The following is a 55,192-nucleotide window of genomic DNA, read 5'->3' as shown; positions in this document are numbered from 1 at the left end:
GTATGCGTCGCGGACCAGGTAAACGCTGGTGGCCAGAATGGGCAGGAAGAACAGGATGCTGATCAGGCTGAACTTCTGGCCGAAGCTCAGCCGGTTCATCAGTGCGATTGCCGGGTAGAGCGAACGCTTCACGGGCACCTCCATGGATTCTTGTTATTCTGCGAGAGATAGCACTAGGCCACCCCGTTATAGCGCAGATCGAATCGGAGGTTTGTAACTTAAGGTTAACCGGCGGCTTGCCCCCATTCCTGTGGGAGCCGGCTTACCGGCGCCCACAGGGGAAAGCAGCTCAGCTCAGCTCAGACCAGCACCGTCCACAAGGCAAAGCCCGCATACCACAGCACGGCAGCGCGCAGCAGCAATTCCCACAGGCTATCCAGCCGCCCCAAGCCACGCTGGCCATCTTCTTGTTCGGGAATGTCGTCGGCAATCCGCCCGACCCTGGCCACCAGATGCGCCGCACTGATATGCCAGTTGAGCACCTCGTGCAGCATCACGCGGGTCACCGCGAGGAAGTTGCCCACCAGGGCGAAACTCATGGCCAGTAGACGGACCGGCAGCCAGTCCATCACATGGCGCAAATGCTCGGCACGAGCCTTGAGCGCAGGCTGGCCGCTGTGCTCGGCGGTCAGCGCCAGCAACCGATAAGCCAGTGCCGCCCCAGGGCCTAGCACGAAGTACCAGAAAATCACCGCGAAGAAGCCCTGGTACACCTGCCACAACAGGTTGCCCTGTACCCGCACCAGCAAGCTGTGCGGCTCGTCGGCCGCCAGCCCCAGGTCACGCTCGGCCACATGCAGCGCGGCCTGGTCGTCACCCCGCCGCCAGGCATCACGGAATGGCCCGAGGGATGCCTTGGCATCACCACGGCCCAGGCTGTAGATCAGCACCAGCAGGTGCACCGGCAAGGCCAGCAAGCCGTAGGCCACCGGGTCGAGCACATGCAGCAGCAACACCAGCACCGCCACCGGCGCCAGTACCAGAATGGCCAGGGTCCACCAGGGATGCACCTTGCCGCTGCGCTCCAGGCGTACCAGTTCACCCAGGAAGAAACCATCCCGTTGCACCTGATGGCGCAGGGCAGAGAACTTCTCGACCCACAGTGCCAGCAACAACACCAGAAAACTCATGCCTTGTCCTCGTTGTCCTTCACGTCGGCGCGGTAGCGCGGCCAATCGAAAGCCGGGCCGGGATCGGTCTTGCGTTGCGGGGCGATGTCGCTGTGGCCCTGAATACGCCCCAGGTCGATCGCCGGCCAGGCCGCCTGGATGTGCCGGGTCAGTCGCGCCAGCACGGCGTACTGGGCATCGGTATAGGGCAGATCGTCGGTGCCTTCCAGCTCGATACCGATGGAAAAGTCGTTGCAGCCTTCACGCCCGTCGAAGCGCGAAACCCCGGCATGCCAGGCACGTTCGAGCAGGGATACGAACTGAGTCACGGCGCCGTCACGCTCGACGAACAGGTGCGCCGACACGGTCAGGTGGCTGATGCTGGCGAAGTAGGGATGTTCATCGGGGTCCAGGCGGTTCTGGAAGAAGGCCTGCACCTTGCCGCTGCCAAAACAGGCGGGCGGCAGGCTGATGTTGTGGATCACCAGCAGGGAAATCGATTCGCCCTCGGGGCGGGCATTGAAGTTCGGCGAGGGGCAGTGGGTGATTCCGATTCCGTGGAACCAGCCAGTGGCACGGTCCAATTGCATGGGGAAAATCCTGAAAAACGCCGGGTACAGAACGGCAGTATGCCCTGCCCAGGCGGCGCATTGCATGTGAATCATTGTAATGCCGGCAGCGCGACTGCCTTCAATGAACCTGTTGCCGACGCAAGCTATCGAGCACGGCCCCCAACGCCCGCTCGAACAGCAGCCCGTCATCCAGCACCCGCACTGCACCGCGGCGCAACGCCAGGGCCAGGCCGGCGGCATTCCATTCGCGCACCTTCATGCCGGTACGGTTGGCAAAGACCAGGCGGTCGCTGCTGTCGAGACGCGCCACCAGCTTGCAACGCAGCGGCTCGTCATCGTCGCGCACCTCGATCCAGGTGCCGATACGCAGGTGTCGCACCACGCGCCATTCCACGGCCTGCTCGTCAAGCTGGCGCAGCGGCGCACAGGTGGGCGCTTCGGCGATGGCCAGCACGATCGCTTCATCCACCTGCACGTCGGCCAGCGCCTGATCAGGGCTACCGGCCATGCCCGGCGCCCCGACGCAGGCGCGCAGGTGCAGTTGCTCCAGCTGCAGGAAGAATTCGCGGGTGGCCGCCGAGTCCAGCGCCACACTGGCCAGGCCGTCACGCAGCGCCTTGAGCAAGCCTGGCACCTGCTGCAGCAAGGTCTCCGGCTCGGGGTGCGGCGTGATGCTGGCGAGCAGCCTGTCCATGGTCGCCAGTGCGTCGTGCCACGCCTGGGAGGCCTCGCCGTGCTTCAGCCAGGCCAGCAACAGCACCTGGCTCCAGGACTGCACCAGCATCTGCACCACCACCTGCGGCAGCGCACGCCCATGCAGGCGCTGGTTGAGCGTCTGCTGCACCTGCAGGCGGGCCTGCAAGGCACGGGCGCGCCCTTCTTCGGCGTCGCGGGTGCGTTGTTCGAGCAGCTCGTGACGACGACGCTCGTCATGGCTGAAGGCGTGGAAGTCTTCGAGCAGCTCGGCGAACAACGCCGGGTCTTCGGAGAAATCGTTGAGCAGGCGCTGGACGATCCGCTCCACCCGCGCATGCAAGCTGTCCCGCAGGCCCTCGCCGCCGGTATCCCAACCGATCGCCACGGCAGCGATCTCGTTGAGCAGGCGCCGAGCCGGGTGGCTGGCCTTGCTGAACAACCCACTGTCCAGCAAGGCCACCTTGAGCAGCGGAATGTGCAGACGTGCGAGTAGCGCACGCAGGCTCAGCGGCAGGTTGTCGTCGGCCTGGATGGCGTCGAACAGCAGGCCGACCAGGTTGATCATGTCGACGTCGGCCGTGCCGATGCACCGACGGGTACCGCTGCGCACGCTGACCCGCAACAGCAACTGCTCAAGCTGCTGGCCGAGGTCGAAGTCGTCATCCTCGACCGTGGCAGGCACGTAGCGCTGCAGGTGCGAAAGCAGGCGCAGCAGGTCGGCGGTATTGATCGGTTGCGCTGCACCATGGGCTTGCAGGCGCGGCGCGATACGCTCGCGAGCCGGCGCCAGGAGCACTTGCAGCGAGGCGAAGAACGCCTGGCCGGCGCTGTCCGCGCCAATGGCATCGTCCGCCGACAGGTTGGCCTTCACCCGCTGGGCGATCTGCCGACGGTCCTCGGCACGCCGGCGCGGTGCTGGCGTGAGCTCTGGCAGTACACCGGCGGCGGCCAGCAGCTGGTTGGCCTCGCCATAGAGCACATCGACGTCACGCAACACATAGCGTTCGAACAAGGTCAGCAGGATCAGCTTGACCCGCAGACCGACACCCAGGTTACGCCCGGCATCCAGGAAGTACCTGCACAGTGCCGCTGGCCCAAGTGGGTTTTGCCGCTCGGCCAGCGGCCGTTCGAGCAGGCTTTGCAAACGCAGGCCCAATTGTGCAAAAGCAACACCGTCACGCGACAGCACCCGCGCGACCATGCCGTCGACGGCGGCTGCGCGCTCCCGTTGCACGTTGGTGCCAAGGCTGTCGGCCTCGCCCAAGGGATCGACTTGGCCGATGTGTGCGAAGGTGGCATGGAAGCTGTCGAGAAAGCCCCGCTCGATGCTCTTGCGCTTCAGACGCAGGTCACGCATGGCTTCGAAATAGAGATGCTGGTCATGCCGGTCGAGCGCCTTGTCAGCCATCTCGAAGAGGGTGTCGTCGGCATTGTCGAACAGTGCCTGCAGGCCTAGGCGCAGTTGGAGGGCAGCCTTGTCACGGATCTGCAGGAGCAACACCGGGAGGCAAGGCAAGGGCGTGCGCGCCCCTCGATCGATGGCGGCCGCCAAGGGCACCACCTTGCCTTCTTTATGCATCCCGGACTCCTTGCTGGGTGATGAGTGCGATTGCGCAAATCATCGTCAAAGCTATGACGCCAAATACTGGGCGCCATTATCGGTAAAAAAACTGACAGCTGCCAGCGGCTCTTCGCTTGCCGCTCAAAGACCCTGCTTTTGAGCACATGCTCAGCCGGCCTGACCAAAGGTCAGCTGCAAGGCCGCTGTACACACCGGTCCCCTGCCCTATAATCGCCGGCATCTTGCTTGTGGAGCCGAACATGCCGAACCTACGCCTTGCCGACCTGACCGCCGAGATCGAAGCCAACGTGCGCCGCGCGCTGCTGGAGGACATTGGCAGTGGCGACATCACCGCGCAGCTGATCCCGGCCGAGCGCCTGGCCAAGGCCACCATCATCACCCGTGAAGATTGCGTGATTGCCGGCACTGCTTGGGTCGACGCGGTGTTCCGCCAGCTCGACCCGCGTGTAGCAGTGCACTGGCAGGTGAGCGACGGCGACCGTGCCACTGCCAACCAGCCGCTGTTCCACCTCGAAGGCCCGGCCCGTTCGCTGCTCAGCGGCGAGCGCAGTGCGCTGAACTTCCTGCAGATGCTGTCGGGCGTGGCCACCCGCGCGCGCTTTCTCGCCGACCTGGTCGGCGACACCCAGGTGCGCTTGCTCGACACCCGCAAGACCCTCCCCGGCCTGCGCCTGGCGCAGAAGTACGCCGTGACCTGCGGCGGTTGCCATAACCACCGCATCGGCCTTTACGATGCCTTCCTGATCAAGGAAAACCACATTGCCGCCAGTGGTGGCGTGGCCGAGGCCGTGACGGCGGCGCACCGCATCGCGCCGGGCAAGCCCGTGGAAATCGAGGTGGAAAGCCTCGAGGAACTGCGCCAGGCGCTGGCGGCCGGTGCCGATATCATCATGCTCGATGAACTGACCCTGGACGAAATGCGCGAAGCGGTGCGCATCACTGCGGGCAAGGCCAAGCTTGAAGCCAGTGGTGGGGTGAACGAGAGCACCCTGCGGGTGATTGCCGAGACGGGTGTGGATTACATCTCGATTGGTGCCATGACCAAGGATGTGAAGGCTGTGGACCTGTCGATGCGGTTGAGTTTGTGACTGATCGCGGGCAATAAAAAAACCGGCCAATGGGCCGGTTTTTTTTGCCAGGCGATAGGGCTGCAAAGCAGCCCCGGCGAAGTCAAATCAGAACGAGGCGTTGGCCAGCCCGTCCAGGTAACGCTCGACATCCAGCGCCGCCATGCAGCCCGCGCCCGCCGAGGTGATCGCCTGGCGGTAAACGTGGTCAGCCACGTCACCGGCGGCGAACACGCCTTCGACGTTGGTCGCGGTGGCGTTGCCTTCACGGCCACCGTTGACCACCAGGTAGCCGTCCTTGAGGGTCAGCTGGCCTTCGAACAGCGAGGTGTTCGGGGTGTGGCCAATGGCGATGAACACGCCGTCGACCTTGATTTCGTCGCTGCTGCCGTCGTTGTTCTTCAGACGCGCACCGGTCACGCCCATGTTGTCACCCAGCACTTCATCCAGGGTGGCGTTGAGCTTGAGCTCGATCTTGCCTTCGGCCACACGGGCGTTGAGCTTGTCGACCAGGATCTTCTCGGCGCGGAAGGTCTCGCGACGGTGCACCAGGGTCACCTTGCTGGCGATGTTGGCCAGGTACAGCGCCTCTTCCACGGCGGTGTTGCCGCCGCCGACAACCGCTACCGGCTTGTTGCGGTAGAAGAAGCCGTCGCAGGTTGCGCAGGCGGAAACGCCTTTGCCCATGAACGCTTCTTCCGAGGGCAGGCCCAGGTAACGCGCGCTGGCGCCAGTGGCGATGATCAGCGCGTCGCAGGTGTACTTGCCGCTGTCACCCTGCAGGGTGTACGGCTTGTTGGCCAGGTCGACGGCATTGATGTGGTCGAAGACGATCTCGGTCTCGAAGCGCTCGGCGTGCTCCTGCATGCGCTGCATCAGCGCCGGGCCGGTCAGGCCGTGGGGGTCGCCCGGCCAGTTGTCGACTTCGGTGGTGGTGGTCAGCTGGCCGCCGGCCTGCATGCCGGTGATCAGCAGCGGCTTGAGGTTGGCGCGGGCGGCATAGACCGCGGCGCTGTAACCGGCAGGGCCGGAACCGAGGATGATGACGCGCGAATGACGTACTTCAGACATGTCGAACTCCTGTCGAGCGGGGCGCAGGGGCCAGCATCGGGATACCGGCGGCGCCAGCTGGAAAGTTAAAAAGGACCCACGCAGCACTTGGGGAAGGCTACAACGCGCAGGTCCAGAAAGCGGAAAGTTGAGCGCACTGTAGCGAGGTGGCAGAGATTAAGGAAATATCCTTCGACAATCCACCTCATAGGCATCCTCTATCTGCGGATTTCATCGGTCAAAAACCGCTCTGGGGCATTTGTTACAGGTGGTTTCTTCATGGTCGCCTGCCTTTCGTCGGCGCAACAAACTCGGTAAGGTCAGCGCGTTTTCCTTCTCTGCGGAGCGTCTCAATGCAAGCCCCTGTCCTCTCTGGCCCCCAGTACCTGCGCGAAGGCCTGAAACTGGTGCTGAGCCCCAACCTGCGGTTGTTCGTGCTGCTGCCTCTGGCGATCAACCTGCTGCTGTTCGGTGGCCTGATCTACTTCGCCGGGCACCAATTCAGCCTGTGGCTCGACAGCCTGATGCCGACCCTGCCGGACTGGCTGAGCTTCCTCAACTACATCCTCTGGCCGCTGTTCGTCGCCTTGCTGGTGCTGATGGTGTTCTTCACCTTCACCCTGGTGGCCAACATCATCGCCGCGCCGTTCAACGGGTTCCTGGCCGAAAAGGTCGAGGTGGTGGTGCGCGGCCAGGACAACTTCCCGGCATTCAGCTGGGGTGAACTGGTGGCCATGGTGCCGCGTACCTTCGGCCGCGAGATGCGCAAGCTCGGCTACTTCCTGCCGCGCGCCATCGGCCTGTTCATCCTGTCGTTCATCCCGGTGGTCAACGTGATCGCCGCGCCGCTGTGGCTGATCTTCGGCGTGTGGATGATGGCCATCCAGTACATCGACTACCCGGCGGACAACAACAAGATGAGCTGGCAGGACATGCTGGCCTGGTTGCGGCAGAAGCGCTGGCAAAGCATGGGCTTCGGCGGGATCACCTATCTCGCGTTGATGATCCCGTTCGTCAATATCCTGATGATGCCTGCAGCGGTGGCGGGCGCGACGTTGTTCTGGGTGCGCGAGCGCAACTGAAGACCATGGCGCCGCATCGCGGCGCCTTTGTTCACTGGCTCAGCTGACTGGAAAACTGCCCCACCGCATCAACCACCCTCTTCGCCCCTTCCTGAATCTCGACGATCACCCCACCGGTATCCGCCGCCAGCGCCAGTCCCTGTTCGGCCTGGCGCTTGCTGGTATCGATGATGTCCACCGCCGCCTGAGCCAGCTGCTCGTTCTGCTGTACCACCTTGGCGATCTCTTCGGTGGCGCTGCTGGTGCGCGATGCCAGCTGGCGCACTTCGTCGGCGACCACGGCAAAACCGCGGCCCTGTTCACCGGCGCGGGCGGCCTCGATGGCGGCGTTGAGCGCCAGCAGGTTGGTCTGGCCGGCGATGTCGCTGATGGTCTTGATGATCGCGCCGATCACCTTCGACTGCTTGTCCAGCGCCTGAATGCCTTCAGCGGCGTCCTGCATCGAGCCCTCCAGGCCGCGCATCACTTCCACGGTCTGGGTCACCACATCGGTGGCCTTGCGCGCACTGTGGTCGGTTTCCAGCGAGGTGGTGTAGGCGATGTCCGCGGCCTGCGCCACGGCTTGCTCCTGGTTGACCTGATCGGTGATGACGGTGGCGAACTTGACCACTTTGTACAACACGTCGTGGGTATCGAAGATCGGGTTGTAGGACGCTTCCAGCCAGACGGTGCGCCCATGGGCGTCGACGCGCTTGAATCGTTCGGCCACGTATTCGCCGCGGCGCAACTTGTCCCAGAACGCCTGGTAGCCCGCAGAGCTGGCCTCCTCCGGCTCACAGAACATGCGGTGATGCTTGCCGCGTACCTGCTCCAGGCTGTAACCCAGGGTTTGCAGGAAACGCTCGTTGGCCGTCAGCACCTGGCCATCGAGGTTGAATTCGATCACGGCGGTGGAGCGCATCAATGCCTTGATCAGGCTCTCGTGCTCGCGCGAGGTCTCGATGGTGCGGGTCAGGTCACTGGAATGCATGGAAAAGTACTTGATGCGCCCGTCTGCGGTCCTGACCGGTTGCAGGATCGAGCGCAGCCAGGCTTCCTCGCCATTGCCACGCTGCAGGCGGAACGCTCCGTTGAGGTGCTCACCACGGCTGATGGCGTTTTTCATGCGCTGGTAGAAATCGAGCTTCTTCACATGCGCCGGCACGATCTCTTCGATGTTGCGTCCGATCAGTTGTTCGGCACGGTAGAGCATCTCTTTTTCGAAGTTGCCATTGACCTCCTCGATGCGACCCTGGGGGTCGAGTTGCAATACCAGCATTTCGCTGTCCAGGCTGCGCTTGACCTGCTCGACGCACAGCAGCTCCTCACGCAGTTGCTGGATTTCTTTCTTGAGCTTGCTGTTGAACATTCCCGCTCTCCCGGAGCGCATAACCTGATCGAATGCAACTTCATCGGCTGCCCGGCGGGGGATCTTGAGCAGCCTGCAAGCAAAAATTCACACAGCTGAAATGGCCGGAGTTCAGCCGTCATCTGCATGTCATGCGGCCGTCACAAGCGCGCAATGCAGCAGGCGGACACTTTTTCTCATGAATACACCTGCCCTACGCATCACCCTGGTCAGTGAGACCTTCCCCCCCGAAATCAATGGGGTGGCCAATACCCTTGGCCGCCTGAGCGACGGACTGCGCCAGCGTGGCCATCACGTGGAGATCGTACGGCCGCGCCAGGCGGGCGAAGTGCCTGTGGATAACGACCAGCAGCTGCTGCTGTGCCGCGGCTGGGCGCTGCCCGGCTACCCCGGCCTGCAGTGGGGCGAAGTGTCGATGCACACCCTGCTGCGGCGTTGGCGCAGGCAGCGCCCGGACGTGCTGTACATCGCCACGGAAGGCCCGCTGGGGCTCAGCGCGCTGCGCGCGGCCCGGCGCCTGGGCGTACCGGTGGTCAGTGGTTTCCACACCAACTTTCCGCAGTATTCCGGCCAGTATGGCCTTGGCTTGCTAGCGCGCCTGCTCACCCACTACCTACGCTGGTTCCACCGGCGCACCGTCGCCACCCTGGTGCCCAGCGCCAGCCAACGCGTGGAACTGGAACGCCGCGGCTTCGAGCGCCTGGCGCTGATGGCCCGTGGCGTCGATGCCTGCCTGTTCAACCCGGCCCGGCGCAGCCAGGCACTGCGCGAGGCCTGGGGGCTTGGTGCGGATGACATTGCAATACTGCATGTCGGGCGCCTGGCCGCGGAAAAGAACCTGGCACTGCTGCGCCCTTGCATGGCGGCGCTGCAGAAAACTTATCCACAGCAGCGCTTGCGCCTGATCGTCGTCGGTGACGGCCCCCAACGGGCAGCCCTGGAACAACAACTGCCGGAAGCGCTGTTCTGCGGCGCGCAGCGGGGTGAGACCTTGGCCGAGCATTACGCCAGCGGCGACCTGTTCCTGTTCCCGAGCCTGACCGAAACCTTCGGCAACGTGGTGCTCGAAGCCATGGCTTCGGGCCTGGCGGTGGTCGCCTATGACGAGGCCGCCGCTGCGCAGCATATTCGCCATGGCCACAGTGGTGCCCTGGCCATGCCCGGCGACCAGGCGGCCTTCATCGATGCGGCCTGCTGGTTGCTGGAGGAAAGCGAAACCTTGCGCCGGGTTCGACTCAACGCTCGCCAGCATGCCAGCCGTCAAGGCTGGCCAGCGATCGTCGAGCAGTTCGAGATGCACCTGAGCAATGCCTGCCGCGCGCTGCCCGCCAGCAGCCCGGTGACAGACACTGCCTTGGCCATCAAGCCAGGGTCGACAGCGCCTCGCGGCTGAACGGCAGCACGTCTGCCTCACGGCCCTGGCGCACTTTCTGCGCCCATTCGGCGTCCACCAGCAAGGCCCGGCCCACCGCCACCAGGTCGAACTCCTCGTCGCCCAGGCGGCGCAGCAGGCCTTCCAGGCTGGCTGGCTTGGCCACTTTGTCGGTATCGACCATGAACGGCAGGAATTCGCCATCGAGCCCCACGCTGCCCACGGTGATGGTCGGCTTGCCGGTCAGTTGACGCGTCCAGCCGGCCAGGTTCAATGCCGAGCCTTCGAACTCCGGCTCCCAGAAACGCCGAGTGGAGCAGTGGAAGATATCCACACCCGCGTCGGACAGTGGCTTGAGGAAGGCGGCCAAGGCTTCTGGCGTTTCCACCAGGCGCGCACTGTAGTCCTGCTGCTTCCATTGCGAGAACCGGAAGATGATCGGGAAGCCTGGCCCCACCGCTGCCCGCACGGCCTGGATCAGTTCGATGGCGAAGCGCGAGCGGCTAGCCAGGTCGCCACCGTATTCATCGTCACGGCGGTTGCTGGCGGCCCAGAAGAACTGGTCGATCAGGTAACCGTGGGCACCATGGATCTCCACGCCATCCATGCCGATGGCCTGGGCATCACGGGCAGCCTGGGCGAAGGCAGCGATCACTTCACGGATATCGTCGTGGCTCATGCCCTGCACCAGTACCTGGCCATCCTTGACCTTCTCGCTCGGCCCGTAGCCCGGCACGCTGGCGTCCGGCACAGTGCCCAGGCGGCGCACCGCGCCGACGTGCCAGAGCTGCGGGACGATTCGCCCGCCTTCGGCATGGACCGCGTCGACCACCTGCTTCCAGCCTGCCAGGGCGTCTTCACCGTGAAAGCGCGGAACATTGGGGTAACCGTTGGCGGCCTTGTGCTCGACCGTGGTGCCTTCGGTGATGATCAGGCCCACGCCAGCGGCGGCGCGGCGTCGGTAGTACTCGACTACACCGGCATGGGGGACGCCACTGGGGCAGAACGTACGGGTCATGGGCGCCATGACGACACGGGTCGGCAGCTCGAGCGCGCCGAGGGTGAAGGGTTGAAACAGGGGATTGGTGGACATGGGCGCTTCCGTCTGGGGGAGGAAATGCGCCTGAGGTTAGGGGCAGTGAGGAGCTGAGCACAGCATTATTGATTTGAGTGATTCTGGTGTATCGCCGGCAAGCCGGCTCCTACAGTATCAGCGGCGCCACTGTAACTTGTGGGAGCCGGCTTGCCGGCGATGGGCGGCGAAGCGGCCCCTCATGCTCAGCCCAGAGCCTTTTCGATAGCCTCAATACGGCGCAGTAAGCTGAGCAAAACACGCCAGCACCTGCCCATCCTTGCCTACCAGGAACCTCTCGGAGTTTCAGGGACTTTCACACTGGGGATTCGGCCACCCAAGCTGATGCAGTTCGTACCCTTACGACAAATTCGAAACTTAATCACCTGACAAATTTATCAGTGTTGCACCTGACCACTTTAAAGCATACTCATTCCTCGCGCAGCACTGAGCAATTCAATAACATGCCAACACACACACTTTCCTCACTTTCAACACACCGACAGCCGAGCTGTTACATGCCTTACGGCTATCGAAACACCGAGACGAAGCCAATTGGATTATTGGGCTTCAATGGCGAGCCTTTTTCTACTTTAATGGAATGTTACGCCCTCGGGAATGGACACCGAATATTCAATCCTCGCTTGATGCGATTTATCAGTGCAGACGCCCTAAGTCCGTTTCACGATGGCGGGATAAACGGCTACGCCTACTGCCTAAACGACCCCATCAATTCACAAGATCCTAGTGGAAAATTCACAATAAGGACTGCAGCAACTGCAATCCAGGCAGTTAATCGATTCAAGAGGCCTCTGAACTCAAAAGTAAAAACCGCCACTCAATGGAAGCCGCTCACGAACCGCTACATTAAAGACCTGAAAAAAGAAGTTCGACACGCAAACAAACTAATAGCGGAGAATAACGCCTTCCTCACCTTAGTGAAGGGTCCAAAAAGTTTAAACCGAGTAGACAACAGCCAGCTTAGACATAAGTTCACACTTACTCGAGACAAAAAATTCTTCATCGGCAGCTTCAGTAATGACGATCCTAGCCATGCCAGTATCGCCGAACTCGGCAGAAGGGCGACCGGAGCGAGCAACGAAGTCATCAGTGCAGGATACATAAGTAAAGACGGCGATGCTTTTAGTTTAGACAACCAGTCTGGACATTTCCGGCCTTCGGTACAACAACTGACACCCGCCAAAGACTACTTAGAAAAATTGGGCATAGCTGTAAAGTCGTTGAGGGACATTAAACCTGATAACGGTTATGTTACGAATCTCTAGGATGTGGGTACTGGGAAAATTATTGTCGTAGACACCGCCGTCAGCAGACCATTCAGCATCAGGCGGTGATTTGCTCTTAGGGGCAGACGTACGCGGCTCCCTGTGGGAGCGGCCCCTCATGCTCAGCCCAAAGCCTTTTCGATAGCCTGCAGCACGACCGGATCATCCGGCGCGGTACGCGGGGCGAAACGCGCCAGCACCCGCCCATCCTTGCCCACCAGGAACTTCTCGAAATTCCAGGAAATGTCACCAGGAAACTCGGCCCCCTCGCCCGCCAGCAGTCGGTACAACGAGTGGCGCTGCGGCCCGTTGACTTCGAGCTTGGCGCCCAGCGGGAAGCTCACCCCATAGTTGAGGCTGCAAAAATCCTGGATTTCTTTTTCGCTGCCAGGCTCCTGGCCGGCGAACTGGTTGCAGGGCAGGCCAAGCACATTGAACCCTTTGCCCTTGAACTGCTGCTGGAGCTTTTCGAGCGAGGCGTATTGCGGCGTCAGGCCACACTTGGAGGCGACATTGACCACCAGCACCACCTGGCCCTTGAACGGTGCCAGGGGCAGGTCCTGGCCGTTCAGCGCCTTCAATGTCAGGTCGTGAAATGCACTCATGTTGTATCCCCTCTCAGGTTCCCGGTTGCCGCTGGGGCGAATTGCGCCCACTAAAAAGGCGCTCATCCAAGCCGTGCACCTCCCTCGGGGAGGCGAGCCGGCTTGTCCGAGCGCCTGGCGACCTTCTGAGCTTAGCGCAGAAAATCAGTGGTGATGGCCACCTTCGCCATGGATGTGGCGGTGAGCGATTTCTTCTTCGCTGGCATCACGCACATCGATGACCTTGACCTTGAAGTTCAGGCGCTGGCCAGCCAGTGGGTGGTTGCCGTCGACGGTGACGTCGTCGCCGTCGATGTCGCGGATGGTAACGATCTGCATCTGGCCGTCCGGCGCCGAAGCGTGGAACTGCATGCCCACTTCCAGCTCGTCGACGCCTTCGAACAGGCTACGGTTCAGGGTGCTGACCAGCTCGGCCAGGTACTCGCCGTAGGCGTCTTCCGGCTCGATGGCAACTTCCAGCTCGTCACCAGCCTGTTTGCCTTCCAGGGCTTTCTCCAGGCCCGGGATGATGTTGGCAGCACCGTGCAGGTATACCAGCGGTGCACCGCCGGAGGAGCTGTCAATGACCTCCCCAGCGTCGTTGGTCAGGGTATAGTCGATGGAGACAGCCTTGTTGGCGGCGATCAGCATGGGTAAGACCTTTTGCATAAGAATGTAGAACTCACAAGTGTAACCAAGGCATCGCCTGATTGCGAACGCGCCTCGGACGAGGGGCGACCCACCAGTCGGATCACGGGCTTTCATCAGGACGAAGACGGCCACTGGGTGGTCGAGCTGTCCTGCGGTCACAGCCAGCACCTGCGCCACCAGCCGCCCTGGCAAGCGCGCCCGTGGGTGCTTGACCCGGCGCAACGGGCGCAGCGCATCGGCCAGGCTTTCGCCTGTGGCTGGTGTGCACAGGAGGCCGATAGCGCTACCCTTGGCCGTTGACTCCTTGCAACGCTTATTTCGAGAAGCACATGCAGACATTTTTCATCGCGCCGACCGACTTTGGTGTCGGCCTGACTTCGATCAGCCTGGGCCTGGTGCGCACGTTGGAGCGCGCCGGGCTCAAGGTCGGCTTCTTCAAGCCGATCGCCCAGCCGCACCCAGGCGACACCGGCCCGGAACGCTCCACCGAGCTGATCGCCCGCACCCACGGCATCAAGCCCCCCATGCCCCTGAGCCTGGCCCAGGTCGAACGCATGCTCGGCGATGGCCAACTCGACGAATTGCTCGAAGAAATTATCCGTCTCTACCAGCAAGCCTGCGTCGGCAATGACGTGGTGGTGGTCGAAGGCATGGTGCCAACCCGCCATGCCAGCTATGCGGCACGGGTCAACCTGCACCTGGCCAAGAGCCTCGACGCCGAGGTGATCCTGGTCTCGGCGCCGGAAAACGAAGTGCTCAGCGAACTGTCCGGGCGCGTCGAGCTGCAGGCCCAGCTGTTCGGCGGCCCGCGTGATCCGAAGGTGCTCGGGGTAATCCTCAACAAGGTGCGCACCGACGAAAGCATGGCTGACTTCGCCACCCGCCTGCGCGAACATTCGCCATTGCTGCGCGGCAACGACTTCCGTCTGCTCGGCTGCATCCCCTACCAGCCCGAACTGAACGCCCCGCGCACCCGCGATGTGGCCGACCTGCTCGGTGCCCAGGTGCTCAATGCCGGCGACTATGAGCAGCGGCGCATGAACAAGATCATCATCTGCGCCCGGACCGTGGCCAATACCGTGCCGCTGCTCACCCCGGGCACCTTGGTGGTCACCCCGGGCGATCGCGATGACATCATCCTGGCCGTGAGCCTGGCGGCGATCAATGGCGTGCCGCTGGCCGGCCTGCTGCTGACCAGCGACAGCAAGCCCGATGCCCGCATTCTTGGCCTGTGCCGTGGCGCTCTGCAGGCCGGGCTGCCGATCCTGTCGGTCAGCACCGGCTCCTATGACACGGCCAACCAGCTCAATTCGCTGAACCGCGAAATCCCGGTGGACGACCGCGAACGCGCCGAGTTCATCACCGATTTCGTCGCCAGCCACCTCGATGCAGCCTGGCTGCACCAGCGTTGTGGCACGCCCCGCGAGTTGCGCCTGTCGCCTGCGGTTTTCCGCTACCAGCTGATCCAGCGGGCACAGCAGGCCAACAAGCGCATCGTCCTGCCGGAAGGTGCCGAGCCACTGCTGGTCCAGGCCGCCGCGATCTGCCAGGCGCGCGGCATCGCCCGCTGCGTGCTGCTGGCCAAGCCCGAGGAAGTCGAGGCCGTGGCCCGCGCCCAGGGCATCACCCTACCGGCCGACCTGGAAGTGCTGGACCCCGAGCTGATTCGTGGCCGCTACGTCGAACCGATGGTCGACCTGCGCAAGAGCAAGAACCTCAACGCGCCCATGGCCGAACAGCAGCTGGAAGACCCGGTAGTGATCGGCACCATGATGCTGGCGCTGGATGAAGTCGACGGCCTGGTGTCGGGCCTGGTCCACTCCACCGCCAACACCATCCGCCCTGCCCTGCAGTTGATCAAGACCGCGCCGGGCGCCAGCCTGGTGTCGTCGGTGTACTTCATGCTGTTTCCCGAGCAGGTGCTGGTGTACGGCGACTGTGTGATGAACCCGCACCCCAGTGCCGAGGAACTCGCGGAAATCGCCCGGCAGAGCGCCGATTCGGCGCAAGCCTTCGGCATTGCCCCACGGGTGGCGATGATCAGTTACTCAAGCGATTCGGCAAGCGACGAGGAAGTGGAGAAAGTGCGCGAAGCAACGCGCCTGGCGCAAACCGCGGACCACGGCTTGCTGATCGACGGGCCGCTTCAATACGACGCTGCCGCCAACCCGCAGATTGCCCGCCAGTTGGCGCCGCAAAGCCCGGTGGCCGGGCGCGCGACGGTGTTCGTATTCCCTGACCTGAACACCGGCAACACCACCCACAAGGCAGTGCAGCGCAGTGCCGACGGGGTCAGCCTGGGGCCGATGCTGCAGGGCTTGCGCAAGCCGGTGAACGACTTGCCGCGAGGGGCGCAGGTGGACGATATCGTGCATACCATCGCCCTGACCGCGATTCAGGCGAGCGAGGTGCGCTGAGGCCTGGGGCTGCTTTGCAGCCCAATCGCCGGCTTGCCGGCGATTGGGTCGCAAAGCGACCCTGTTAGTACTGCTGACCAGGAATCGGCTTCAGGTTGACCTCGACCCGGCGGTTCTGCGCCCGGCCATTGGTATCGGCGTTGCTGGCGATCGGCTGATCCGGGCCCATGCCGCGCGCCGATACGCGCGTGGCATCGACACCCTGCGAGGTCAGGTAGCTGGTGACCGCCTGGGCGCGACGCTGGGACAGGTCCATGTTGTGCTGGCGGCTGCCAGTGCTGTCAGTGAAGCCAACCACTTCGATGGTGTTCTGGTTGAACTGCTTGAACGAGTTCGCCAGGTTGTTCAGCGGCGCGTAGAAGCTCGGGGAAATGTTCGCCGAATCGGTGGCGAAGGTGATGTTGCCCGGCATGATCAGCTTGATCTGATCACCCTCGCGCTGTACTTCGACGCCGGTATTGGCCATTTTGGCGCGCAGTTCGGCTTCCTGCTTGTCGGCATAGTAGCCATAGCCGGCGGCGGCGGCACCGACCGCGGCGGCGCCAATCAGCGCACCCTTGCCACGGTTGTCGTGATCGATGGCGGCACCAGCGATGGCGCCGGCCAGCGCGCCCAGGCCGCCGTATTTGGCGGTCTTGCTCATCCCGGTGGAGCCGCCCTGCGCCTGACCTTGGTTGTCATAAGCATTTTGGCCGGCGCAGCCGGTCATCAGGGCTGCGGCAGTTGCGACGATAATCAGACGACGCATGTTGAACATGGACAAGCTCCTACAGAAATTCAGTTGTGCGGCAGATCGCAGAGGGATCGATGCCAGCCTTGGATTGCATGAAGGCGAAATAATTCCATGAAACCACTTTCATGTGGTTTCAGGCCCGCACGAACGGGTTCTCGCGCATCTCGTCACCCAGTCGGGTATCGGGGCCGTGGCCGGTGACCACGATGGCCTCTTCATCCAGGCGATACAGACGCTCCTTGATCGAGCGAACGATGGCGCGCTGGTCACCCCCCCACAAATCGGTGCGGCCGATACCCCGGCGGAACAGGGTATCACCGGCAATCAGCAACTTGGCGTCGGCGAACCAGAAGCTCATCGAACCTGGCGTATGCCCCGGCGTGTGCAGGGCCACACCGCAGCCACAGGCCAGCTCTTCGTCATCACCGAGCCAGCGGTCTGGCGAGGGCACCGGGGTGTAGGGCACGCCGAACATCTGGCATTGCATCTCAAGGTTGTCCCACAAGGCTTCGTCGTCCTTGTGCAGGTGCAACGTGGCGCCGGTGAGCTCCTTGAGCTTGCCCGAGGCGAGGAAATGGTCGAAGTGTGCGTGGGTGTGGATGATGCTCACCAGGGTCAGGCCGTGGGCCTGCAGGCGGGCGAGAATCTTCTCCGGGTCGCCGCCCGGGTCGACGACGATGGCTTTCTTGGTGAGTGGGTCGCCGATCAGCGTGCAGTTGCACTGCAGGGGGCCTACGGGGAAGGTTTCGCGGATGAGGGCTAGCGATGTGTTTTCCATGAGAATCAATCAATCGAATAGCGTTTGAATGCGAGCCAATGCGTCGAGGATAACCACCTCCGGAACCGACTCGATACGTTTGGCACCTCGGGCTTCAAGGTCGACCGTGCGAATCTGATTGCAGAGCATTACCCCTTGGGTCTGAGTGCCTGCGCCGCTAAGGGTAACCGCAAAGCCTGCATGCCTGGCGAAATCTGCGCCCTGGGAAATGGGTACGATCACGGCGAGCCCTGCTGCATTGAAGGCCGCTGGCGTGATGACCAGGGCCGGGCGACCACTGCCCTGTTGTTCCCGGCCAAGCGTAGGGTCCAGGTTGATTCGAACGATATCGCCTCTGCCGAACCTGACCCGCTTCACACTTCACGCCCCACTGGACGCATTGCGTTCCAGTCGGCCATATCCTCAGGCTCGGGAGCATTCAGGTCACATTGCGCCATCAGCTCTTCAAGGGTGTACTTGGGTTTGGGCCGCACGGGCTTGAGCACAAGCGTGTCCCCCGTCGTGTCCAGGCTCAGGGTCGAACCGACACCGAGGCGCATTTGTTTGAGCACTGCCGCCGGCAGGCGAATGGCGGCACTGTTGCCCCATTGCTGAATCTTGATCTGCATGAGTATCTCCCAAGGTAGCTACATAGTAGAAACCCTCCAAGTGATTGCAAGTGAAATGTAGAAACGTCGTATCTACAATGTCACCCGCCGGGCCCCTAAAAAAAGCCCGGATATCACGAGCAAGCGCTTCCTCACAATGCCTTGGGAAACGGCTTACAAACGCTCACTTGGCGCTCACGGCAAGTACAACTTGAACAGCCCTCCCCCAAGCGCCCCGCCATTGGCAATTTCGATGCGCCCCCGCACCCCGTCGCGCTCATGCAGCGCCGCGATCCGCGCCGCGAAGTACAGGCCAAGGCCGGTACCACCGCTCTGCGCATCGATGCTCTGCACGTAATCCTGTTGCCGTTCGAGCATAAGCGCCGGGTACCCCGGGCCGTCATCGTTGACGCTGATGACCAGTTGCTCGTCTTCTTCCTCGATGCTGATCAACAGCGCATGCCCGGCATAGCGCGTGGCATTGGTAACCACGTTGGCGATCACCGAGGCGACCAGTTCACGGTCGAAGAAGCCCAGCGGGTTGTCGCTGTCGATACGCCAGGTGGCGAGGATGTCATTGTGTTCCAGCACTTGCTGGTGGGCCGCCAGCTGGGCTTCGATGAAGTCGTCCAGCTCGTGGTAGTCCGGGCAGACCGGCAACTGGTTGACGCCCAGTTTGTACAACCCCAGCAACTGCACCAGCATGCCGTTGAGGTGTCGGAATTCGTGTTCGATCACGCCTTGCTCGGTGCCGCTACGCAGGTCTTCGGGCAAGCGTGCCAGCCACTGGTCGTGGGACTGGATCAGCGCTGACAGCGAGTTTTTCAGGTCATGCACGGTGGAGGCGATCACCGTGGAAAAATCCAGCCCCTGATTGTCCTGGCTCATGCGCCGAATACCTTGATGTGCAATTTGCGGTAGCGGTCGTAACGGCTGTCGCTGGGGGGAATACCGGCCACGCTGGTCAGGCAGCTACGGCATTCCTGCAAGATGGCCGGCGGCGTGACTTCGCCACCGATGCGCAGCAGCGCCTGGGAAGTATTGAGCGCGATGCTGATGTTCTTGGGCTGCATCGACAGGGCTTTGCGGAACATCTGCAACGCTTCGTTGAGCTGCCCGGCCTGGTAGCTGCGCACCCCTTGGCGGTTGAGGTCGACAGCCTCGGTGACAGCGTTGAGTACGGTCGGGTCGTCGGTGAGCGCGGCCACGCTCTGCATGACCTTGGGATCGTCACCGTAGGTTTCCACGCAGCTTTTGAGGAGGGTGACACTGGCGGCTTCCTGGCCAAGCGCCTGCAGCTGCCTGGCCACGGTCAGGGCGGCCTCGACCGAGAAAAACTGCTCCATCTTGTCCAGCCGTGCAATGGCCTGCTCCGTGAGCTTGGCGGCCGTTTCGGCATCGCCGGCCTGCTGCAGGCTGGCGGCCTTCATCATGCGCGCACGCACTTGCAGCCCCTGGTCTTCGGCATTGTCCTTGGCCACTTCGCTGAGCACGGTATTGATCTCGACACGGGCACGGGCATCCAGGCCAAAACCGGCATTCTTGCTCATCAAGGCCTGCACCAGGCCAAGGTTGCTTTCAGGATCCTTGTAGCGAGAACTCTTGCCTTGATTGACCGCATGGCGGAACGCCTTCGAGGCGCTCTCGAAGTCTTCGTTCACCAGCGCCAACTTGCCCAGCGTGGCCTGACGCCGCACCGCCAGTGGCGACAGGCGCACCGCCTCTTCCAGCATGTTCTGGGCACGCTTGGTGTCGCCTTGGGCGACCAATACGTCGGCCATGCCATCGTACAGCCCAGGCATGATCGGGAAGGCCTTGAGCGCCTGTTCATAGACGCCCTGGGCCTGGGCATTCTGGCCGCGCTTGTGCATCAGGCTGCCCAGTGCCGAGTACACCCAAGGCTGGGGACGGCTGGCGAGGATGCTCTTGAGGAACTTCTCCAGCTCCTCGAAGCGGTTGAGGTGACGCAAGGCATCGGCCCGGTAGCGCAGGCACAAGGGCGCGAAGCGCGGGTCTTTCTTGCACAGTTCGGCACAGGCCACCAGCACTTCGGCCGGGCGGCCGCGGTCCAGGGCCTGGAGGATCGGCTTGAGCAAGGTCTTGCGTTGCGTGAGCTTGTCCAGGCGCTGAGCCAGGCCCACGCGGTTGAACGGTTTGGTCAGGTAGGCATCAGGCTCATGCTCGAGGGCGCTGAGCACGATGGCCTGGCTGCTTTCGGCGGTGACCATGATGAACACGCACTCGTGGCTGATCAGCTTGTCGAGGATCAGGTCCTCGAGCACTTGCTGGCCGTTCTTCTTGCCGTCACCGAGGTGGAAGTCCTGGAGAATGTAGTCATAGCGCTTCTGCCCGCACATGCGCAGGGCCTGCTCACCACTGTCGGCAGTGTCCACGTCGCGCACGCCCAGCTCTCGCAGCATCGAACGGGTCGAGGTGCGGAAATCGGTGAAGTCGTCGACGATCAGAAAGCTCTTTTGCCCGTACTGCAGCATCAACACGACCTGTATTGGGATGATGGGTGGATGGCGTGAGGCGATGCATACCGCCGACTCCTTTATCGGCCGTTGGTCGGAAAAGATGAGGGCAAGCATGAAGGGCTCAAGGCCAGCGCTTTATCGGCCCCTTCGCTGAACAGCCAGCCGTCAGGCCAGCAGGCCCAGCGACTTGGCCCGCGCCACCGCCTGGGTTCGCCGCTCCACACCCAGCTTGCTGTTGATATGACTGGCGTGGGTCTTGACGGTGTGCAGGGAGATGAACAACCGCTCGCTGATCTGCTGGTTGGAACACCCCTGTGCGATCAGCTCCAGCACCGCCAGCTCGCGGCCGCTCAGGGATTCGCCAGTGCCGCCTGGCGCGATGGTAATCTCGGGCAAGCGCGCCAGCAGCTCGGCCTGCAGCGGGCAGGCGGGGCGCGCGATCAACTGCTCACGCAGCCACAGCGGATGCGATTCGATCAGCCGCTGGAACGGCAACACCACGCCACCCTGGGCTGCCGCCAGGGCCCTCGGCAGCAGCTCGACAGCCTCGGCTTCGCGGCCTTGCACCAACAACAGGTCGATCCACTGGCACGACGCGCTCAGCGCCAGCAACATGCCGCCACTGGCCTGCCCGCGCTCGACCAGGTCGCGCAAACGAACCACGGCCTCGTCGCTGCGCCCCTGAACACGTTCGAGCAACGCCTGCTGCAACTCGATATGCAAGGGCAGCAACGGGTGAAACTCGGGCGCCGCCGCACGTTGCTCACCGCCATAGGTCTGCCCCAGGCGCAGCAACCAGGACTCGGCCAGGTCGGTACGCCCCTGGGCCAGCCACAATTCGCACTTCACCAACGTAATCATGGCCAGGTAGAAGATGGGCGGCACATCCCAGATGTGCATCAGCCGCTCGGCCTCGGCCAGCTCGGCGAACGCCTCTGCATAGTTGCCCTCCCGGCCATCGAGCCCGGCGATCACACAGTGGCCGATCAGTACGCTGATGTCGCGACAGGCACGCGCCTCGCCCAGCCCTGCACGCAAGCGCGCGCGCCCTTGGGCAGGTTGCAGGCGCCACACCAGCAGATAACCCTCGTACAAGGTGAGGCGCGCACGCACGGCGAACAGGCGCTGCGCCTGCAGCCCCTGCAGCCGCGCCAGCCCCTGGCGTACTTCTTCCAGCGCGCGTAGCACCTCACCACGGGCATGCAACACCCGCGCGCGATCGTAGTGCGCCAAAGCTTCGAACAACGGGTTGCCGACCCGCTGGGCAAGCTCGAGCGCTTCACGGTTCCAGCTCCGCGCGCGCCAGTAGTCGGCATCGGCGATGGCCAGGTTCGACAGCGTCGACAAACACACCAGGCGCTGCCCATAGCGCTTGCACGGCAGGCTCTGCAGGGCTTCGCCGCAATAGGCCAGGGTGCGCTTGCGATCCCCCCGCCCACGGGCGATGACCCCGCTCAACGCCAGCCACTGCGCCAGCATCGACCGTTGCGCCGTGGCTGAGGGCGCGGGCAGAAAACGGCTGAGGTGGCTTGCCAGTTCTTCAGCGGCATCGAGCTGGCAGGCCAGGCCCAATGCCCAGCTGTACAGCACGATCAGCCGCGGCGTGCTGATCAGCAGGCTGTCGGGCAGGTCCATTTTCCAGCGCAGCAGCATGCCGACGTTCTGCTCGGCCAGCAGTTGCTCCTCCGAAAGGCTCTGCACCAGGTTGGCGGCAACGTCCAGGTGGCCGGCACGCAATGCCTGCTCCACCGCCTCGTCAAGCAGGCCCTGGGCCTGGAACCAGCGACAGGCGCGAAGGTGCAGGCGGGCCGGCGGTTCGCTGGCCTGCCGGCTGCGCAGCAGGTCGGAGAACAGATGGTGGTAGCGATACCAGTGACCATGCTCGTCCAGCGGCACCAGGAATACCTGATGGGCTTGCAGGTAGCTGAGGATCGCAGCACTGTCGTGACGTTCGCGCAGGGCATCGCACAACGCCGCGCAGAAGCGCTCCTGGCAGGCGGTGTCGAACAGGAAGGCCTGCACGTCCGATGGCAGGATGTCGATGACTTCTTCCAGCAGGTAATCGCGAATGAGCCCTTCGCCGCCATGCAGCGCCTGGGGCAAAGCGTACTCATCGCCGCATTCGCTGGCCGCCAGCTGCCAGAAGCGCAGCCCGGCCACCCAGCCGTCACTGCGCTGGATGAGGTTGTCCAAGGCCTGGCCACGCAGGCCCGTCGGCTGACGACCGATAACGGCCAGGGCCTCATCGGCGGTAAGGCGCAGATCCTGTTCGTTCAGCTCGATCAGCTGCCGCGACAGGCGCAGCCGCGCCAGGTGCCAGTCCGGGCGCTGGCGGCTGGTGACGAGCAAGACCAGGCCGCCGGGCAGGTGATTGAGGAAGAACTGCAGGCAGCGGTCGAGCACGGGGCCCTGGGCCAGGTGATAGTCGTCCAGCACCAGCAGCAACGGCGTGTCGGCCTGCAAGTAGAGCGCAAGCTCGTCGAGCAGGCCGTCGATCCATTCCTCGAAGGCGAACGGCTGATGGCGCTGGCGCATCTTCAGCAGCCCCATGGCCTGGCCGCCCAGTGCCGGACAGTATTGCTGCAGTCCTTCAAGCAGGCGTTCGAGGAAGCGGCCTGGTTCGGCATCGCGCTGGCTCAGGCCGAGCCAGAGGCTGCGCCAGTGGTCGGGCAGCGCTTCACAGAATTCGATGGCAAGTGAGCTTTTGCCAAAGCCCGCCGGGGCATTGACCAGCAGCAAGCGCCCACCCAGGCCGGCGTGCAGACGCTGGCACAGCCGTGCACGCGCCACGTGGCCGTCCGGCAATGGCGGCCGGAAGAAACGCCCGTCCAGCAAGCCCAGGGCCTGGCTGGCGAATCCATGCGTACGGGACAAATCTGTCATGGCCGGCTCGTTCTGGTTGGAAGACTACGGCGATACGGATTGTTGCGAGACTAGCGGGTAACGTGGCGCATTTGAAGATGATGGGCACCATTACCGTGGAAAAGTCTGCGACAAAAAGCAACTTGGTTGCTGGACAGCGGGCTGGCGCGGGGGTTTGGCGGGGTATTCAGCAGAGTGATTGCCGGAGCAGAACAGAAACGCCCCGGCAAGCCGGGGCGTTCTGGGAGATCACACGGAGTTGCGGGTTATCGACTCAGCGAATACCGGACTGGCGCAGGGCGGCAGGCTGGAAGTCGGCCTTGCTGGCATTGAAGCCGAAGTCGTAGGCACGCTTCTCTTCGTTCTTCATGCCCAGGGCCAGGTAGCGGCCCGACTGCAGGTCGTAGATGGCTTCCAGGGTGTACCACGGCACTTGCACGTTGTAGTAGTCCTGGGCATGCGCCTCGGATACACGCCACAGCTGGTTACGGCCGTCATACTGGTCGATCACCGCGGCCTGCCAGGTGTCTTCGTCGATGTAGAAGTCACGCTTGGCGTAGATGTGCCGTTGGCCCGGCTTGAGCGTCGCGACCACATGCCATACCCGGCGCAGCTCGTAACGGGCCAGATCCTGGTTGATGTGGCCAGCCTTGATGATGTCGCCGTACTTGAGCTTCGGATCGTCGAGCTTGTAGGCGTTCGAGGCGATGTACATCTCCTTCTTGCCTTCGAGCTTCCAGTCGTAACGGTCTGGCGCACCGTTGTACATGTCCAGGTTGTCCGAGGTACGCAGGCCGTCGGCAGCCGTACCCGGGCCATCGTAGGACACTTGCGGCGCCTGGCGCACCCGGCGCTGGCCGGCGTTGTAGATCCACGCCTTGCGCGGTTCCTTGACCTGGTCGAGCGTCTCGTGCACCAGCAGTACGGTACCGGCCAGGCGCGCTGGCGCAGTCACTTCCTGCTTGAAGTAGAAGAGGATGTTGCCCGGGTTGTTCGGGTCGTAATCCTTCATCCTGTCGCGGAACACGAATTGGTCGGCGAAGTACACCAGGCTGTAGGAGCCGTTCTGCTGTGGGGTGGCCTGGGTCACCAGACGGCTGACGCTGCCGCCACGGTAACGGGTGATGTGGTTCCAGATCACCTCCAGCCCGCTTTTGGGAATCGGGAACGGCACGGCGGTCTGGAAGTTGTTCAGCCCGTTGCCACCTTCGACCAGCGTGGTGCTGGTGGCGTTTTTCTTGATGGCGGCGAACACCTCGTCAGGCACGGTGGCGCCACGGTGGGTCTTGTACACCGGGATCTTGAAGGTGTCCGGGTAGCGCTTGAGCATCGCCATCTGGCCCGGCGACAGCTTGTCCTTGTACTGCTCGGCGTTCTGCGCGGTGATGGTGAACAGCGGCTTGTCGCTGCCATAAGGGTCGGAGAGGAACCCCCTGGCATCTACGCTGCCCGCGGTCTTGGACAGTGGCTGCCAAGGGCCGATGGAGCCATCGGCATTGCCGGCCTTCTCCGCGCCCATTGGCGTCAGGGTGCTGCCCAGCTTGGCCGCTTCGTCGGCGGAAACTGCCGCCATGACGCTGCTCGCCAGCAGGGACAGGCCCAGCACACCGGCTTTCAGCAGACTTCTGGTCTTGTTCATGTGGTGTCGTCCTGGATCTGAGTGCTTAGAAGTTCACGCCGAAGCTGAGGGCGACAAAGTCGCGATCATCCACGGTGGTGTACTCGCCATCGAAGAAATTGGTGTACGACAGGCTGGCGGTGTAGGTGTTCTGGTACTCCGCGTCCAGGCCCAGGCTGATGGCCTTGCGGCCTTCCTCGAAGTTGGCGCCAGGGCCCGGCGAGTAGCCGGACACGTCATGCGACCAGGCCACGTTGGGCTTGAGGTTGATCCCGGCGAACACGTCGTTGTAGTCCCAGATGACCCGGGCGCGGTAACCCCAGGAGGTGCTGGTGGTGAAGCCGTCGTTTTCGCAATTGCGGTTCAGGTTGGCGGTCGAGGTACCGGGGCCAGCGCCGGCGATGGTGCTGGCGTTGAGCGCCTGGCAGGTATTGGCGCCACCCGTGGATGGCAGCGGGCCTGGGCCGAACACCGGGTCGCGACCATAACGGGTATCGTGCGCGCTCTCGAGGCCACCGACATGGGTGACGCCCACTTCGCCGACCACGGTCATGCGGCTGGCGCCCATCACCTGGTCGAAGAAGTGCGTCAGGGTGGTCTGGAACTGGGTGATTTCCTTGCGGCGATAGCCGTGCAGGTCTTCGCCCGGGGTGCCGGTGAGCAGCGAAGCGTTGGTCAGCGCACCACCAATAGGGCGCACGCCGGCGAACAGGATATCGGTAGTGTTCAGCTGCACCGGCGCATTAGGCCGGTAGCTGAGCTCACCGCTCCACGCGGTGCCGGTGGGCAGCGTGGTGGAGAAGCTCAGGCCATACAGGCGGATATCCTCGGGGTACTCGACGAAGTACTGCGAGTTGCCCGCCACGATCAACGGTGCCAGCGCACGCAATTGCGGGGGCAGCCTGCTGAGGCTGCCGAACACCGCCGGCGAAGCGCCAGTGGCACTGAAGATCGGCGCGCGGCTGTGGTAGTTCATGAAGTAGGCACCGAACTCGGTGTCCAGCGGCTCGAACATGTAGCGCATGGCCACGCCGAACTGGCCGCTGTCGCGGGCATCGCGGTCAGCGCCACGGGCCACCATCACGCCTTCTTCGTTGATGTCCACGCCCTGGGTGGCGAGGAACTGCTGGGCCGGCACCGGCACGGTACGGCTGCTGTTGAGCACGCGCAGGTTGTTGTTGCAACCATCGGCGATGATGTCGGGCTGGGAGAAGAAGGTGCCGCAGTTGTCGACGACGGTCTGGTCCCATTCGATCTGGTAGAAGGCTTCGGCCGACAGGTTGTCGGTGAGGCTCTGCGAGATGTAGAACATGTTGACCGGAATCAGGCCTTCCTTGATCTCGGCACCTGGGCGGCGGAACGCGGCCACGTCGATCGGGTTGATCGAGTTGATGCCACCGCCGATGAAGGTGCTCTCACCCCAGCTCACTACCTGCTTGCCCAGGCGCACCGAGCCCGGCTGATCGGCGATCGAGTAGTTGTGGTAGACGAAGGCGTCGAGCAGCTGGGCGCCGGAGGACTTGGCGCCTTCCTTGCGGCCGGAATCGCTGATGTCCTTGAACGGACGGCTCTCGTCCTTGAGTTCGAAGTCGTACCAGTACTTGCCCCGCACGAACACGCCGGTGTCGCCGTACTTGAGCTCCAGATCATGGATGCCCTTGAAGATCTTCGAGAAGGTTTCGCCCTTCTTGAAGTTCAGGTGACCATCGTCGGAGGTCTGCGACAGGCCCTTGCCGCCATTGTTGACCCCGATCAGGTTCTGGTTCGGGTTGGCAGTCGACCAGCTGGCCCCGACAGAGAGCGACGAGTCGAACTGGCCTTCGATTTCACCGATGTTGAAACTGACCGCAAAAGCAGGACTTGCGAGCGTGGAAGCAAGGCTGACCGCCAAGGGCAGCTTGGCCCGGCGCCAGAACGTATTTGCAGATGTCATCGACGCTACTCCATGTACTTTTCTTGTTATGGCAGTGAGTCCTTTCAAGAACGGTCCGTGAGACCGGTATGCGGGCTTGCACCCGCGGCGACACATGTTGCACATGTCGCCTTCCCCCATTCCTGAAGTTCCCCTGGCCCCGACTATAGCCAGCAGGCGCAGGTGCTTGATCCCTCTAAAGTGTGATTTGCGAGCTGGGGCGCCATTTACCCCGGTGTTTCCAGTTTGCACGCTGGCAGTGCTGAAGGATGGCGTATTTTTTTCGTTTGGCAAGGATCAAACCGCTCTACCTCGCGGGTCGCGTTCTGTCGCACGCGACCCGCGCTACACCTACACGGTGGACAGGAAGGCGCTGTTACTGGCCTGCCACCGGACGATGTCCTGGCGGATGCGCTTCTTGTCGAGCTTGCCGACACTGGTCTTGGGAATTTCAGTAACAACGGCGATCTGACTGGGAATCGCCCACTTGTTGATATGCCCTTGCTCGACAAAAGGCTTGAGGTGTTCCTTGAGCGATTTGGCATCAATGACCTGGCCGTCACGTGACACCAACAGGGCGAACGGGCGCTCGCCCCATTGCGGATCGGCCACCCCCACCACCGCCACTTCACGCACGGCAGGGTGGCGGCTGATCAGGTCCTCGAGGTCGAGTGACGAGATCCACTCGCCACCGGTCTTGATGACATCCTTGATGCGGTCACGAATATCGATGTAGCCCATGCCGTCCAGCGTGGCGACGTCGCCGGTGTGCAGCCAGCCACCCTGCCACAGCTCTTCGCTCTTCTGCGGCTCCTTGAAGTAACCCATGGTCAGCCAGGGCGCACGCAACACCAGTTCGCCCTGGGTCTCGCCATCGGCCGGCAGGAAGTTGCCATCGCCATCGACGATCGCCGCCTCCACCAACGGCACCGGCACGCCGGCCTTGATCCGGTAGGTGACGCGCTCGTCCTCGCTGCCGGCCTGCAGTTCATCGTTGAGGTGCGCGGCGGAGATCAGCGGGCAGGTTTCGGACATGCCGTAGGCCGCCGTCAGCTGGATGCCACGGGCCAGGGCGGCCTGGTACAGCGAGCGGTTGAGCGCGCTGCCGCCGATGATGATCTTCCAGCCGCCGAAGTCCTCGCCCTGCGAACTTGGGCAGTTGAGCAGCATCTGCAGGATGGTCGGTACGCAGTGGGAGAAGGTGACCTTCTCCTCACGCCACAGCTTGACCAGCATGTCCGGCTCGTAACGCCCGGGGTAGACCTGCTTCATGCCCAGCATGGTCGCAGCGTAGGGAATGCCCCAGGCATGTACGTGGAACATCGGCGTGATCGGCATGTAGACGTCGTTGCTGCCGAGCAGGCGCACACTGTCGATGCTGCCGGTAACCGACGCCTCGGCGAGGGTGTGCAGCACCAGCTGGCGATGGGTGAAGTACACCCCCTTCGGGTTGCCGGTGGTGCCGGTGGTGTAGAAGGTGGTGGCCACCGAGTTTTCGTCGAAGTCCGGGAAGTCGTACTGGGGGCTGGCTGCAGCGAGCAGTTGCTCGTATTCGCCCACCAGGTTGGGCAGCTCGGCCGTCTTCGACTCGCCATCGGTCAGCAGCAAGGTCTTGTCGACCGTGGTCAGTTGCCCGGCAATGCCCTGGTAGAGCCCGACGAAGTCGCTGTTGACCAGTACCACGCGGTCTTCGGCGTGGTTCATGGTGTAGAGGATCTGCTCGGGTGACAGGCGCACGTTGATGGTGTGCACCACCGCGCCGATCATCGGGATGGCGAACATGCATTCGAGGTAGCGGTGGCTGTCCCAATCCATCACCGCCACCGTGTCGCCAGCCTTGACCCCGGCCTCGGTCAGCACGTTGGCCAGGCGTGCGATGCGCTCGTTGAGTTGTGGATAAGTCAGCCGCAGCTGGTCGCGGTAGACGATTTCGCGGGTCTTCTCGTAACGGCTGCCAGACATCAGCAGGCGCTTGATCAACAGGGGGAATGAATAGGCGCCCTCGGCGGGCTTGATGATGCGGGTCTGCAGCATGGGTATCCCTTCTTGAAAAGCGAGCCGGACAAGTCTGGCATCTACTGTAGTTCGCCAATGTGACGACCAAATCAGCCGAAGGAATGATTTGGCTGCAGAAGGTATGAGTGGCATTGTGCGGATTGACCGATCACCCCCGTCAATGCCTCTGGAGCCTTACCGATGCCCAGCCCGCGTCGCGCCGTGTTTCTCGATCACCAGTCCCTGGACCTCGGTGACCTCGACCTGTCCCCGCTGCACGATCAGTTCGACGAACTGCAGCTGTTCGCCTCGACCCGCCCCGAGCAGGTGGCCGACCGCCTGCAGGGCGCCGTCGCAGTGGTGAGCAACAAGGTCATGCTCGACGCCGAGGCCCTGGCAGCCAACCCCCAGCTCAAGCTGATCCTGGTGGCCGCCACCGGCACCAACAACGTCGACCTGGCGGCGGCCCGCGCCCAAGGCATCACCGTGTGCAACTGCCAAGGCTATGGCACGCCCTCGGTGGCGCAACACACCATCGCCCTGTTACTGGCCCTGGCCACACGCCTGTGCGACTACAACCGGGCGGTGGCAGATGGGCAATGGGCCAAGGCCAGCCAGTTCTGCCTACTGGATTACCCAATCGTCGAACTGGAGGGCAAAACCCTTGGCCTGCTTGGCCATGGCGAGCTCGGGGGCGCTGTCGCGCGGCTGGCCGAGGCCTTTGGCATGCGCGTACTGAGTGGTCAGATCCCCGGCCGTCCGGCGCGCGACGACCGGCTGCCGCTGGACGAACTGCTGCCGCAGGTGGATGCCCTGACCCTGCACTGCCCCCTCAACGAACACACCCGCCACATGATCGGTGCCCGCGAACTGGCGTCGCTCAAGCCGGGTGCGCTGGTGGTCAATACCGCCCGGGGTGGCCTGATCGACGAGCAAGCGTTGGCGGACGCCCTGCGCAACGGCCATCTGGGCGGCGCCGCCACCGACGTCCTGAGCGTCGAGCCGCCGGTCGGTGGCAACCCGCTGCTGGCCCAGGACATCCCAGGCCTGGTCATTACCCCGCACAGCGCCTGGGGCGCAGTGGAGTCGCGCCAGCGCATCGTCGGCCAGCTCAGCGAGAACGCCCAAGCCTTCTTCGCCGGCCAGCCGCGCCGCGTGGTCTGCTGAGCGTCGCGGTCGGCTCTGCTACACTGCGCCACTTTTTTCAGGAGGCGTCTGTCCATGGACCCGCGCAGTGAAGTGTTGCTCCGCCAGGCGGACCTGTTCCAGGGTCCGCTGCTGCTCGCCGGCGCCCCCGCCGACGACCTGCTTGGCCAACTGCCCAAGGCCCATGGCTGGACCTGGCATGCGGGTGATCAGGCCATGCTCGACAGCCGCTTCGCCGGGCGCAGCCATTACAGCGTCGAGGCGCCGCCTGTCGCTTTCGAAGCAGCCGTTCTGTTCCTGCCCAAATCCCGAGAACTGGCGGCGTACCTGCTCAATGCCCTGGCCTCGCGCCTGGGCGGCCGTGAACTTTACCTGGTGGGCGAAAAGCGCGGTGGCATCGAAGGCGCAGCCAAGCAGCTGCAGGCTTTCGGCAAGCCACGCAAGCTCGACAGCGCCCGGCACTGCCAGCTGTGGCAGGTCACCGTGGAGAATGCGCCTGAAGCCAAGCCGCTGGAGAGCCTGGCCGAACGCTTCACCCTCGATCTGGAGGACGGCCCGCTGCAGGTGGTGAGCCTGCCCGGCGTATTCAGCCACGGCCGCCTGGACCGCGGCACGGCGCTGTTGCTCAAGCACCTGGACAATCTGCCGGTCGGCCATGTGCTGGACTTCGGCTGCGGCGCCGGCGTGCTCGGGGCAACGGTCAAGCGGCGTTATCCACAGAGCCAGGTCACCTTGCTGGATGTGGATGCCTTCGCCGTGGCTGCCAGCCGCCTGACCTTGGCGGCCAACCAGCTGGAAGGCCAGGTCATCAGCGGTGACGGCATCGACGCGGCCCCCCGCGACCTGAGCCTGATTCTGAGCAACCCGCCGTTCCATACGGGTGTGCACACCAACTACCAGGCCTCGGAAAACCTGCTGAAAAAATCAGGCGAACATCTGCGAAAAGGGGGGGAAATGCGTTTGGTTGCCAACAGCTTCCTGCGCTACCAGCCGCTGATCGAAGGGGCTTTGGGCAACTGCCAGACCTGCGCTGAAGCCGATGGCTTTCGCATATACCGGGCAACCCGCGGATAAAAACAGGGCTTGCCGAAACCGTTTCGGCTAGGCAGAATCCGCTCCGTCCTAGGGGAGTAGTCTCCCGCGAGCGCCCTGCTCGCCCGGCACGCGTCAACACACTTGGCCCACAGGCCATGGCGCGTGCGACCCACGATCTGCGCAGACAGATCCAGGGTTTGACAAGACCTATGACACGCACACCTTACCCGGGGCGGGGAGGCTGTACGTGTCATAGCCGTGTCGACCCGCCCCCGTAGGAAACCTGATGCTGGAATCTCTGTTGGTCCCCACCGCAATCGTCGCCCTCGCCGAAATTGGCGACAAGACGCAATTGCTCGCGCTCATTCTCGCTGCACGCTTCCGCAAACCCTGGCCGATCATCGCGGGCATCATCGCCGCTACCTTGGCCAACCATGCCGCCGCGGGTGCAGTAGGTGCCTGGGTCAGTGGGTTCTTCAGCGCGACGACGCTGCACTGGATCCTTGCCGCGAGCTTCGCTGCCACGGCGCTGTGGACGCTGGTGCCGGACAAGATGGATGACGACGAGAACCCGGCGCGCCGCTTCGGCCCGTTCCTCACCACGCTGATTGCGTTCTTCCTGGCCGAGATCGGCGACAAGACCCAGGTCGCCACGGTGATGCTGGCAGCTCAGTATCCGCACCTGATCATGGTCATCATCGGTACCACCCTGGGCATGCTGATCGCCAACGTGCCGGTGGTGCTGGCGGGTAACTTTGCCGCAGAGAAACTGCCACTGACACTGATTCGCCGCCTGGCGTCGGCCGCCTTCTTCGTGTTGGCGATCGTGGCGGTGTATTCGGCAATGAAGGCCAGTGGTTGGGTGGGGTAACGGGGGAAATCGGGGCCGCTTTGCGGCCCCAGGCGCACTTACTTCTTGGCCGCTTCGTACAACGGCATCACCTTCGGAATCGCAGCCTGCAGCGAAGCGATCCGGCTTTCGGACGCCGGGTGAGTGCTCATGAACTCAGGCGGCGCACCCTCGGAGGCCTTGCTCATCTTGTTCCACAGAGTGATCGCGGCATTCGGGTCGTAGCCCGCACGCGCCGACAGCTCCAGCCCGATCAGGTCGGCTTCGTTCTCGTTGGCACGGCTGTTGGGCAAGGTCATGGCGTAGTTCACCACCTGGTCTGCCAGCGCAATGCTGCTCTGGCCAAGACCGAACAGCGCACCGGCGCCCTGACGGGCCATTTCCACGCCATACGCCTTGGACATCGCTTCACGGCTGTGCTCGCGCAAGGCGTGGGCAATTTCGTGACCGACCACGGCGGCGATCTCGGCATCGGTCAGCTTGAGCTGATCGATCAGGCCGGTGTAGACGATGATCTTGCCGCCAGGGCCGCAGTTGGCATTGAGCTCATCACTCTTGATCACGTTGACTTCCCATTGCCACTGCGCGGCATCCGGGCGGAACTTCGGCGCTTGGGCAATCAAGCGATCAGCGATGACCTGAACGCGCTTGGCATCGGCGCTGGACTTGTCCAGCACACCCTTTTTCGACGCCTCACCAAGGGTCTGCTGGTACGACTGGGCGTACATCTGGTTGACCTCATCGGTCGAGAGCATGCTGAACATGTACTGTTTGCGCTCGACGCCGACAGCACCGCCGCTGGTGGTGTTCACCGCTTGGCAGCCGGCTAGCAGGATGCCAGCACTCAACAGACTGACGACAAAAGACTTACGCATGAAAACACTCCCTGGATACATGGGCAGTATCCTAGGCCGAGTCGCGAGGGGCCGCCATAGCCGCAGGGAAGAATTTTGCCAGGCCTGGCGCGACCTTCACATCAGGCCGGAGTCAGGCATTCCGGGGCATCCAGCCCGGGATCATTGACGAAATTGGCCAGCGCCCGCTCGCGCAGCGTGGCCGGAGGACTGGCCAGCAGTTCATGTAGCCGCGGCAAAGGGGTTTCGGCGTCGAGCCAGGCCGCCTGCCCTGCTTCATCGAGGATCAGCGGTCGGCGCTGATTCATCGCCGCCTGAGTCACCACCGCGCAACTCAGCCACACCTGGTCCTGCACCGGATACGCCTCCCACACCGCCGCGAAACACAACGTAGAGCCTTCCCCTGGGGTCAGCCAGTAGGGGCGTTTGCGCACCGTTCCGCGCCACTCGTAGAAACCATTGGCCGGCATCAGGCAACGGCGCTGACGGAATGCTTCGCGGAACATCGGCTGTTCGGCCAAGGTTTCGGCCCGGGCGTGCGCCGGCGTTCGGGAGAGGTCGGTGAGCCAGGCCGGCGTCAGCCCCCAGCGCGCCTTGGCCAGCTGCATCTGGCCGTCGAGCTGGCGCTGGATCAGTACCGAGGCACCTGGCGAGATGTTCCACTGCGCGGGCTGGCCGACAGGAAAACCTGGCAGCCCGGCAATTGCCTGGGGCCAGCGAAACAGGGCATAGCGTCCACACATGAGCGAATTAAGAACCTAGCAGATCAAGGTACCGGGATAACTCTCCGGTTCGTCGCCGGCAAGCGGCTGGGCTCCATTGTACGCATCGATCAGCTGCCGCGCGTAACCGGCCTGCTCATCGGGCACTGCCAGTCCAAGCAGGCCCTGCAGCGGCAACTCACCCGCAGCGCCCATCAGGTCACGACCGACCAGGTGCACCTCGATGCCCTCGCTGGCCAGCATACCGACCAGCATTTCAGCCTCCAGCAGGTTTTCCGGTTCGTAGATCCGCTGCATCAGTCATTCTCGCCATAGACGTCCAGCATCCACTCTTCACCATGCACCTGCAGCACGAAGCGAATAGGCTTGCAGCACACCTGACAGTCCTCTATGTACTCCTGGTCTCCCCCGGACAAATCCACAGTGGTTTCGACTTCCTCGCCACAATAGGGGCAATCGTAGATCGCTTGTTCGAGCATCGCGGCCTCCGGGGTGACTTTTGCGTATAATTGCCGGTCTGTTTACAGGGCTTGCGTGTGTCCGAGCCGTTTTTCGGGCCCCACCCCTACCTTATTACCCTAGCCGTTTCCAACAAGAGAGCATGATGGGCGAATTCGATGCCATCCGACCGTACGACGACGCTGAGGTCCCTGCCGTTCTGGCACGCCTGCTCAGCGACCCGGCATTCCTCGATATCCTCACCCACTTCCGCTTCCCGCGCGCCGCAGGCGCCCTCGGCTGGCTGCTCAAGCCACTGATCGCCCGTCGCCTGCGCAAGGAGTTCGCCGGTGTCACCTGCGTCTCCACCCTGCAGGACAAGGTCGAGTATTACGTCGACCAGACCATCGAGCGCGCCACGGACGGCGTCACCTACTCCGGTGTCGAACAGCTCAAGTCGGGGACTGCCTACCTGTTCCTGGCCAATCACCGCGACATCGTCATGGATCCGGCTTTCGTCAACTACGCGGTGTACCACGCGGGCCTGCCGACGCCGCGCATCGCCATCGGCGATAACTTGCTGCAAAAGCCGTTCGTCAGCGACATGATGCGCCTGAACAAAAGCTTCATCGTTCACCGCTCGATCACCGGTCGGCGTGAGAAGCTCGCGGCCTACCAGTTGCTGTCGGCCTACATCAACCATTCGATCCGCAACGACGGCACTTCGATCTGGATCGCCCAGGCCGAAGGGCGGGCCAAGGATGGTGACGACCGCACCGACTCGGCGATCCTCAAGATGTTCCACATGAGCCGCAAGGACGAGCCGTTCGGTGCCGTGATCCAGAGCCTGAACCTGATCCCGGTGTCGATCAGCTACGAGTACGACCCTTGCGACCAGGCCAAGGCGCGCGAGCTGTACATCCGCGCCACGACCGGCACCTACAAGAAGGCCCCGGGCGAGGACGACAACAGCATCGCCAAGGGCATTACTGGCTACAAGGGCCGCGTGCACATCAACTTCTCCGCGCCTGTCACCGGCTTCTTCGAAGACACCAAGCAGCTGGCCCTGGAGATCGACCGGCAAATCCTGGGTGGCTACCGGTTGTTCCCGGTGCACTACCTGGCCTACGCGATGTGGAGCGAGAAGGACGAGGCGCTGCAGGTGCCGAGTGCCGAGAAGGTGTTCCCGGCAGCGGAGCTTGCGAAGGCCAAGGAGGAATGGCAGCGCCGCCTGGACGCTTGCCCTGAGGAGCAGCGGCCTTATCTGGTGTTGCAGTATGCAACACCGGTGCGCAATCAGTATCAGGTCAAGCTACAGGCGCCGGTGGCCTGACCTGCTGGGGCTGCGTTGCAGCCCAATCGCCGGCAAGCCGGCTCCCACATGTACGGCGGTGTCTTTGTGGGAGCCGGCTTGCCGGCGATTGGGTCGACGTGGATATCAGATCCAGGTACTGAACCAGGACAGCAGCAACGCCATGGCCAGGCAGGAAAAACCAAGGATGTAGTAGTAACGCGGCACCCGCTGGTCGAACGCATCCACCACCCCTTCATCCACTGCCAGACTCTCACGACTGACGGCCTCGCGGCGTCGTGCGCTGTGCAGCAGCAACCCGCCCGGGCAGGTCATCACCAGCGCCAGCAAATTGATCAGTTTGGTTGGGTGGGCAGACAGAAAGCCCCAGAGCACTTGCAAGGACATCACGCGACCTCGGATAGAACGACAGCGAAGGCCGGCATTCTACCGAAGTCCACCCGTGGTGCCCGGTTTTGGCGACCAAGTGCCACTAAATTTCATCTGTCACACGCTCGTCATCAGAACAGGCCACCCTGTCGGCCTCTTCTTAGCAACGGAGTTTGCTCATGCTGCACGCCGAAAACCAGGACCGCCTCTATCTCGTGGCGCAGAGCGATGAGCAGCAGGCGCTGATCGACGGTTTCGCCATCAATGTCCAGGACCGCCAGTGGCTGGTCTACTGTGCCTTGGGCGGGCATGCGCATGAGCACCTGCCAGAGGTGGATCTACAGACTGGCTTGAGCGTGCTGGATTTCTACAACGAAGCGGCTTGAAACCCGTTCAGACAAAATAAAAAGCCCGCTGCCTGTAACCCAGGCAGCGGGCTTTTCAATTCAGCGCGAAGATTACTCGCCCAGCACCTGACCGATGGTCGGGTCCTTGAACAAGCGGGTCAACGCATCGCTCAACACATCACCCACCAGCTTGGTGTTGGTTTCCTGATTCGGCGCCATGCCGAAGCGCTGGTCCAGCGAAGCACCATAGCGACCGCTGTAACGGCGGTTGGCGTTGGACACGTCGGCACGGAAGGTGGCGCCAATGGTGGCCTCGGTCACGTACAGGTTGTCCTTGGGCGACTGGTACTTGAGTTCAGCCAGGGTCACGGTCAACTGCGGCGCGTTGGAGGCGTTTGGTGTCGGGGTGAAGCCCAGCAGGCGCACGGCAGCTTCGGCCTGGGCTTGCAGCTTGGGCACGACATCATTGCCACTGACGCTGATGGTGCTGGTTTCAGGGTACATGCCACCCCGAGTACCCAGCGACTGCGAAGCCCGGCCATCGACCACCTTGACCACCACCGGCTGGCCGTGGCCGACCGGGGCGAGCTGGGCATTGAGCTTGGGTTGCGGGCTGAGTTGTTGCGGGCTGTGGGCACAACCGGCCAGGCTGAGGCTGGCTACGGCGATCAAACCGAACAACAGTCGTTGCAACATGCGCGTTTCTCCAGAAAATGCGGCAAAGGCCCACAGTATACCTAGCCAGGGGCTGACCAGTCATCGGTCCGCCCCGCTTGTCACAATCGTTTCATGGCCCCGCCGCTATCCTTGCGCCAGCCTAAACGCACAGGACTCGCTGCCATGGCCTCGCTCTGGAACCTGCTCTTGCAACGCCCGCGCGACAACTGCTTTGCCCGCCTCGATGACGCTGGCAAATGCCTGGCTTTCAAGCAATGCAGCCAATTACCGGAAGGCAGCGGCTGGGTCCAGATCGGCGAAATCCGCTTGGCCTGGCTAGGCCGCGAGTTGCCCGCCGAAGCCCGAATTTGCACCCGTGCAAGCCATCACTGGCAGCAGCGCAGCCTCCCCGCCTGACAAACGCAGCAATAAAAACCACGATTTACGACCTTTCTGTCCGCGACATCGCTATAATCTCCCCCCGATTATAAGGACGTCTCCTGATCGGGCCCCGCATTTGCCGTTTGACCCCGGCACCTTCAACGCTTCGCCCACAGAGAGCCTTCCACTCAGGTCTTGCATCGGCTGTCGTGCCTGCTTTTCCGGCCCTTCGCACTGCATGAACCTATGGGTTGCCATCGCGCATTCCCCTTTTGAGGTTCACGACTCCAAAAGAGCGTGAAAAAACGGTTTTTCACAACTTCACGAGAGTGTGGCGAGCAATGAACAGTCTGGCATGTGCAAAAGCGACAGATGTGTCCCTAACAGCCCTGAACAGGCGGCTAAAACGCTCATTCCCCATGGGTAATTGAGGCCGCTCCCATAGCGCACGCACGACACCTTGACCATAAGTCGAATTGCCGCACCCGTGGCAAACGGCGTTCAATACTCGAACCCGAAGACTGATTGGCGGTGTCCGCGGAAGTTGCAAGAACTGCGAAGAGTCGGACATGGCGATCCTGGTCACCCTGGGGTCCTATGCTGTCAATTAGGTAGCTGTAGATTGTGGAGACGCGTTAAATGGCGCAGAACGAATCGGTTGATGTGGTACTGGTAGGCGCGGGCATCATGAGTGCCACCCTGGCCGTACTGCTCAAGGAGCTCGACCCGACCCTCAAGCTGGAGGTCGTCGAGGCGATGGACTCCGGGGCCGCGGAAAGCTCCAACCCCTGGAACAACGCAGGTACCGGCCACGCCGGCCTGTGCGAGCTTAACTACACGCCTCAGGCCGCCGATGGCAGCATCGATATCAAGAAGGCCGTGCACATCAATACCCAGTTCGAGGTTTCGCGCCAGTTCTGGGCCTACCTGAGCAAAAAAGGCAATTTCGGCTCGGCCCGTGCCTTTATCAACCCGGTCCCGCACCTGAGCTACGTCGAAGGTGACAAGGGTGTGTCCTTCCTCAAGAAGCGCTTCGAGCTGCTCAAGCAGCACCACGCCTTCACCGAGATGGAATACACCGAAGACCAGGCGGTGATGAAGGACTGGATACCGCTGATGATGCCAGGCCGTCCGGCCGACCAGCGCATCGCCGCCACCCGCGTGACGAAAGGCACCGACGTCAACTTCGGCGCCTTGACCAACAAGCTGCTCAAGGTGCTGGCTGACGCGCCGGACGCGCAGGTCAAGTACAGCAAGAAAGTGGTTGGCCTGCGCCGTAACGGCAGCGGCTGGACCGTGAGCATCAAGGACGTCAACAGCGGCGGCAGCCGTGAAGTCGACGCCCGCTTCGTGTTCCTCGGCGCCGGTGGCGCGGCACTGCCGTTGCTGCAACTGTCCGGCATCCCGGAGAGCAAAGGCTTCGGCGGCTTCCCGGTCAGTGGCCAGTGGCTGCGTTGCGACAACCCGGAAATCGTCAAGCAGCACCAGGCCAAGGTCTACAGCCAAGCCGCGGTCGGTGCGCCGCCGATGTCGGTACCGCACCTGGACACCCGTGTGGTGGACGGCAAGACCTCGCTGCTGTTCGGCCCGTACGCAGGCTTCACCACCAAGTTCCTCAAGCACGGTTCGTTGATGGATCTGCCGCTGTCGGTGCGCATGGGCAACATCGGTCCGATGCTGGCCGTGGCCCGCGACAACATGGACCTGACCAAGTACCTGGTCAGCGAAGTGATGCAGTCGATGGAACAGCGCCTGGAATCCCTGCGCCGCTTCTACCCAGAGGCCAAAGCAGAGGACTGGCGCCTGGAAGTGGCCGGCCAGCGCGTGCAGATCATCAAGAAAGACCCGAAGAAAGGCGGCATCCTGCAGTTCGGTACCGAGCTGGTCTCGGCTCAGGACGGCAGCCTGGCGGCACTGCTCGGCGCCTCGCCGGGTGCTTCGGTGACCGTGTCGATCATGCTTGAGCTGATCGAACGCTGCTTCCCCGAGCAGGCCAAAGGTGCCTGGGCTGCCAAGCTCAAGGAAATCTTCCCGGCTCGCGAGAAGATCCTGGCTACCGATGCTGCCCTGTACCGCAAGATCAGCGCCGAAAACGATGTGGCGCTGGAACTGGTGGAAGACAGCCCGGCCAAGCATTACGCCTGAACTGGCTGAAACGAAAAAACGCCCCTCGGGGCGTTTTTTTGTGCCTGGACTGCGCTGGCTTCATCGCCGGCAAGCCGGCTCCCACAAAGAGCGCGCGGCTCTGCTCTACCTGTGGGAGCCGGCTTGCCGGCGATAAGGCCGGTGCAGGCTACAGATCAGCCACGAGCCTTGGCGATGATCTCGACATACTCAGGCGCATTGCGCTGGTCGGCGATCTGCTCGACGAAGGTCTTGCCGTGCTCGTCCTTGCCATCGAGGTCATAGCCTGCCTCGACGAAGAAGCCGACGAAACGCTCGAAGTCATCCACGCGCAGGCCGCGGTAGGCCTTGACCAGCTTATGCAGCGACGGCGAGGTCACGCCATCGGCCGGCTCGAACTGGAGGAACGTCTTGACGTAGTCATCGCTGATCTCGTCACCAATCACCTGCTTCTTGTCTTTGCGCATTGCCGGCTCCAACTGGACCATCACGGGATTTCGAAGGCCGGCAGTGTACCCCCCACAGGCGGCGCGCCTCAACGCGTACGTACGGTCCCGGTGTGCAGGTCGGCCCAGACATGGCCATTGGCATAGGTGAGGAACTGCACGTAGACGGTCTCGTTGCGCAGCAGGTCCATGATCACCCGGTAATCACTGACCGGGTAGTTGAGGCTCAGGGTGCGGCTTTTTTCGTCGTACACCGGTTTCTTCAGGCTCTTGCCCGCTTCGCCATCGAAGGTGAGCAGCACCTGGCCGATGGTCGCGCCCTTGCTCAGTGGCTTGCCCTTGAGGCGCATCTGCAGGGAGGCGGTAATCGGAATGGGCTGCTGGTCGGACGGGCGCTGGGCGCCCACCACCACCGAGTAATCGGTCACTTGCAGCAATTGCTGAGCAGTTGGCGCTTCCTGGCGCAGGGTCTGGTCATCGGGTGGGAGAAACTGGCTGTGCAGGGGGGCGGCGGCGAGCGGCAGGCTCACCGCCAGCAGCAGGGGAAGAATCGCACGCATGTGAGGCTCCTTGGCATGAAGGCGCACTCTAGCATGCGACTCAAACGCACAATCAATCGAACTGCGCGATCATCCAGGCCTGATATTCGGCCACGCCCGCTTCACCCTCACGGGGCGCCCAGTGGGCATGCTCGCCTTCTGCCAATTGGCGGTACGGCCCGGCCTTGCACTCGAACAGGATGCTGTCAGGTGCCAATACCACCAGGCCATGATAAATGCGAGGCGGCAGATCCACGCCCAGGCAATCGCCACCGGCTTCGAGGACGCGCTTGTCGGTCACGTTGCCCTCTTCGTCGAACACCAGCAGACCCAGCCGGCCTTTGAGTACCAACAAGGTTTCGGCCTTGTCGTCGCTCAGGTGCCGGTGCGGCGGGATATAGGTCGACGGTTGCAAACCAACCGCAAGGCGGTGGCAAGGGTCATCCATCTCGTGGAAGTTGTGGTGATGCCGCCCACGCGGGGCATCGGCGGCCTTGAGCGCCAGCCCGGCAAACAGCGATTGGTCGATGAAAGCAGGCTGGCTCATGATTACATTCCCTTGACGGCGAAGATGCCGTTTGCGTTGCGCCAGTAAGCTTTATAGTCCATGCCATAACCAAAGATATAGCGGTCCACGCAGGACAGGCCCACGTAAGTGGCCTTGAGGTCCGGGCTGGCCTTGCGGTCGTGGTCCTTGTCGATCAGCACGGCGGTGTGCACCGAACGGGCGCCGGCATGCTTGCAGAACTCGATGATGGCACTGAGGGTGTGGCCTTCGTCCAGAATGTCGTCGACGATCAGTACGTCGCGGTCGATGAACGACACTTCAGGCTTGGCCTTCCAGAACAGTTCACCACCGCTGGTCTGGTTGCGGTAGCGCGTGGCGTGCAGGTACGAAGCTTCCAGCGGGAACTGCAAGTGGGTCAGCAGCTTGCCGGCGAAGATCAGGCCGCCGTTCATCACGCAGAACACCACCGGGTTCTTGTCGTGCAGGTCGTTGCAGATCTGCTTGCCGACCTCGGCAATGGCCGCTTCCACTTCGGCTTCGTTGTACAGGCAGTCTGCCTCGCGCATGACTTGACGGATGTGCTCGAGATCAGCGGACATGGCGCTCTCCGGGGGGCATTTTGGAAAAGCGGGCAAAGGTACGCATCCGCTCGTCACAGATCAAGCATTTATGGACTAACGTGCAAAAGGACTGCACGACAGCAAAGGCTGAATAGATTAACCTAGCGCGGTTTTTTTGCCCGCCTTTCGGAGCCCCCCCCTATGCCCACTCGTGAGATCCGCCACCCGCTGATCCGCCACAAGCTCGGCCTGATGCGCCGTGCCGACATCAGCACCAAGAATTTTCGCGAACTCGCCCAGGAAGTCGGCGCCCTTCTGACCTATGAGGCCACCCAGGACCTGCCCCTCGAAACCTACGAGATCGAAGGCTGGTGTGGCAAGGTCGAAGTGGAAAAAATCGCCGGCAAGAAGATCACCGTGGTCCCGATCCTGCGCGCCGGTATCGGCATGCTCGACGGCGTCCTCAGCCTGATCCCGGGCGCCAAGGTCAGCGCCGTCGGCGTCGCGCGCAACGAGGAAACCCTCGAAGCCCACACCTACCTGGAAAAGCTCGCGCCGGACATCAACCAGCGCCTGGCCTTGATCATCGACCCGATGCTGGCCACCGGCAACTCGATGGTCGCCACCATCGACCTGCTGAAGAAGGCTGGCTGCAAGGAAATCCGTGCCATGGTTCTGGTCGCGGCCCCTGAGGGCATCGCCATGGTGGAAAAAGCCCACCCAGACGTGCATATCTACACCGCGTCGATCGACCAGCGCCTCAATGAACACGGCTATATCGTGCCGGGCCTGGGCGATGCCGGAGACAAGATCTTCGGCACCAAGCAGAAGGACGCCTGACCATGCAGGACGGCTTCAACGACCCGCTCTGGCGCCAGGTCGTTTCGGGCGCGCAAATGCTCTTCGTGGCATTTGGCGCGCTGGTGCTGATGCCGCTGATCACCGGCCTCGATCCGAACGTCGCACTGTTCACCGCCGGCATCGGCACCCTGCTGTTCCAGCTGGTTACCGGCCGTCAGGTTCCGGTGTTCCTGGCCTCGAGCTTTGCCTTCATCACCCCGATCATCCTCGCCAAGGGCCAGTTCGGCCTGGCCGAAACCATGGGCGGCGTAGTAGCTGCAGGCTTCGTCTACACCTTCATGGGCCTGATGGTGAAGATCAAGGGCACCGGTTTCATCGACCGCATGCTGCCTCCGGTGGTCATCGGCCCGGTGATCATCTCCATCGGCCTGGCCATGGCGCCGATCGCCGCCAACATGGCGATGGGCAAGGCCGGTGACGGTAGCGTACTGCTGCCTTACCAGACCGCCATGCTGATCTCCATGCCGGCGCTGCTGACCACCCTCATCGTCGCCGTGTTCGGCAAAGGCATCTTCCGCCTGGTGCCGATCATTTCCGGCGTGCTGGTCGGCTTTGCCCTGTCGTTCGCCTTCGGCGTGGTCGACACCGCCAAGATCGCCGCCGCGCCGTGGCTGGAGATTCCCAACTTCACCGCCCCGGCGTTCAACTGGCAGGCGATCCTGTTCATCGTTCCGGTCGCGTTGGCGCCGGCGATCGAGCACATCGGCGGGGTGATTGCGGTGGGCAGCGTGACCGGCCGTGACTACCTGAAAAAGCCCGGCCTGCATCGCACCTTGCTGGGTGACGGCCTGGCGACCACCGCCGCCGGCTTGTTCGGCGGTCCGCCCAACACCACCTACGCCGAAGTGACCGGCGCGGTGATGCTGACCAAGAACTACAACCCGAAAATCATGACCTGGGCAGCGATCTTCGCCATTACCCTGGCCTTCATCGGCAAGTTCGGCGCGCTGCTGCAGAGCATTCCGGTACCGGTGATGGGCGGCATCCTGTGCTTGCTGTTCGGTTCGATCGCGGCGGTGGGCATGAACACCATGATTCGCCACAAGATCGACCTGTCCGAGGCGCGCAACCTGGTGATCGTTTCGGTGACCCTGGTGTTCGGTATCGGTGGCGTATTGATCGGCAGCGGCGACGGCCCGGACGACTGGGGCCTGAAGGGCATCGCCCTGTGCGCCGTGGTCGCCATTGCACTGAACCTGATCCTGCCGGGCAACGACAGCTGGAAGCACAAGAAGCTGGATGATCAGTTGCCTTGAGGTAACTGAGCCTGCACTGGCCTTATCGCCGGCAAGCCGGCTCCCACACAGACAACACACAACCTGTGGGAGCCGGCTTGCCGGCGATAGGGCCGCATCAGGCAACCTGAAACTCAAGCCTTTTCACACATCCCCGCCAACACCTTCACCCACTCCGGGTGATCATTCAGGCACGGCACCAGCACCAACTCCTCGCCCCCGGCCTCGATGAACTGCTCCTTGCCGCGATCGCCAATCTCTTCCAGCGTCTCGATGCAATCGGCGACGAACGCCGGGCACATCACCAGCAGCTTCTTCACCCCAGCCTTGCCCAGTTCATCCAGGCGCGTCTCGGTATAGGGTTCGATCCACTTGGCCCGCCCCAACCTTGACTGGAACGACACCGACCACTTGCCATCGGGGATGCCCATCTTCGCCGCAAAGGCCTTGGCCGTCGCCAGGCATTGCCCGCGATAGCACACCGCGCGCATCTCGGCACTGGCGTCCTTGCAGCAATCCGCTGCCTGGAAGTCATGCTGGCCGGTAGGGTCGAGCTTCTTCAAGTGCCGCTCAGGCAAACCATGGAAGCTCAGCAACAGGTGGTCGTAGTCCTGCTGCAGATACGGCCTGGCACTGGCGGCCAGGGCATCGATGTACTCGGGGTGATCGTAGAACGGCTGCAGCACGCGCAATTCCAGCGGCAAGCCGCGCTCGGCGACGGCCTGTTCGGCCTGGGCCACCACCGTGGTCACCGTGCTGTCGGCGAACTGTGGATAAAGCGGCGCCAGCGTCACTTTACGCACGCCTTGAGCGGCCAGGCGGGCAAGCACGTCGGGCAAGGCCGGCTGGCCGTAGCGCATGGCCATTTCCACCGGGCCATGGGGCCAGTACTCGACCATCGCTGCCTGCAGACGACGGGTCAACACCACCAGCGGCGAGCCCTCGTCCCACCAGATCGAGGCATAGGCATGGGCGGACTGTTCCGGGCGCTTGATCAGGATCAGCGACACCAGCAAACGCCGCACCGGCCAGGGCAGATCGATCACGTAGGGGTCCATCAGGAACTGGTTGAGATAGCGGCGCACATCGGCCACCGAGGTAGAGGCCGGGGAACCCAGGTTGACCAGCAGCAGGGCGTGATCGGTCATGCAGCGTCCTATGTCAGAGGCGGCTGGATAAATTATCCAGGGCCGATTGCAGATCGTTGAAGCGGAAAGTGAAGCCCGCTGCCAGCAGGCGTACCGGGCGCGCCCGCTGACCGCCGAGCAGCAAGGTCGACAACTCGCCAAGCCCGGCCTTGAGCAGCAGCGAAGGCATCGGCATGAACGCCGGCCGGTGCAGGGCACGACCCAGGCGCCTGGCGAACTCGCGGTTGCGCACCGGCTCCGGCGCGCAGGCATTATAGGGACCGCTGGCGTCCTTGTGCTGCAAGAGAAAATCAATCAGGGCGACCTGGTCGTCTATATGGACCCAGGGCATCCACTGCCGACCATCGCCCAATGGCCCACCCAGCCCCAGTTTGAACGGCAGGCGCAGGCGCGACAAAAAGCCGCCATCGCTGGCCAGCACCAGCCCGGTGCGCACCAGCACTACCCGGATACCAAAGCCTTGCGCACGCTGGGCGGTTTCTTCCCAGGCGATGCACAACTGGCTGGCGAAGTCTTCGCGCACGGGTTGCGAGGCCTCGGTCAGCTCACGCTCGCCGCCATCGCCATACCAACCTACGGCGGAACCGGAAATCAACACCTCCGGACGCTGCTCGCGGCTTTCCAACCAGGCCAGCAACTGCTCGGTGAGGGTGATGCGGCTGGTCCACAACAGCTGTCGTCGGGCAGCCGTCCAGGGCCGGTCGGCGATTGGCGCACCCGCCAGGTTGATCACAGCGTCTACCGGGTCATCCGCAGCCAGCTCCTGCAGTTGCGCGATGCCTCGCACGCCCTTGCCACATAAGCGCGGCACCTGATCGGGGCGCCGGCTCCACACCGTAAGCCGGTGGCCCTGCCCGAGCCAGAACTGGCACAGGTGCTGGCCGATCAAGCCGGTACCGCCTGTCAGCAATATATGCATGGCTGTGTCCTCGCAGAGTGCGGCGATGGTCTATTTTTAACAACAAGGCACTTTTTTAACCAAACGCTCTCGGATAAACATAGGCCAAGCTGCCCTATAAGCGGAATAACCTTATACAAACATTGTGCATTGTACAGGTTTGCCTGACAGCGTAGTCTGCGTACAGCAAGGTTTGAAGAGGCCATCATGACAGTACCTATTGCCATCATCGGTGCCGGTATCGCCGGTCTGTCCGCCGCCCAGGCCTTGCAAAAGGCCGGGCAATCCGTTCACTTGTTCGACAAAGGCCACGGCAGTGGCGGGCGCATGGCCAGCAAACGCAGCGAAGCCGGTGCCCTCGACCTGGGCGCACAGTACTTCACCGCCCGCGACCGGCGCTTCGTCGAACAGGTGCAGCACTGGGTGGAAGCTGGCTGGGCGGAACAGTGGAAGCCTCAGCTGTACAACTACCGTGATGGCGAGCTCACGCCCTCCCCCGACGAACAGACCCGCTGGGTCGGTGTACCGCGCATGAGCGCCATTACCCGCGGCCTGCTCAAGGACGTGACGGTGAATTTTGGCTGCCGCATTGCCGAAGTGTTCCGTGGCAAACAGTACTGGCACCTGCAGGACACCGAAGGCTGCAGCCACGGCCCGTACAGCCGCGTGGTGATTGCCGTACCGGCACCCCAGGCCACGCCGTTGCTGGCCGCCACCCCCAAGCTCGCGGCGGTGGCCGCCGGGGTGGTGATGGAACCTACCTGGGCCGTCGCCCTGGCATTCCAGACACCCCTGGACACCCCGATGCAAGGCTGCTTCGTGCAGGACAGCCCCCTCGACTGGCTCGCCCGCAACCGCAGCAAACCCGGTCGCGACGAACACCTCGACACCTGGGTACTGCATGCCACTTCGGCCTGGAGCAAACAGCACATCGACCTGGCCAAGGAAGAAGTGATCGAGCAGCTTTGGGGGGAGTTTGCCGAGCTGGTCGGCTGCGTCGTACCCGCGCCCAGCTTCGCCCTCGCCCATCGCTGGCTGTATGCACGGCCTGCCGGTAACCATGAATGGGGCGCGCTCGCCGATGCCGACCAGGGGCTATACGCCTGCGGCGACTGGTGTCTGTCCGGCCGCGTCGAAGGTGCCTGGCTCAGCGGCCAGGAAGCCGCAAGACGGCTGCTGGAACACCTCGATTAGCCTGCGCGAAAAAGCTGTACAGAAAAAACCACTTGCATAAGTTTTCAGCTATGCTGGAATAAACTTGTACATGCCATCGTCCATGTACAAGTTTATTACGGAGATAGCCATGCTCGACGTCGCCGCCACGTCCAAACCTCGCATCGCCATCAGTGCCTGCCTGAGCGGGCACAGCGTGCGTTACAACGGCGGGCACAAGGCCTCCGAACTGTGCCGCGAGCAATTGGAGCAACATTTCGACTGGCTGCCCGTCTGCCCGGAAGTCGCCATCGGCCTGGGCGTGCCGCGCGATCCTATACGGCTGGTTGGCGACCCGGACCACCCTGCAGTGGTGAGCACACGCAACCCCGGCATGGACCTGACCGGTCCACTGCGCAGCTATGGCGAGCAGATGGCCAATGAGCTGAATGATATCTGCGGCTATATCTTCATGCAGAAGTCACCTTCGTGCGGACTCGCACGGGTCAAGGTCTACCAGGACAACGGCCACCCTGCCCCACAAGGTGGCACAGGTGTCTATGCTGGGGCGTTCTGCGCCCTGCGTCCCGACCTGCCGGTGGAAGAAGAAGGCCGGCTGCACGACCCGGTGCTGCGGGAAAACTTCATCAGCCGCGTCTATGCCTACGCCGATTGGCAACACCTGTTGAGCGAAGGTTTGAGCCGCGGCGCCCTGGTGCGCTTCCATTCGCGCTACAAGTACCTGTTGATGGCCAACAACCCGCACGCCTATCGCCAACTCGGTCGTCTGCTCGGCAGCATGAGCCGGGATGACGACCCGCAGGTGATCGGGCCGCGATATTTCAGCGCGTTGATGCAGGCCCTGCGCCGATGCGCCAGCCGAGGCACCCATGGCAACGTCCTGCAGCACCTGAGCGGCTATTTCAAAGGGGCGCTGACGCAACAGGACAAAGCCGAGCTGGCGCACATCATTGATCAGTACCAACAAGGGTTCGTGCCCCTGGTCGTACCGCTGACCTTGCTCAAGCACTATCTGCGCAAGCACCCTGACCCCTATCTGCTGCAGCAGGCCTACCTGCAACCACACCCCGACAGCCTGGGGCTGCGCAATGCCGTCTGAAGGGCTTCTGCCCATCGGCGAGCTGGCGCGCCGCACCGGCGTGAACCCGGTGACACTGCGTGCCTGGGAGCGGCGCTATGGCTTGCTGAAACCGCAACGTACTGCCAAGGGACATCGCTTGTATACCGACGAGCAGGTGGAACGGGTCGAAGCGATTCTCGCCTGGCTCGAACGCGGCGCATCGGTGGGACAGGTACGCGAACTGATCGACAAACCAACCGGCGCCACTGTGCAGGGCGACTGGCAGGCACGGCAGGCGCAGCTCATCGAAGCCATTGCCGGCCTCTCCCAGCGCACCCTGGACCAGCAGTTGAACCAGGCCATGGCCTTGTACCCTGCCATCACCCTGTGCGAACAGCTGCTGCTGCCGTTGCTGGAAAGCCTGGCCCTGCGCTGGCGCACCTATTTCAACGCCCAGCTCGAACAGGTGTTTTTCCACACCTGGCTGCGCAGCAAGCTGGGCGCACGCGTCTACCATGACAACCTGCTGCTCCAGGGGCCAGCGGTACTGCTGGCCGAAGACGCCGAGCGCCCATTCGACCCCACCCTGTGGCTATGTGCCTGGCTGCTGAGCAGCAACGGTATAGCCGTTGAAGTGCTGGAACAGCCGGTCAGCGGCGCGCAATTGCAACGCGCAATCACCGCACTGCAACCCAGGGCGCTGCTCCTGCACCTGGGCCCACGTATCGACGCAAAGACCTTGCAGCGCACACTCCAGGGCGTATCCGGGGTGAAGTTGCTCGGCGGTGCCACGGTTTCGCTTCATCAGGCGCAGTTGCAAGCGTTCGATCTTCCCGAGCTTTTTCTGTTCGATACCCCCCAAGCGGCCCTGCGTCTACTGCAACTCCATGACCGCCGGTTTACCGAGATGACTTCACAATGCAATTGATCTGGTTGCGCACTGACCTGCGTATCGACGACAACACCGCCCTGAGCGCCGCCGCCGAGCGCGGCCCGGTCGTCGCGTTGTGGCTGGCCAGCCCGGGCCAATGGCAGGACCATGACGACGCGGCGTGCAAGGTGGACTTCTGGCTGCGCAACCTGCGCGACCTGCGCCAGTCCCTTGGCAAGCTGAATATTCCGCTGTTGATTCGCAAGATCGACAGGTGGGATGAAGCAGCGCCCTGCGTACTTGAGGTATGCCGTCAGCACGCGATCGAGTCGGTGCACTGGAACGATGAGTACGGCATGAACGAAAGCCGGCGCGACCAGGCCACCCGAGCGCTGCTGCAGGCTAACGGCATCCAGGCCCATGGCTATCTGGACCAGTTGCTGCTGCGCCCCGGCACGATCCTGACCCGCAGCGGCGATTACTTCCAGGTTTTCAGCCAGTTCAAGAAAGCCTGCCTTGAGCACCTGCACCGTGGCCTGCCTGCGCTTGCCCAGCGGGTAAAACGGCAAGCGCCGCTGGACATCAGCAGCGACCCTATACCCCAACATATCGAGGGCTTCGACAAACCCGCGCGTGCGCTCAGCGAGCACTGGCCGGCCGGTGAGGATGAAGCGCAGGCGCGGCTTGCGCGTTTTCTCGACGAAACCGTCGAAGACTACCAACACCTGCGCGATCTTCCGGCCAAGGCTGGCACCAGCCAGCTGTCGGCCTACCTGGCCGCCGGCGTGATCTCGCCACGGCAATGCCTGCACGCTGCGCTGACCAGCAACCGGGGTGAGTTCGACAGCGGTAGCAGCGGCATCCAGACCTGGATCAACGAGTTGCTTTGGCGCGAGTTCTACAAGCACATCCTGAACGGTTATCCACAGGTATCGCGCCATCGCGCTTTCCGCGCCCACACCGAAGCCCTGCCCTGGCGTGATGCGCCCGAGGATCTGCAGGCCTGGAAGGAGGGGCGCACCGGTTTCCCGATCATCGACGCCGCCATGCACCAGTTGCTGCACACCGGCTGGATGCACAATCGCCTGCGCATGATCGTCGCCATGTTCCTCAGCAAGAACCTGCTGATCGACTGGCGTTTGGGCGAGCGCCACTTCATGCGTCACCTGATAGACGGTGATCTGGCCGCCAACAATGGTGGTTGGCAGTGGAGCGCTTCCACGGGCACCGATGCCGTACCCTATTTCCGGCTGTTCAATCCGGTTTCCCAATCGCAGCGCTTCGACCCAGAGGGACGCTTTATCCGCCAATGGTTACCAGAATTGAGGGTACTGGATAATAAAACTATTCATCAGCCCGTGAAATCTGCGGATCTTTTAGCTATTAATTCATATCACAGCCCGATCGTCGATCTCGGGAGTAGTCGTCAGCGCGCTCTGGAGGCCTTCAAAAGCCTTCCGCGCTGACAGGAGCAGAGGGCCGTCATTTGAAAAACTCGCGCAGTTTCTGGGTTACGGGGGCCACCAACGGACTGGGTATGGCTTTGCTGGAAGGATTGCTCGAACAAGGGCACCGGGTGGCCGCTAGCGGCAAGGACGACAAGGCACTGCAGGCTCTGGCGTCGCGCCATGGCAGCAGGCTGTTGCAGTTGCCCTGGCAATTGCATGACGAAGAACAGGCTGCCAGTGCCTGCCAACAGCTATGCCATGCCTGGGGATCACTGGACGGCCTGATCATCAATGCAGGCACCTCTGACTACCTGGCTGACGATGTGCCGGACAGCGAATTGTTCGAAAGCATCGTCAGCACCAATCAATTGGCCGGCGAACATTGCCTGGCCAAGGTCTTGCCGTTGCTGGCGAAAGGCAACGCGCCGCAGGTGATGGCCATCTTCAACCGCTATTCGGCTTTGCAGTTGTATTCACCGACCCAGGTCACCGCGGGCTGGAACACAATGCCCCAGTGGTTGCGCGAGGAGCGCGACGAGCTGACGGAACGGGGTATTGCGTTGACGGTGGTAGCCCCGCAATCACTCAAGACACCGGTGACATCGGTGCAGGCCGCGCCCGATGCCTGGACCCCGCAGAGTGCCGCAGAGGAACTGCTACGGCGCTTGCCACTGCGAGAGCCTGAACTGGTGTTGGAAGTGTTGGACTTGAGTGGCCTGTGGCCGTTGTCGCGCTGACACCGCTTTTTCACATCGCAAAGCGTTGCACACTGCCGGCGCCCTGCCACAGCACAGGGAGGATCTTGCTCAGTGATTGCGGATCGGCGCTGGTCCACAAGGCGGCCTCACGCACAGGGCCGTCGGACAACAGGCCGCGCGCCGCCAGCAAGCGTTGCAGCTGGCGCGCCACGGCCGCGCCGGTGTCGATGATGGCCACGTCAGCAGGCACCATCGTGGCCAGCAGCGGACGTAGAAAGGGGTAATGGGTACAGCCGAGGATCAGCGTGTCACACCCTGCAGCCAGCAGCGGTTGCACATAGCCCAGCAGCAGCTGGCGCAATGGCTCGCTGCCCAGGTCGCCGGTCTCGATCCGCTCGACCAACCCAGGGCAAGGTTGCGTGACCACCCGCACATCGTTGGCGAAGCGGTCGAGCAAGGCGGCAAATTTGGCACTCTGCAAGGTACCGGTCGTAGCCAGCACCCCCACCACCCCGGAACGGGTGGCTGCAGCAGCAGGCTTGACCGCCGGCTCCATCCCCACCAGCGGCCAATCGGGGTACAGCTCGCGCAGGTCGGCAACCGCCGCCACGGTTGCGGTATTGCACGCCAGCACCATTGCCTTGGCACCTTGCGCCTGGAAGAACTCGGCAATGCGCCGAAGGCGCTGGCGAATATAGTCCGGGGTTTTCTCGCCATACGGCACATGGCCGCTGTCGGCCACGTAGAGCAGCGATTCGTTGGGCAACAGCCGCTGGATCTCGGCGAGGACCGACAAACCGCCGACCCCCGAATCCATCACGCCGATCGGCGCCGAACGCTCAGCCATCGCGCTTGCCGCACACGGCGCAGGCCGGATCACGCTTGACCCGCAGCTCGCGCAGGCGGGTGCCGAGCGCATCAATCAGCAGCAGGCGGCCCACCAGCGGCTCGCCGAAACCGGCCAGCAACTTCATCGCCTCCAGCGCCTGCAGGCTGCCAACCAGCCCTACCAGCGGGCCAATCACGCCGGCTTCGCTGCAGGTCAGCTCGGCCTCGCTGCCGTGGCCATACAAGCAGTGGTAACAGGGGCTGTAGTCGCGCCGCGGGTCGAACACCGACAACTGCCCTTCGAGGCGTATCGCCGCACCGCTGACCAGCGGTTTGCCCATGGCGAAGCACGCGGCGTTGACCGCCTCGCGGGTAGAAAAATTGTCGGAGCAGTCCAGCACCAGGTCGACCGCCGCCACGGCGGCGGCCAGGGAATCTTCGTCCAGTGCCTGGCGGTGAGCGACCAGGCCGATCTCGGGGTTGATCGCCTGCAGGCGCTGTACAGCCGAGTCCACCTTGCTCATGCCAACGCTGTCGCTGTCATGAATCACCTGGCGCTGCAGGTTGGTGAGGTCGACGGTATCGAAATCGGCCAGGTGCAATTCGCCAACCCCTGCAGCGGCGAGATACAGCGCCACCGGCGAGCCGAGGCCACCCAGGCCGACGATCAACGCCTTGCTGCGTTTGAGCCGCAACTGCCCGTCGATGTCCACCTGCGCCAGCAGGATTTGCCGGCTGTAACGCAACAGTTCCTGATCGGTCAGCATGGCAAACGCCCCAAGGAAATACGTTCATGGCCGCCAAGGTCCTTGCGGCTGGCAACCTCGATGAAACCCTGCACGGTCAGCAGTTCACGCACTGCCGCTGCCTGGTCGTAACCATGTTCGAGCAGCAACCAGCCCCCTGGCAACAGGTGCTGTGGTGCCTGGCTGACGATCGTTCGCAGGTCGTCCAGGCCATCAGCACCCGCCACCAGCGCACTGCTGGGTTCGAAGCGTACATCACCCGCGACCAGGTGCGGATCTTCGGCGGCAATGTAGGGCGGGTTGCTGAGAATGAGGTCGAAACGCTGGCCGGCCAAGTTGTCGAACCAGTGGCTGGCCAGCACCTGAACATTGCCCAGGCCCAGGCGTTGCCGATTGCGCTCGGCCAGGGCCACCGCCTCCTCCACCCGGTCCACCGCAGTGACCTGCCAGGCCGGGCGATCATTGGCCAGGGCCAGGGCAATGGCGCCGGTTCCGGTGCCCAGGTCGAGGACCTTCGACGGCGTCGCCGGCTGCAACTCAAGGGCCGCTTCGACCAGCAGCTCGGTGTCCGGCCGCGGAATCAGCGTGTGCGGCGCTACTTCCAGGTCAAGCTTCCAGAAACCCTGCTGACCCAGAATGTAGGCGACCGGCTCACCGCCACGGCGCCGCTGCAGGTAGCCGGCGTAGGTCGCGGCATCCTCACTGCTGACGATGCGTTCGGGCCAGGTGTGCAGGTAGCTGCGCGACTTGCCGATGGCCGCGGCCAGCAGCAGTTCCGCGTCCAGGCGCTCGGTAGGCGAGTCGGGCAACTGTGCGTTGCGCAGCAGGCTGGCAATGATGGTCATCAGTCCCCCAGGGCGGCCAGTTGGTCGGCCTGGTATTCGGCCAGCAAAGGTTCGATCACGGCGTCCACGCCGCCGGCGAGGATGTCGTCGAGGGAGTACAGGGTCAGGTTGATGCGGTGATCGGTGACCCGGCCCTGTGGATAGTTGTAGGTGCGAATGCGTTCGGAGCGGTCGCCGGAGCCCACCAGCAGCTTGCGCTCGCTGGCGATGGCGTTCTGCGCAGCGCTGGTCTGCATGTCATTGAGCTTGGCCGACAGCCAGGACATGGCACGCGCACGGTTCTTGTGCTGCGAGCGCTCTTCCTGGCACTCGACCACGATGCCGGTGGGCAGGTGGGTAATGCGGATCGCCGAGTCGGTCTTGTTGACGTGCTGACCGCCAGCACCGGAGGCGCGGTAGGTATCCACGCGCAGGTCGGCCGGGTTGATCTCGATCGCCACCTGCTCGTCGGGCTCCGGCAGTACCGCCACGGTGCACGCCGAGGTATGGATGCGGCCCTGGGACTCGGTCTCTGGTACACGTTGCACGCGGTGCGCGCCGGACTCGAACTTGAGCTTGCCGTACACACTGTCGCCTTCGACGCGGGCGATGACCTCCTTGTAGCCGCCGTGCTCGCCTTCGTTCTCCGACAGGATCTCCAGGCGCCAGCCACGCCGCTCGGCGTAGCGCGAGTACATGCGGAACAGGTCGCCCGAGAAGATGGCTGCCTCGTCCCCGCCGGTGCCGGCGCGGATTTCCAGGAACACGTTGCGACCGTCGTTGGGGTCCTTGGGCAGCAACATGCGCTGCAGCTGCGACTCCAGGCCGACCAGCTGTTCCTTGGCATCGCGCACTTCTTCCACGGCCATTTCACGCAGGTCGGGGTCGGCGTCCTTGAGCAGCGCCTGGGCGCCCTCGAGGTCGTCCTGCACCTTGCGCCAGTCCTGATAGGCGGCGATCACCGGCTCCACTTCGGCGTATTCGCGGGAATAGGCGCGAAAGCGGGTCTGGTCGGATATGACTTCGGCGTCACCAAGCAGCGCGGTGAGTTCCTCGAAGCGGTCCTGGAGCGTGTCCAGTTTGTTCAGCAGCGACGCTTTCATTGCGGGGTTTTGTCCGTCGAGCCCTCATTGAGGGCAAAGAGTTCCTGGGCCATGGCCAGCGCATCGAGGCGGCCCTCGGCCGAGAGCTTTTTCAGTTGCACGCTGGGCGCGTGCAGGAGTTTGTTGGTCAGCCCACGGGCCAGTTGGGCCAGTACATCCTCGGGGTTGCCGCCGTTGGCCAGCAGGCGCTGGGCCTTTTGCAGTTCTTCGTCGCGCAGGCGCTCGCTCTGCTGGCGGTAGGCGCGCAGCACGTCCACCGCAGCCAGTTCGCGCAGGCGCAGCATGAAGTCCTCGGCGCCCACCGAGACCAACTCCTCGGCCGCCTGGGCCGCGCCCTGGCGGCTCTTGAGGTTTTCCGCGACCACTTCGTGCAGGTCGTCGACGGTATACAGGTAGACGTCGTCGAGTTCACCCACTTCCGGCTCGATGTCGCGCGGCACGGCGATATCGACCATGAAGATCGGCTTGTGCCGGCGCTGCTTCAGCGCGCTCTCCACGGCGCCCTTGCCAAGGATCGGCAACTGGCTGGCGGTGGAGCTGATGACGATGTCGCTGTGCGCCAGCTCCTGGGGGATATCGGCCAGCAACACGGCGTGGGCACCGAACTGCGCGGCGAGGGTGCTGGCCCGCTCCAGCGTGCGGTTGGCCACGACGATTCGGCGCACGCCCTGCTCATGCAGGTGGCGGGCAACCAGCGTGATGGTTTCACCCGCACCGATCAGCAGCGCCTGGCTGCGTCCCAGGTCGCTGAAGATCTGCTTGGCCAGGCTTACCGCAGCGAAGGCCACCGACACCGGGTTCTCGCCGATCGCGGTATCGGTACGCACCTGCTTGGCGGCACTGAAGGTCGCCTGGAACAGGCGCCCGAGCAGCGGGCCGATGGTGCCGGCCTCGCGCGCCACGGCATAGGCCGACTTCATCTGGCCGAGGATCTGCGGCTCGCCGAGCACCAGCGAGTCCAGGCCCGAGGCCACCCGCATCATGTGCCGGACGGCGTCGTGCTCCTCGTGGATATAGGCGCTTGCGCGCAGTTCATCCAGGCTCAGCCGGTGGTATTCGGCCAGCCACTTCAGAACGGCGTCGGCAGACAGGTGGTCCTGCTCTATATAGAGCTCGCTACGGTTGCAGGTGGACAGGATCGCCGCCTCGCGGCTGGCGGTC

General features: G+C 63.1%; 55 protein-coding genes and 1 riboswitch (1 of these 56 only partly in view). Of the genes, 20 read left to right on the top strand and 35 right to left on the bottom strand.

The genetic code is table 11. The features are described from left to right. Positions 1-299: 299 nt before the first annotated feature. The 3 genes from ampE to ACIPZG_RS00540 all read right to left on the bottom strand — a co-directional run bounded on the left by ampE (position 300) and on the right by ACIPZG_RS00540 (position 3,956). The gene (ampE, locus tag ACIPZG_RS00550; RefSeq protein WP_400709145.1) at positions 300-1,130 is read right to left on the bottom strand and encodes a regulatory signaling modulator protein AmpE; all 831 of its coding nucleotides are present in this window, start codon (positions 1,128-1,130) and stop codon (positions 300-302) included. Then, positions 1,127-1,699: a 1,6-anhydro-N-acetylmuramyl-L-alanine amidase AmpD gene (gene ampD, locus ACIPZG_RS00545; protein WP_400709142.1), complete on the bottom strand. Its 573-nt coding sequence runs from the start codon at positions 1,697-1,699 to the stop codon at positions 1,127-1,129. Before ampD ends, ampE begins: the two co-directional genes overlap by 4 nt. 100 nt (positions 1,700-1,799) lie before the next feature. Further along, the gene (locus ACIPZG_RS00540) at positions 1,800-3,956 is read right to left on the bottom strand and encodes a DUF1631 domain-containing protein (RefSeq protein ID WP_400709139.1); all 2,157 of its coding nucleotides are present in this window, start codon (positions 3,954-3,956) and stop codon (positions 1,800-1,802) included. Positions 3,957-4,198: 242 nt separating this feature from the next. On the opposite strand from ACIPZG_RS00540, the gene nadC reads away from it, so the two are divergent. Beyond that, entirely contained in the window at positions 4,199-5,047 is an 849-nt protein-coding gene (nadC, locus tag ACIPZG_RS00535) for a carboxylating nicotinate-nucleotide diphosphorylase (RefSeq protein WP_400709136.1), read from the top strand. An 87-nt stretch (positions 5,048-5,134) separates the two neighbouring features. Here nadC and trxB read toward each other — a convergent pair whose 3' ends face one another. Continuing rightward, entirely contained in the window at positions 5,135-6,097 is a 963-nt protein-coding gene (gene trxB, locus ACIPZG_RS00530) for a thioredoxin-disulfide reductase (RefSeq protein WP_008097075.1), read from the bottom strand. A gap of 332 nt (positions 6,098-6,429) precedes the next feature. On the opposite strand from trxB, the gene cysZ reads away from it, so the two are divergent. Next, positions 6,430-7,158 carry a sulfate transporter CysZ gene (gene cysZ, locus ACIPZG_RS00525; protein WP_400709133.1) on the top strand — a complete coding sequence of 243 codons (729 nt, stop codon included), beginning with the start codon at positions 6,430-6,432 and terminating at the stop codon, positions 7,156-7,158. A 31-nt stretch (positions 7,159-7,189) separates the two neighbouring features. On the opposite strand, the gene ACIPZG_RS00520 is transcribed toward cysZ, so the two are convergent. After that, entirely contained in the window at positions 7,190-8,506 is a 1,317-nt protein-coding gene (locus ACIPZG_RS00520) for a methyl-accepting chemotaxis protein (protein WP_400709130.1), read from the bottom strand. A 178-nt stretch (positions 8,507-8,684) separates the two neighbouring features. Between ACIPZG_RS00520 and ACIPZG_RS00515 the strand changes: the two genes are divergently transcribed. Continuing rightward, positions 8,685-9,899: a glycosyltransferase family 4 protein gene (locus ACIPZG_RS00515; RefSeq protein WP_400709127.1), complete on the top strand. Its 1,215-nt coding sequence runs from the start codon at positions 8,685-8,687 to the stop codon at positions 9,897-9,899. Here the strand turns inward: ACIPZG_RS00515 and ACIPZG_RS00510 are convergent. Beyond that, positions 9,868-10,971 (bottom strand): NADH:flavin oxidoreductase, encoded by a 1,104-nt coding sequence (locus ACIPZG_RS00510; RefSeq protein WP_400709124.1) that lies wholly within the window; start codon positions 10,969-10,971, stop codon positions 9,868-9,870. The genes ACIPZG_RS00515 and ACIPZG_RS00510 overlap by 32 nt on opposite strands. A 497-nt stretch (positions 10,972-11,468) precedes the next feature. Between ACIPZG_RS00510 and ACIPZG_RS00505 the strand changes: the two genes are divergently transcribed. After that, positions 11,469-12,236, top strand: a complete 768-nt coding sequence (locus ACIPZG_RS00505; RefSeq protein WP_400709121.1) for an RHS repeat-associated core domain-containing protein — start codon at positions 11,469-11,471, stop codon at positions 12,234-12,236. A 122-nt stretch (positions 12,237-12,358) separates the two neighbouring features. Here the strand turns inward: ACIPZG_RS00505 and ACIPZG_RS00500 are convergent, their stop codons facing one another. Both ACIPZG_RS00500 and ACIPZG_RS00495 read right to left on the bottom strand, forming a co-directional pair. Next, on the bottom strand, positions 12,359-12,841 hold the full coding sequence (locus ACIPZG_RS00500; protein ID WP_400709118.1) for a glutathione peroxidase: 483 nt from the start codon (positions 12,839-12,841) through the stop codon (positions 12,359-12,361). Between the two features lie 144 nt (positions 12,842-12,985). After that, positions 12,986-13,471, bottom strand: a complete 486-nt coding sequence (locus ACIPZG_RS00495) for a peptidylprolyl isomerase (RefSeq protein WP_314614595.1) — start codon at positions 13,469-13,471, stop codon at positions 12,986-12,988. 12 nt (positions 13,472-13,483) lie between these two features. Between ACIPZG_RS00495 and ACIPZG_RS00490 the strand changes: the two genes are divergently transcribed. Then, on the top strand, positions 13,484-13,771 hold the full coding sequence (locus tag ACIPZG_RS00490) for a DUF3565 domain-containing protein (protein WP_400709115.1): 288 nt from the start codon (positions 13,484-13,486) through the stop codon (positions 13,769-13,771). Positions 13,772-13,800: 29 nt separating this feature from the next. Further along, positions 13,801-15,888 (top strand): phosphate acetyltransferase, encoded by a 2,088-nt coding sequence (gene pta, locus ACIPZG_RS00485; RefSeq protein ID WP_008097062.1) that lies wholly within the window; start codon positions 13,801-13,803, stop codon positions 15,886-15,888. A 64-nt stretch (positions 15,889-15,952) separates the two neighbouring features. Here the strand turns inward: pta and ACIPZG_RS00480 are convergent, their stop codons facing one another. From ACIPZG_RS00480 to ACIPZG_RS00435, 10 genes are all read right to left on the bottom strand, one after another. Continuing rightward, a complete protein-coding gene (locus ACIPZG_RS00480; protein ID WP_400709112.1) occupies positions 15,953-16,645 on the bottom strand; it encodes an OmpA family protein in 693 nt (230 codons plus the stop codon). Between the two features lie 109 nt (positions 16,646-16,754). Further along, positions 16,755-17,399, bottom strand: a complete 645-nt coding sequence (locus ACIPZG_RS00475) for an MBL fold metallo-hydrolase (protein WP_400709109.1) — start codon at positions 17,397-17,399, stop codon at positions 16,755-16,757. Between the two features lie 9 nt (positions 17,400-17,408). Further along, entirely contained in the window at positions 17,409-17,756 is a 348-nt protein-coding gene (locus ACIPZG_RS00470; protein ID WP_400709106.1) for a type II toxin-antitoxin system ChpB family toxin, read from the bottom strand. Next, entirely contained in the window at positions 17,753-18,007 is a 255-nt protein-coding gene (locus ACIPZG_RS00465) for an AbrB/MazE/SpoVT family DNA-binding domain-containing protein (protein ID WP_400709103.1), read from the bottom strand. The genes ACIPZG_RS00470 and ACIPZG_RS00465 overlap by 4 nt, the downstream gene beginning before the upstream one ends. A 174-nt stretch (positions 18,008-18,181) precedes the next feature. Continuing rightward, positions 18,182-18,874 (bottom strand): sensor histidine kinase, encoded by a 693-nt coding sequence (locus ACIPZG_RS00460; RefSeq protein ID WP_400709100.1) that lies wholly within the window; start codon positions 18,872-18,874, stop codon positions 18,182-18,184. Then, positions 18,871-20,478, bottom strand: a complete 1,608-nt coding sequence (locus tag ACIPZG_RS00455; RefSeq protein ID WP_400710831.1) for a tetratricopeptide repeat protein — start codon at positions 20,476-20,478, stop codon at positions 18,871-18,873. Before ACIPZG_RS00455 ends, ACIPZG_RS00460 begins: the two co-directional genes overlap by 4 nt. Before the next feature lie 150 nt (positions 20,479-20,628). Beyond that, positions 20,629-23,346, bottom strand: coding sequence for a LuxR C-terminal-related transcriptional regulator (locus ACIPZG_RS00450; protein ID WP_400709097.1), 2,718 nt, complete (start codon positions 23,344-23,346; stop codon positions 20,629-20,631). Between the two features lie 253 nt (positions 23,347-23,599). Next, positions 23,600-24,964, bottom strand: coding sequence for a DUF1329 domain-containing protein (locus ACIPZG_RS00445; RefSeq protein ID WP_400709094.1), 1,365 nt, complete (start codon positions 24,962-24,964; stop codon positions 23,600-23,602). 25 nt (positions 24,965-24,989) lie between these two features. Beyond that, positions 24,990-26,876 (bottom strand): DUF1302 domain-containing protein, encoded by a 1,887-nt coding sequence (locus ACIPZG_RS00440; RefSeq protein ID WP_400709091.1) that lies wholly within the window; start codon positions 26,874-26,876, stop codon positions 24,990-24,992. Positions 26,877-27,206: 330 nt separating this feature from the next. Next, positions 27,207-28,889, bottom strand: a complete 1,683-nt coding sequence (locus tag ACIPZG_RS00435) for a fatty acid--CoA ligase (RefSeq protein WP_400709088.1) — start codon at positions 28,887-28,889, stop codon at positions 27,207-27,209. Between the two features lie 162 nt (positions 28,890-29,051). Between ACIPZG_RS00435 and ACIPZG_RS00430 the strand changes: the two genes are divergently transcribed. From ACIPZG_RS00430 to ACIPZG_RS00420, 3 genes are all read left to right on the top strand, one after another. Continuing rightward, entirely contained in the window at positions 29,052-30,017 is a 966-nt protein-coding gene (locus ACIPZG_RS00430) for a 2-hydroxyacid dehydrogenase (protein WP_400709085.1), read from the top strand. Positions 30,018-30,071: 54 nt separating this feature from the next. Continuing rightward, entirely contained in the window at positions 30,072-31,070 is a 999-nt protein-coding gene (locus ACIPZG_RS00425; RefSeq protein WP_400639037.1) for a methyltransferase, read from the top strand. A gap of 39 nt (positions 31,071-31,109) precedes the next feature. Further along, a riboswitch (yybP-ykoY riboswitch) is annotated at positions 31,110-31,229 on the top strand. A gap of 91 nt (positions 31,230-31,320) precedes the next feature. Beyond that, positions 31,321-31,902 (top strand): TMEM165/GDT1 family protein, encoded by a 582-nt coding sequence (locus ACIPZG_RS00420; protein ID WP_400710828.1) that lies wholly within the window; start codon positions 31,321-31,323, stop codon positions 31,900-31,902. A gap of 38 nt (positions 31,903-31,940) precedes the next feature. Here ACIPZG_RS00420 and ACIPZG_RS00415 read toward each other — a convergent pair whose 3' ends face one another. The 4 genes from ACIPZG_RS00415 to ACIPZG_RS00400 all read right to left on the bottom strand — a co-directional run bounded on the left by ACIPZG_RS00415 (position 31,941) and on the right by ACIPZG_RS00400 (position 33,936). Continuing rightward, the gene (locus ACIPZG_RS00415) at positions 31,941-32,756 is read right to left on the bottom strand and encodes a M48 family metallopeptidase (protein WP_400709082.1); all 816 of its coding nucleotides are present in this window, start codon (positions 32,754-32,756) and stop codon (positions 31,941-31,943) included. A gap of 101 nt (positions 32,757-32,857) precedes the next feature. Beyond that, entirely contained in the window at positions 32,858-33,478 is a 621-nt protein-coding gene (locus tag ACIPZG_RS00410; protein WP_008096584.1) for an SOS response-associated peptidase, read from the bottom strand. Positions 33,479-33,493: 15 nt separating this feature from the next. After that, entirely contained in the window at positions 33,494-33,754 is a 261-nt protein-coding gene (locus ACIPZG_RS00405) for a putative signal transducing protein (protein WP_400639036.1), read from the bottom strand. Further along, positions 33,754-33,936, bottom strand: coding sequence for a CPXCG motif-containing cysteine-rich protein (locus ACIPZG_RS00400; protein WP_400639035.1), 183 nt, complete (start codon positions 33,934-33,936; stop codon positions 33,754-33,756). Before ACIPZG_RS00400 ends, ACIPZG_RS00405 begins: the two co-directional genes overlap by 1 nt. A gap of 122 nt (positions 33,937-34,058) precedes the next feature. Between ACIPZG_RS00400 and ACIPZG_RS00395 the strand changes: the two genes are divergently transcribed. After that, entirely contained in the window at positions 34,059-35,228 is a 1,170-nt protein-coding gene (locus ACIPZG_RS00395) for a 1-acyl-sn-glycerol-3-phosphate acyltransferase (protein ID WP_400709079.1), read from the top strand. A 105-nt stretch (positions 35,229-35,333) separates the two neighbouring features. Here ACIPZG_RS00395 and ACIPZG_RS00390 read toward each other — a convergent pair whose 3' ends face one another. Then, positions 35,334-35,594, bottom strand: coding sequence for a hypothetical protein (locus tag ACIPZG_RS00390; protein ID WP_400709076.1), 261 nt, complete (start codon positions 35,592-35,594; stop codon positions 35,334-35,336). A 161-nt stretch (positions 35,595-35,755) separates the two neighbouring features. Here ACIPZG_RS00390 and ACIPZG_RS00385 point away from each other — a divergent pair, with 161 nt between their 5' ends. Then, the gene (locus ACIPZG_RS00385) at positions 35,756-35,962 is read left to right on the top strand and encodes a hypothetical protein (protein ID WP_400709073.1); all 207 of its coding nucleotides are present in this window, start codon (positions 35,756-35,758) and stop codon (positions 35,960-35,962) included. A 72-nt stretch (positions 35,963-36,034) separates the two neighbouring features. Here ACIPZG_RS00385 and ACIPZG_RS00380 read toward each other — a convergent pair whose 3' ends face one another. Further along, positions 36,035-36,619, bottom strand: a complete 585-nt coding sequence (locus tag ACIPZG_RS00380; RefSeq protein WP_008099102.1) for a YajG family lipoprotein — start codon at positions 36,617-36,619, stop codon at positions 36,035-36,037. Positions 36,620-36,763: 144 nt separating this feature from the next. Here ACIPZG_RS00380 and ACIPZG_RS00375 point away from each other — a divergent pair, with 144 nt between their 5' ends. Continuing rightward, entirely contained in the window at positions 36,764-36,997 is a 234-nt protein-coding gene (locus ACIPZG_RS00375) for a hypothetical protein (RefSeq protein WP_400709070.1), read from the top strand. A gap of 603 nt (positions 36,998-37,600) precedes the next feature. Then, complete coding sequence (gene mqo, locus ACIPZG_RS00370; RefSeq protein WP_400709066.1) at positions 37,601-39,106, top strand: malate dehydrogenase (quinone); 1,506 nt, start codon at positions 37,601-37,603, stop codon at positions 39,104-39,106. A gap of 155 nt (positions 39,107-39,261) precedes the next feature. Here the strand turns inward: mqo and ACIPZG_RS00365 are convergent, their stop codons facing one another. From ACIPZG_RS00365 to ACIPZG_RS00350, 4 genes are all read right to left on the bottom strand, one after another. After that, entirely contained in the window at positions 39,262-39,552 is a 291-nt protein-coding gene (locus ACIPZG_RS00365; RefSeq protein WP_176516795.1) for a PA4642 family protein, read from the bottom strand. A gap of 68 nt (positions 39,553-39,620) precedes the next feature. Beyond that, positions 39,621-40,091, bottom strand: coding sequence for a hypothetical protein (locus tag ACIPZG_RS00360; protein WP_400709063.1), 471 nt, complete (start codon positions 40,089-40,091; stop codon positions 39,621-39,623). A 52-nt stretch (positions 40,092-40,143) separates the two neighbouring features. After that, positions 40,144-40,617 (bottom strand): WbuC family cupin fold metalloprotein, encoded by a 474-nt coding sequence (locus ACIPZG_RS00355; protein WP_400709060.1) that lies wholly within the window; start codon positions 40,615-40,617, stop codon positions 40,144-40,146. 2 nt (positions 40,618-40,619) lie between these two features. Beyond that, positions 40,620-41,177 carry a hypoxanthine-guanine phosphoribosyltransferase gene (locus ACIPZG_RS00350; protein ID WP_008099091.1) on the bottom strand — a complete coding sequence of 186 codons (558 nt, stop codon included), beginning with the start codon at positions 41,175-41,177 and terminating at the stop codon, positions 40,620-40,622. Between the two features lie 162 nt (positions 41,178-41,339). Between ACIPZG_RS00350 and upp the strand changes: the two genes are divergently transcribed. After that, on the top strand, positions 41,340-41,978 hold the full coding sequence (gene upp / locus ACIPZG_RS00345; RefSeq protein ID WP_008099089.1) for a uracil phosphoribosyltransferase: 639 nt from the start codon (positions 41,340-41,342) through the stop codon (positions 41,976-41,978). 2 nt (positions 41,979-41,980) lie between these two features. Continuing rightward, positions 41,981-43,255, top strand: a complete 1,275-nt coding sequence (locus ACIPZG_RS00340) for a uracil-xanthine permease family protein (protein WP_008099087.1) — start codon at positions 41,981-41,983, stop codon at positions 43,253-43,255. A 113-nt stretch (positions 43,256-43,368) separates the two neighbouring features. Here the strand turns inward: ACIPZG_RS00340 and hemH are convergent, their stop codons facing one another. Both hemH and ACIPZG_RS00330 read right to left on the bottom strand, forming a co-directional pair. Next, positions 43,369-44,382, bottom strand: coding sequence for a ferrochelatase (gene hemH / locus ACIPZG_RS00335; protein ID WP_400709057.1), 1,014 nt, complete (start codon positions 44,380-44,382; stop codon positions 43,369-43,371). A gap of 13 nt (positions 44,383-44,395) precedes the next feature. Then, a complete protein-coding gene (locus ACIPZG_RS00330) occupies positions 44,396-45,301 on the bottom strand; it encodes a TIGR01777 family oxidoreductase (RefSeq protein WP_400709054.1) in 906 nt (301 codons plus the stop codon). 186 nt (positions 45,302-45,487) lie between these two features. Here ACIPZG_RS00330 and ACIPZG_RS00325 point away from each other — a divergent pair, with 186 nt between their 5' ends. From ACIPZG_RS00325 to ACIPZG_RS00305, 5 genes are all read left to right on the top strand, one after another. Beyond that, complete coding sequence (locus tag ACIPZG_RS00325; RefSeq protein ID WP_400639025.1) at positions 45,488-46,474, top strand: NAD(P)/FAD-dependent oxidoreductase; 987 nt, start codon at positions 45,488-45,490, stop codon at positions 46,472-46,474. 109 nt (positions 46,475-46,583) lie between these two features. Next, complete coding sequence (locus ACIPZG_RS00320; protein ID WP_400709051.1) at positions 46,584-47,552, top strand: YbgA family protein; 969 nt, start codon at positions 46,584-46,586, stop codon at positions 47,550-47,552. Beyond that, positions 47,542-48,441 (top strand): MerR family transcriptional regulator, encoded by a 900-nt coding sequence (locus ACIPZG_RS00315; RefSeq protein WP_400709048.1) that lies wholly within the window; start codon positions 47,542-47,544, stop codon positions 48,439-48,441. The genes ACIPZG_RS00320 and ACIPZG_RS00315 overlap by 11 nt, the downstream gene beginning before the upstream one ends. After that, the gene (gene phrB, locus ACIPZG_RS00310) at positions 48,432-49,850 is read left to right on the top strand and encodes a deoxyribodipyrimidine photo-lyase (RefSeq protein WP_400709045.1); all 1,419 of its coding nucleotides are present in this window, start codon (positions 48,432-48,434) and stop codon (positions 49,848-49,850) included. Before ACIPZG_RS00315 ends, phrB begins: the two co-directional genes overlap by 10 nt. Positions 49,851-49,870: 20 nt before the next feature. Further along, positions 49,871-50,569, top strand: a complete 699-nt coding sequence (locus ACIPZG_RS00305) for an SDR family oxidoreductase (protein WP_400709042.1) — start codon at positions 49,871-49,873, stop codon at positions 50,567-50,569. Between the two features lie 10 nt (positions 50,570-50,579). Here ACIPZG_RS00305 and murI read toward each other — a convergent pair whose 3' ends face one another. The 5 genes in view from murI to hemA are tightly spaced (each overlapping or abutting the next) and all read right to left on the bottom strand, a layout consistent with a single transcriptional unit that may run on beyond the window. Then, positions 50,580-51,377: a glutamate racemase gene (murI, locus tag ACIPZG_RS00300; RefSeq protein WP_400709039.1), complete on the bottom strand. Its 798-nt coding sequence runs from the start codon at positions 51,375-51,377 to the stop codon at positions 50,580-50,582. Then, on the bottom strand, positions 51,370-52,125 hold the full coding sequence (locus ACIPZG_RS00295) for a molybdopterin-synthase adenylyltransferase MoeB (RefSeq protein WP_400709036.1): 756 nt from the start codon (positions 52,123-52,125) through the stop codon (positions 51,370-51,372). The genes murI and ACIPZG_RS00295 overlap by 8 nt, the downstream gene beginning before the upstream one ends. Beyond that, the gene (gene prmC / locus ACIPZG_RS00290) at positions 52,119-52,949 is read right to left on the bottom strand and encodes a peptide chain release factor N(5)-glutamine methyltransferase (protein ID WP_400709033.1); all 831 of its coding nucleotides are present in this window, start codon (positions 52,947-52,949) and stop codon (positions 52,119-52,121) included. Before prmC ends, ACIPZG_RS00295 begins: the two co-directional genes overlap by 7 nt. Beyond that, positions 52,949-54,031, bottom strand: a complete 1,083-nt coding sequence (gene prfA / locus ACIPZG_RS00285; RefSeq protein WP_008099067.1) for a peptide chain release factor 1 — start codon at positions 54,029-54,031, stop codon at positions 52,949-52,951. Before prfA ends, prmC begins: the two co-directional genes overlap by 1 nt. Next, positions 54,028-55,192: the 3' portion of a glutamyl-tRNA reductase gene (gene hemA, locus ACIPZG_RS00280; RefSeq protein ID WP_400639017.1), read on the bottom strand. Its footprint extends 113 nt past the window's final position; only the last 1,165 of its 1,278 coding nucleotides appear in the window; its start codon lies off the right edge, out of view; its stop codon occupies positions 54,028-54,030. Before hemA ends, prfA begins: the two co-directional genes overlap by 4 nt.

It is taken from the genome of Pseudomonas sp. NPDC089395 (assembly GCF_044749525.1).
Classification (GTDB): domain Bacteria; phylum Pseudomonadota; class Gammaproteobacteria; order Pseudomonadales; family Pseudomonadaceae; genus Aquipseudomonas.
This window is presented reverse-complemented; position numbering and strand designations above follow the sequence as displayed.

Coding starts and splice junctions, on each gene's coding strand:
- ampE (WP_400709145.1), bottom strand. CDS start 1,130: ATGAGTTTTCTGGTGTTGTTGCTGGCACTGTGGGTCGAGAAGTTCTCT.
- ampD (WP_400709142.1), bottom strand. CDS start 1,699: ATGCAATTGGACCGTGCCACTGGCTGGTTCCACGGAATCGGAATCACC.
- ACIPZG_RS00540 (WP_400709139.1), bottom strand. CDS start 3,956: ATGCATAAAGAAGGCAAGGTGGTGCCCTTGGCGGCCGCCATCGATCGA.
- nadC (WP_400709136.1), top strand. CDS start 4,199: ATGCCGAACCTACGCCTTGCCGACCTGACCGCCGAGATCGAAGCCAAC.
- trxB (WP_008097075.1), bottom strand. CDS start 6,097: ATGTCTGAAGTACGTCATTCGCGCGTCATCATCCTCGGTTCCGGCCCT.
- cysZ (WP_400709133.1), top strand. CDS start 6,430: ATGCAAGCCCCTGTCCTCTCTGGCCCCCAGTACCTGCGCGAAGGCCTG.
- ACIPZG_RS00520 (WP_400709130.1), bottom strand. CDS start 8,506: ATGTTCAACAGCAAGCTCAAGAAAGAAATCCAGCAACTGCGTGAGGAG.
- ACIPZG_RS00515 (WP_400709127.1), top strand. CDS start 8,685: ATGAATACACCTGCCCTACGCATCACCCTGGTCAGTGAGACCTTCCCC.
- ACIPZG_RS00510 (WP_400709124.1), bottom strand. CDS start 10,971: ATGTCCACCAATCCCCTGTTTCAACCCTTCACCCTCGGCGCGCTCGAG.
- ACIPZG_RS00505 (WP_400709121.1), top strand. CDS start 11,469: ATGCCTTACGGCTATCGAAACACCGAGACGAAGCCAATTGGATTATTG.
- ACIPZG_RS00500 (WP_400709118.1), bottom strand. CDS start 12,841: ATGAGTGCATTTCACGACCTGACATTGAAGGCGCTGAACGGCCAGGAC.
- ACIPZG_RS00495 (WP_314614595.1), bottom strand. CDS start 13,471: ATGCTGATCGCCGCCAACAAGGCTGTCTCCATCGACTATACCCTGACC.
- pta (WP_008097062.1), top strand. CDS start 13,801: ATGCAGACATTTTTCATCGCGCCGACCGACTTTGGTGTCGGCCTGACT.
- ACIPZG_RS00480 (WP_400709112.1), bottom strand. CDS start 16,645: ATGTTCAACATGCGTCGTCTGATTATCGTCGCAACTGCCGCAGCCCTG.
- ACIPZG_RS00475 (WP_400709109.1), bottom strand. CDS start 17,399: ATGGAAAACACATCGCTAGCCCTCATCCGCGAAACCTTCCCCGTAGGC.
- ACIPZG_RS00465 (WP_400709103.1), bottom strand. CDS start 18,007: ATGCAGATCAAGATTCAGCAATGGGGCAACAGTGCCGCCATTCGCCTG.
- ACIPZG_RS00460 (WP_400709100.1), bottom strand. CDS start 18,874: ATGAGCCAGGACAATCAGGGGCTGGATTTTTCCACGGTGATCGCCTCC.
- ACIPZG_RS00455 (WP_400710831.1), bottom strand. CDS start 20,478: ATGCTGCAGTACGGGCAAAAGAGCTTTCTGATCGTCGACGACTTCACC.
- ACIPZG_RS00450 (WP_400709097.1), bottom strand. CDS start 23,346: ATGACAGATTTGTCCCGTACGCATGGATTCGCCAGCCAGGCCCTGGGC.
- ACIPZG_RS00445 (WP_400709094.1), bottom strand. CDS start 24,964: ATGAACAAGACCAGAAGTCTGCTGAAAGCCGGTGTGCTGGGCCTGTCC.
- ACIPZG_RS00440 (WP_400709091.1), bottom strand. CDS start 26,876: ATGACATCTGCAAATACGTTCTGGCGCCGGGCCAAGCTGCCCTTGGCG.
- ACIPZG_RS00435 (WP_400709088.1), bottom strand. CDS start 28,889: ATGCTGCAGACCCGCATCATCAAGCCCGCCGAGGGCGCCTATTCATTC.
- ACIPZG_RS00430 (WP_400709085.1), top strand. CDS start 29,052: ATGCCCAGCCCGCGTCGCGCCGTGTTTCTCGATCACCAGTCCCTGGAC.
- ACIPZG_RS00425 (WP_400639037.1), top strand. CDS start 30,072: ATGGACCCGCGCAGTGAAGTGTTGCTCCGCCAGGCGGACCTGTTCCAG.
- ACIPZG_RS00415 (WP_400709082.1), bottom strand. CDS start 32,756: ATGCGTAAGTCTTTTGTCGTCAGTCTGTTGAGTGCTGGCATCCTGCTA.
- ACIPZG_RS00410 (WP_008096584.1), bottom strand. CDS start 33,478: ATGTGTGGACGCTATGCCCTGTTTCGCTGGCCCCAGGCAATTGCCGGG.
- ACIPZG_RS00405 (WP_400639036.1), bottom strand. CDS start 33,754: ATGCAGCGGATCTACGAACCGGAAAACCTGCTGGAGGCTGAAATGCTG.
- ACIPZG_RS00400 (WP_400639035.1), bottom strand. CDS start 33,936: ATGCTCGAACAAGCGATCTACGATTGCCCCTATTGTGGCGAGGAAGTC.
- ACIPZG_RS00395 (WP_400709079.1), top strand. CDS start 34,059: ATGATGGGCGAATTCGATGCCATCCGACCGTACGACGACGCTGAGGTC.
- ACIPZG_RS00390 (WP_400709076.1), bottom strand. CDS start 35,594: ATGTCCTTGCAAGTGCTCTGGGGCTTTCTGTCTGCCCACCCAACCAAA.
- ACIPZG_RS00385 (WP_400709073.1), top strand. CDS start 35,756: ATGCTGCACGCCGAAAACCAGGACCGCCTCTATCTCGTGGCGCAGAGC.
- ACIPZG_RS00380 (WP_008099102.1), bottom strand. CDS start 36,619: ATGTTGCAACGACTGTTGTTCGGTTTGATCGCCGTAGCCAGCCTCAGC.
- ACIPZG_RS00375 (WP_400709070.1), top strand. CDS start 36,764: ATGGCCTCGCTCTGGAACCTGCTCTTGCAACGCCCGCGCGACAACTGC.
- mqo (WP_400709066.1), top strand. CDS start 37,601: ATGGCGCAGAACGAATCGGTTGATGTGGTACTGGTAGGCGCGGGCATC.
- ACIPZG_RS00365 (WP_176516795.1), bottom strand. CDS start 39,552: ATGCGCAAAGACAAGAAGCAGGTGATTGGTGACGAGATCAGCGATGAC.
- ACIPZG_RS00360 (WP_400709063.1), bottom strand. CDS start 40,091: ATGCGTGCGATTCTTCCCCTGCTGCTGGCGGTGAGCCTGCCGCTCGCC.
- ACIPZG_RS00355 (WP_400709060.1), bottom strand. CDS start 40,617: ATGAGCCAGCCTGCTTTCATCGACCAATCGCTGTTTGCCGGGCTGGCG.
- ACIPZG_RS00350 (WP_008099091.1), bottom strand. CDS start 41,177: ATGTCCGCTGATCTCGAGCACATCCGTCAAGTCATGCGCGAGGCAGAC.
- upp (WP_008099089.1), top strand. CDS start 41,340: ATGCCCACTCGTGAGATCCGCCACCCGCTGATCCGCCACAAGCTCGGC.
- ACIPZG_RS00340 (WP_008099087.1), top strand. CDS start 41,981: ATGCAGGACGGCTTCAACGACCCGCTCTGGCGCCAGGTCGTTTCGGGC.
- hemH (WP_400709057.1), bottom strand. CDS start 44,382: ATGACCGATCACGCCCTGCTGCTGGTCAACCTGGGTTCCCCGGCCTCT.
- ACIPZG_RS00330 (WP_400709054.1), bottom strand. CDS start 45,301: ATGCATATATTGCTGACAGGCGGTACCGGCTTGATCGGCCAGCACCTG.
- ACIPZG_RS00325 (WP_400639025.1), top strand. CDS start 45,488: ATGACAGTACCTATTGCCATCATCGGTGCCGGTATCGCCGGTCTGTCC.
- ACIPZG_RS00320 (WP_400709051.1), top strand. CDS start 46,584: ATGCTCGACGTCGCCGCCACGTCCAAACCTCGCATCGCCATCAGTGCC.
- ACIPZG_RS00315 (WP_400709048.1), top strand. CDS start 47,542: ATGCCGTCTGAAGGGCTTCTGCCCATCGGCGAGCTGGCGCGCCGCACC.
- phrB (WP_400709045.1), top strand. CDS start 48,432: ATGCAATTGATCTGGTTGCGCACTGACCTGCGTATCGACGACAACACC.
- murI (WP_400709039.1), bottom strand. CDS start 51,377: ATGGCTGAGCGTTCGGCGCCGATCGGCGTGATGGATTCGGGGGTCGGC.
- ACIPZG_RS00295 (WP_400709036.1), bottom strand. CDS start 52,125: ATGCTGACCGATCAGGAACTGTTGCGTTACAGCCGGCAAATCCTGCTG.
- prmC (WP_400709033.1), bottom strand. CDS start 52,949: ATGACCATCATTGCCAGCCTGCTGCGCAACGCACAGTTGCCCGACTCG.
- prfA (WP_008099067.1), bottom strand. CDS start 54,031: ATGAAAGCGTCGCTGCTGAACAAACTGGACACGCTCCAGGACCGCTTC.